Below are 55766 nucleotides of genomic sequence, written 5' to 3'. Positions count from 1 at the left end.
AACAAAAAGGCAGCCAACCGCTCTTCCGCATTCAGGCTTCCCAGCAGGGTGATCAGGCGATGCTCCCGCAAGATTTCACGGCTCATCATTCGCGCGATCACCTGAAGAAGGCCAGCGTTGCTTGCGGCCAGTTCCGTCAGATGGGCATAGGAAATCACGCAAACGTCGGCGTCTTCCAGTGCGATGGCGCTGGAGGCATAGGCGCCGTAAGCCACGCCGTCCAGACCCAGAATTTCGCCCGCCATGCAAAAGCCGTTGACCTGCTCCCTTCCATCCGCCAGCAGCAACCTGGATTTGAAAGTGCCGCTGCGCACCGCATACAGGAACTGAAAGTCGTCGCCTTCATGAAAAAGGGTTTGTCCTGTCTTGACCTTGCGCTGGCCGAATCTGAATGCGGCCAGCTGACGCGCATCGTTCACGGCAATTCCGCATGGAAAGCACGTTTCCTTATGAAGGCATGTGGCGCAGCGCATCATGAGGGACGTATCCGGCACGGATGTTTCTGTCTTTAGCCGAATGCGCGGCTCTGGGGGACGGGCTAAGTTTTCGAAAACGGCGGCCATGGCAAACGCTCCTTCGACTGACGCTGAAAAATCTCAACAGTCGGCATGCTGTGAGGCATTGAGCACCGCTTTGGCGAGCTGGTCAAATTGATGGGTCTTGTCCAGGAAATCCTCGGCCCCGGCGCCCAGGTAGCGCTTTCGATAGATCGGGTCCGAACTGTTGCTGAAAATCACGAATGCGATGTCTGGCGCTGCATGGCGAATTGCCCGCAAGACCTGCAGGCCAGATCCGCCTTCGAGCTGAACGTCCAGCACCACCACATCCGGGTAGACGGCAAGGATGCCTTCTATCGAGTCCTGGGGCGTTTCAGCTTGGCCGACGACGGTCATGGCGCTGGCGCCGAGCATCGACGCCACGCGCTCCCGTATGACCAGTGAATCGTCGGCAATGAAGATTCTTAACGATACATTTTCTTGGCCCATTGCGCTACTATGCCGCCCATTCAAGGTGCGCGCCATGCGTGTTGCCTGACAAGCAGCATCGGAAAACTCCGGATGCGTCAAGGGCCGGCACCGACCACTACTCAGCCAATCCCGGCAGGCCGGGCGGCATGCAAACCGCTCCATCAGGACTGCCGGTGAACGGAAGACCCCTTTAAATCGCTTCATGGCTCCAGGGGTTCGGTCACGCCATGCTTGATGGCGTAACGAATCAGTTCACTCTGGTTTTGCAGATTCATCTTCTGCATGAGATTTGCTTTATGGGTGCTGATGGTTTTTGCCGAAAGGTTCAGCCGCCCCGCAATATCGGTGACGGACATGCCGATGGCGATCAAACGGAAGACCTCGAATTCCCGGTCCGTCAGCTTTTCATGCGCTGCCGATGTGGATCCGAGCATGGAGCCGAGCGCCAGCTGCTCGGCAACCCCTGTGCTGATGAAGGCGCCGCCTGCTGCAATCTTGCGCAGCACTTGCATCAGTTGTGTCGGCGCACTTTCCTTGGTCAGGTAGCCGCTGGCGCCGGACTTGATCGAGCGAACGGCGTACTGCAGTTCTTCATGCATGCTGAGCACGAGAATGCGAAGTTTCGGCTTTTCGCAGCGCACCAGCTTGATCAGTTCCATTCCGCTTCGGCCCGGCATGGACAAATCGAGAACCAGAACATCGAAATCAGACTCACGCACCTGGCGCATGACCTCCATTCCGTTGGACGCCTCACCCACCACGGTCATGTCTTCCGCCGAGGTGACGATGCGCTTGAGGCCCTCTCTCACAATGGCATGATCGTCCGCTATCACGATCCTGATCATTGGTGAACTCCCGTCTGGTCCACGGGGATGCTGACCTCGACGGTAGTTCCCTTTCCCCGCGCACTGCTGATGGCGACGCTTCCCCCGAGGAGTTGCGCCCGCTCGCGCAGGCCCATGAGCCCGAGCGATTGCGGCTTGCGTGCGCCATCCGAAAAGAATCCGCAGCCATCATCCTGAACTCGCAGCCTTACTGCATCCTGGGTCTTGTCCAGCGTGACCATGACCTGCGAGGCAGCCGCATGCTTGGCAATGTTGTTAAGCGACTCCTGAACGATCCGGAACACGGCCGTTGCGTACGGCTCGGGCAGTTCGAGTTCCAGTTCGTTATTGACCGAAAGTGTGCAGGGCACGCCGCAGCGCTGCATGAAATTGCTTGCAAGCCATTCGATCGCCGGCACCAAGCCCAGGTCATCGAGCATCAACGGCCGCAGGTCGGCGGCCATCCGGCGTGTTGCCGCCACCGTGCGGTCAAGCATTTCGACCATCTCGTTCAGCTTCGCGGTCACCGTCCCAGGAACGGATGAAACGTGGTCGCGAACCCAAATGGTGTCCATCTTCAGCGCCGTCAATGACTGCGCAAGTTCATCGTGCAGCTCCCGAGCCAAGCGCGCTTTTTCCTCTTCGCGGATAGCCTGTGCCGCGACAGCAAAGGTACGCCGCTCCTCCAAAAGCTGTGAGGTTTCAGCCGACCCCAGCGGAATATTGACCATGAATGCTTGAGGAAGAGGCGGCAGCCCGTGAAGTTGATAACCGGCTGGCCGCTTATCCCTCACCCGTCCCGTTTTCTTTGAATCGATCTCAAAATGCATCTGGCTTTTCATGGTTCCTCCGGAAGATTTCGTGTTTGCAGTCTGGACTTCAGGCGATGCGCGGCTTTTTCAAAGACTTTCTGATCGCTGCACCTAAAGACTCAATGGCAAACTCGCATCTCTTTATCTGCTTGTGGAATGACCTTAAAGCAAATGGGAATGCAGTTCGCTGAATACGAGGGCCTATCTACAAAGCGTTATTGCGGTTACAGACTTCGCTACCCAGTTCAGCTAGCTTTTGCAGAAAAAACTGTTAGCAATTCGAGATGCGTCTTGCGCAATCTTTCAAGGTATAAGATCGTTGAAGCTTTTGCGCAGCTTGACGTGAATCAAGACCGGCAGGGCTCCATATGCCTACGCTGAAACTTTGTATCTAAATTGGAGAACGCATCATGTACAAACGAATTCTTGTCGCTACCGACGGTTCGGATCTTTCAAATACGGCGGTGGGCAGCGCCATCGAACTGGCTGCAGCCATAGGCGCCGAACTGGTCGCGCTGTATGTCGTGCCGCGCTACCCGGTGAGCTACTTTGAAGGTGGCATCACCATTTCGGTGGAAGACATTGCCCGCACCGAGAAGCAGTGGAGCGACAAAGGCCAGGCGGTTGTTGATGCGGTGCAAGAACAGGCCAAGGCCCAGGGCGTCACGGCCAAGGCGGTGGTTGCGCAGTCTGACCTGGTTGCCGAGTCCATCATGTCCGCAGCCACCAAACATGGGTGCGACCTGGTCGTCATGGCGTCGCATGGTCGCAAGGGCATCAAGCGGGTCCTGCTGGGCAGCGAAACCCAGCATGTACTGACGCACAGCACCGTGCCGGTTCTGGTCCTGCGCTGACTGACTTGGCAAAACCCTAACCCTCTCGCTGAAAGCGCTGCCGGGCGTTCTGTATTGGTCACCATCGGGCCAAAGTAGAGGTGGATTCGGAAAGCAAAAAGGGCACTCTTGAAGTGCCCTTTTTTCTGGTTGGTTACCTACTGGCGAACACGTTCATAGCGGCAATGGGTTGCGCAGACGTATGTGCAATTCGCGCAACTGCTTTTCGTCAACGGGGCTAGGCGCATGGGTCAGCAGGCACTGCGCGCGCTGGGTTTTCGGGAATGCAATCACGTCGCGGATCGACTCGGCGCCGGTCATCATGGTCACGATGCGGTCCAGGCCAAAGGCCAGGCCACCGTGCGGCGGCGCTCCATACTGCAACGCGTCGAGCAGGAAGCCGAACTTCAGCTGGGCTTCTTCAGGGCCGATGTTCAGCGCGCTGAACACCTTGCTCTGCACATCGGCGCGGTGGATACGGACCGAGCCGCCGCCCAGTTCCCAGCCATTGAGCACCATGTCGTAGGCCTTGGCAATGCAGCGACCGGGGTCGGTGTCCATCCAGTCTTCATGGCCGTCTTTCGGCGCGGTAAAGGGATGATGCACTGCGCTCCAGCGCTTGCCGTCCTCGTCATATTCGAACATCGGGAAATCAACCACCCACAGCGGCTTCCAGCCTTTGGTGAACAGACCGGTCTTCTTGCCGAAGGCGCTGTGGCCGACCTTCAGTCGCAGCGCGCCGATGCTGTCGTTCACCACCTTGGACTTGTCGGCGCCGAAAAACAGAATGTCGCCATTCTGCGCGCTGGTGCGCTTGAGTATCTCGGCCACAGCCGCATCATGGATGTTCTTGACGATGGGGCTTTGCAAGCCTTCACGGCCTTTGCTGATGTCGTTGACCTTGATCCAGGCCAGGCCCTTGGCGCCGTAGATCTTGACGAAATCAGTGTAGCCGTCGATTTCGCTGCGGCTGATTTCAGCGCCGCCGGGCACGCGCAAGGCCACCACGCGGCCGCCCGGTGTGGTCGCCGGTGCGCTGAAGACCTTGAAATCCACATCGGCCATCACGTCGGTAAGTTCGGTGAATTCCATGCTGATGCGCAGATCGGGCTTGTCCGAACCGTAGCGGTGCATGGCATCGGCATAGGCCATGACCGGGAACTCGCCCAAGTCGGTGTTCAGCACCGTCTTGAACATGTTGCTCATCATGCCCTGGAACATATCGCGGATTTCCTGCTCGCCCATGAAGGACGTCTCGATATCGATCTGCGTGAATTCAGGCTGACGGTCAGCGCGCAGGTCCTCGTCGCGAAAGCACTTGGTGATCTGGTAGTAGCGGTCGAAGCCGGCCACCATCAAGAGTTGCTTGAACAGTTGCGGACTCTGCGGCAAGGCAAAAAACTGGCCTTCGTTGACGCGGCTGGGCACCAGGTAATCGCGAGCGCCCTCGGGCGTGCTCTTGGTCAGCATGGGCGTTTCGATGTCGATGAAACCGTTGGCGTCCAAAAACTTGCGCGTTTCCATCGCCACGCGGTAACGCAGCATCAGGTTGTTCTGCATGTAGGGACGGCGCAGGTCGAGCACCCGGTGCGTCAGGCGCGTGGTTTCCGACAGGTTATCGTCGTCAAGCTGAAACGGCGGCGTGACGCTGGGGTTGAGCACGATCAGCTCATGGCACAGCACCTCGACCTGGCCGCTTTTAAGGCTGGCGTTGGCCGTGCCTTCAGGACGGGCGCGGACAATTCCCTTGACTTGGACGCAGAACTCGTTGCGCACGTCTTCGGCAATGCCGAACATGTCGGCGCGGTCCGGATCGCACACGACTTGCACATAGCCTTCGCGATCGCGCAGGTCAATGAAGATCACGCCGCCATGGTCGCGCCGGCGGTTGACCCAGCCACACAGGCTGACCGTCTGGCCCATCAGGCTTTCGGTCACCAGACCGCAATAGGTGGTGCGCATTTGAGCGCCTTGTGTTTGGGCGATAGCCATGAATAAATACTCGGGTGATCAGCGCTGCCGCGCTGTTTACAGGGGGGGATTGAGCGGGGGAACAGGGCGGGCGGCAGGCACCACGACGCCCATGGAAATGACATACGTCAGCGCTTCATCGACACTCATTTTCAGCTCAACGCATTCGGCTCTTTTGAGCATGACGAAATAGCCGCCGGTGGGATTTGGCGTGGTCGGGACATAGACGCTCACATAGTCTGCGGGCAAATGGTTCACAACGTCGCCGCCGGGCAAGCCGGTGAGGAAGCCGATGGTCCAGACGCCTTCGCGCGGCCACTGCACCAGCAGGGCTTTGCGAAAGGCGTTGCCGTTTTCGGAAAACAGGGTGTCGGATACCTGTTTTACGCTGGAGTAGATGGAGCGGACAATCGGAATGCGGCGCAGCAGGGCATTTCCGACCATCAGCAGTTTCCTGCCCAGGAAGTTGCTGGCAATGGCTCCCATCAGCAGCACGATTCCCAGCGTCAGCAGCACGCCAAAACCTGGAATATGAAAACCTAGCAGCCTGTCCGGATGCCACGCCACCGGCAGGATCAAGAGGGTCTGGTCCAGCGTGGCCACAATCCAGTTGAGCACCGCCAGCGTGATGGCCAGCGGCACAAGAACCAGGAGTCCAGCCAGCAGCCACCGGCGAATCGAGCTCATCATGACGTTTTTGTGGAAGCGCCGCTGGTACTGTTAGTGCTGCTCGATGGGGCTGGAGAAGCCGTTGCCGATGGCGCTGCGGCCGGACTTGCTGCCGAACCGCTACCGGTGCCAGAATCCGAAGATGTCTTGCCCGCGTCTCCTGACGCAGCAGCCTGCGTCTCGGCCGGTTTTGCAACGGGCGCGCCGCTGTTGCCGCCCCGAAAATCGGTGACATACCAGCCAGAACCCTTGAGTTGAAAACCAGCGGCGGTCAACTGCTTCTTGAAGCTCGATGCACTGCATTGCGGGCATACCGACAAGGGAGCATCCGACATTTTTTGCAGTACATCCTTGGCGAATCCGCAGGATTCACATTTGTAGGCGTAGATGGGCATGGTGCTTTAGCTCGTTTTCCGGAGAGTTTGCCGCCAGCAAAGGCCAGGCGGTGCAAAGCCTTTAATTATAGGGCGTGCCCCGCCCTTCCCTGCTGAACGAAATTTCCCATTAAAAAAGCCGAATACGCAACACGACCTGCATGAAGATCAGCCCCAGAACAAAACCCAGGCCGCCGTAGATCAGGCTTTGCAGCAGCTTGTTTGTGCGTTTTTGTTCCGCCAGCAATTCGTTCAGGCGACTGTGGTTGGCTGGCGGTCCGGCCTTCAGGTATTGCGCCATCAGACGCGGCAGCATGGGCAGCAATTTGGCATACGACGGCGCTTCGGCCTTGAGTTGGGCCAGAAGTTTTTCAGGACCGACCTGCTCCAGCATCCAGCGCTCCAGAAAAGGCTTGGCCGTGCTCCACAGGTCCAGGTCAGGGTCGAGGTCGCGTCCCAGCCCTTCAATATTGAGCAGCGTTTTTTGCAGCAGGACCAGTTGCGGCTGGATTTCCACCTGGAAGCGGCGCGAAGTCTGGAACAGACGCATCAGCACCATGCCCAGGGAAAGCTCCTTGAGCGGTCGGTCGAACATCGGCTCGCAGCAGGCACGAATCGCAGACTCCAGTTCATCGACACGCGTGGCCGGCGGAACCCAGCCGGATTCGATGTGCAGTTCGGCCACGCGCTTGTAGTCGCGCTGGAAGAAGGCGCTGAAATTTTGCGCCAGATATTCCTTGTCCACCTCGGTGAGCGTGCCCACGATGCCGAAGTCGAGCGAGATATAGCGGCCAAAGGTTTCAGGCGCCAAACTGACCTGGATGTTGCCGGGGTGCATGTCGGCGTGGAAAAACCCGTCGCGAAACACCTGGGTGAAAAACAGCGTGACACCATCGCGCGACAGTTTTTTCATGTCCACGCCGGCATCGCGCAGGCGCTGGGTCTGGCCAATGGGAACACCGTACATGCGCTGCATCACCATCACATCGGGCATGCAGTAGTCCCAGTACATCTCCGGAATCATCACCAGATCAAGGCTTTGCATGTTGCGGCGCAGTTGCGCCGCATTCGACGCCTCGCGCAACAGGTCCAGCTCGTCGTGCAGGTACTTGTCGAACTCGGCCACGACCTCGCGCGGCTTGAGGCGCTTGCCGTCTTTTGACGCACGCTCGACCCAGCCGGCCATCATGCTCATCAGCGCCAGGTCCTTTTTGAAAGCGGCCACCATGTTGGGCCGCAGCACTTTGACGGCCACCTCACGGCCACCGGGTAGCGTGGCAAAGTGAACCTGCGCTATCGATGCACTGGCGACCGGCGTCTGCTCAAAGCTTTCGAAGATGCGATCCAGCGGCTTGCCAAAGGATTTTTCAATGATCGCCACCGCGACGGCAGACGGGAACGGCGGCACGCGGTCCTGCAATCGTGCCAGCTCGTCGGCAATGTCAGGCGGCAGCAGATCGCGGCGGGTCGAAAGCACCTGGCCAAACTTGACAAAAATCGGCCCCAGGTGCTCTAGCGCCTGCCTAAGACGCTCTCCCCGGGGGGCTTCAAGATTGCGCCCAAACGACACGATGCGCGAGAGCAGGCGAATCCATGGCTTCTCGAAGCTTGACAGGACGAGTTCGTCCAGTCCGAACCGCAGCACGGTCCAGACAATGATGAAGCCCCGGACAATCCGGCTCACGCAGCGGCCCCGGGCGGCATGGGCGGTGCCTCGCCTGCCGAGCCATGGGTGCTGGTTTCTCCAGAAGGCAGGGTGCCACCGCCTGCTTCAGTCTGGATGGCGGACCCGGCAGGAACCGCTGCCGCCTCGGCGGGCAACGGGCTGGTGACTGATGATGCCTGGGGGGCGACAGGCGCGGTCCTGCGCTGCGGCACGGCAGGGGCCGGAGCCACTGGGGACGAGGTTGCGGCCTGCGCAGCAGGCGCCAGCGGCCCCTGGGTCAAAAATTGCCTCAGGCCGGAGGCCAGTCGTCGTCCGGCGTCGGCCAGGGCATGGGCTGGCGCATCGCCGATCAGGCGGGACAAGTCTTCTTCGGCGTCCCATCGTAAATTTTCAGCCAGCCAGCCAATATCGGCCGCCAGTTGCACATCGCCTTCGATCTTGACGGGGGGTGCCTTCCCCGCCAGCACCGACTGCACCACAACCAGCGGCGATTCAGCGGCAACCGACAGAACCAGATCCGGCTTGGAAAAAGCCGGGGCACGATCCGCGAGGCCGGCTGGAGTGACTATTAAATCAATAGCAAACAAACCCCACCGCAAATGCACCACACGGCCTTTTTGTCGCAAGAGCCGTTCCTGGGCCTGCTTTTCCTGCAGAAGAACATGGTTGAGAAAAAGTACCAGCCGCTGCTGCCCTTCATCAACCACCCACGCGGGCGGCTGAAAACGGGTGGCGATGGATTCCAGAAATGAAAAAGGAGACGTGTTATTCATACGTCTCCGATTTTGCAGGATAAAAAGTGCCTGGGGTCTAATGTCCCTGGCTTGGCCTTAAGGTATCACTGCTTGCTTGATGCCCCGCTTATTGCAATGCCTGGACACCGGCGACCAGCCAGCCGCTGCCGCCGGTGCGGGGCTTGGTCATGTTCCAGACTTCCCGGAACGGGCTGGCGCCGCTGGATGCGTCTTCCTTGATCATGCCGGAGAACTCGACGCTGGCCATGTACACGTCGCTCATTTCCTCGATGCCCAGCAGTTGCGCGTCGAGCATAACCACCTCGGTCTTGTTGGACGTGCCGCCCGTGTGGGTTTCGCGGTCAGCCAGTTGCGTCTTGATCTGCTCCAGCATGTCGTCGGTCATCATGGCACGCAGGTTCTGGATGTCGGAACGGTCCCAGGCATCCTGGAGCGTCACGAAATTGGACTTGCAGGCCTTGAGGAAGCCTTCGGCATCAAAGCCGGCAGGCACGCCCCAGGATTGCGAACCCGCCAGGCCGGAACCGATCATCGAACCACCCGCGCTAGTGGCAGCCACGTTGCTGTCAAAAGCTGTTGCGCTGCGCTCCCATGGGCGTGCCGACGCGTCGTTGCCGACGTTGGCCGGGCTGTAGTTTCGGGCCGGCGTGGCTTCAGGCGTGTTGCCGGCGCCCTGGAAGGCGAAAGGCGGCTGCGCTCGCGTGGCGCCCGGCGAATTCGCCGCGCCGCCCTTGAGCCTGCGCATCACGAAGCCGATCACCACCATGACCACCAGCGCCAGCAAGGCGAACATGATGATCTGGCCGAAAGCGCCGCCCAGGCCCAGCGATGAAGCCAGCCAGGCCAGGCCCAAGCCCGCGGCCAGGCCGCCGAGCATGGCGCCCCATGGCTTTTTCGGTGCGGCTGCCGCAGCGGCGCCTGCCCCTGGCGCGGCCGAAGGAGTGGTCGCATTGTTGGCCGGCGCCTGGCGCTGCGTCACGTTGGACGACTGCTTGCCGAACGAGCCGCCACCGCCCATGCGCTTGGCATCGGCTGGCGTACCCGACAGGGTGAGGGTGACCGCAAATACTGCGGAAAGAATAACCTGCCAAATTTTCATATCGTCTCCTTCATCAAACCAATTAAAACCTGATCACGGCAAGAGGCCGTTCAAGCTGTCAACACTTGATTCCAACATGCAATGCCACCACCCCGCCAGACAGGTTGTGGTAATCCACATGGCCAAAGCCAGTATTTCGCATAAGGGTTTTCAACTCTTCCTGGCTCGGATGCATGCGAATCGACTCGGCCAGGTACTGGTAGCTGGCGTCGTCATTGGCCACCAGCTTGCCGATCCTGGGCAAAACCTTGAACGAATACCAGTCGTAAAGCTTTTCGAGCGGCTTGGCGACCTTGGAAAACTCCAGCACCAGCAGCTTGCCGCCAGGCTTGAGCACCCGGTTCATTTCCTTCAGGGCCACGTCCTTGTGCGTCATGTTGCGCAGGCCGAAGGCCACGGTGACGACATCAAAGCTGTCATCGGCAAAAGGGAGTTTTTCGGCATCGCAGACCAACGTCGGAAGATTGACCCCCGCATCAAGCAGGCGGTTGCGCCCTTCCCTGAGCATGGCTTCGTTGATGTCGGTATGCACCACGCGCCCGGTGGCGCCGACCTTGGGTGCGAACGCCAGTGCCAGGTCGCCCGTGCCGCCCGCGATGTCCAGCACCTGCTGGCCTTCTTTCACGTTGGCGACCAGCACGGTGTAAGCCTTCCAGGCGCGGTGCAAGCCCATCGACATCAGGTCGTTCATCACATCGTATTTAGGTGCGACCGAGTCAAACACGCTGCGCACTCGGCGCGCCTTGTCCTGCTCGTCTACCGATTCAAAACCAAAGTGGGTTGTTGTCATAAAGAGTGAATGCTAGATGGCAAAGTGCCGGTTGACAGCGACAACCCTGCGCTGACTCAGGTCATTGGCGGGAACTTGCCTGAAAAAAATCAATGGCGCAACGAAGGCAAGGCCCCGTCAATGGCTGCTGCAGCCATGGCCACCTGCGGCAACCATGGGCGCGTCACGCGCCACACCCGCCGCTTGCAGCCTGCGCTCGTAGTCGTCCCAAAGCCGGCTTTGGTCAGCGCCCAGGTGGTACAGATAGTCCCAGGTGAAGAGCCCGCTTTCATGGCCGTCGGAAAACACCGGCTTGACCGCGTAGTTGCCAATCGGCTCCAGCTCCACGACATTGACTTCGCGCTTGCCGGTCTGCAGGACTTCCTGCCCCGGACCGTGGCCCTGCACCTCGGCAGATGGCGAATAGATGCGCATCAGTTCAAACGGAATCCTGAATTGCGCGCCGTCTGAAAATGCAATTTCGAGAAGGCGCGACTGGCTGTGAACCGTCAGTGCCACAGGGGTCGGCGACCCGGCTTGAAGACCTGCCATGGGGTTGTCTCGCTTTCTGAATAAATGGGTTGGAGCGCCTCAAAGCGCCATGGCTTCGGCGATCAGCCGGTTGACGTCAATGCACCGCGACGCGACAGCCGCCACCTGCTTCTCGTCCACCGGACGCTGCGGCGCACTCCAGACCGGCGCCGGAAAGTGGCTATCCCCATCAAACCGTGCCACGACATGCCAGTGCAGATGCGGCACCATGTTGCCCAGCGCGGCCAGGTTGATCTTGGCGGGCCGCAGTTCGCTGCGCAGCAGCTGCTCGACCTTCACGACGGCATGCATGCAAACCTGGCGTTCAGCGGCCGACAGGTCGGAAAACTCGGCGACATGCCGGTTCCAGACCACGCGGTAAAACGCCGGAAAGCCCACCTCGCTGGCCTGGATGATTCGCAGCGTTTCGTTGCGAAATACCAGCAGGCCGCCATCGGCCTCGCACAAGGGACAGACAGTATTCGTCATACCAGCACCCGTTCAATGCCGCCATGGTTGGCTGCGGCCACGTAGTCGGGCAGCCAATCCTTGCCCAGGATCTGGTTGGCCATCTCGACGACGATGTAGTCGGCCTCTAACAGTCCATTTTGCAGGTCGTCGCCGTAGCGGGTCAAGCCCTGCAGGCAGCTCGGGCAACTGGTCAGAATCTTGACGTTTCCGGTCGCGGCGACCGCGCCCGACGCACGCAGCTGCGCTTCGCCCTTGCGGATTTCCTCTTCCTTGCGAAAGCGTATCTGCGTCGAGATGTCCGGCCGGGTCACGCCCAGCGTGCCCGATTCGCCGCAGCAGCGCTCGCTCTTGAGCACGTTGTCGCCAATCAGCGCCTTGACGGTCTTCATCGAGTCCCCGAGCTTCATCGGGTTGTGGCACGGCTCGTGGTACAGGAAACCGGGCTGGTTCGCTGGCAGCGTGATGCCTTTTTCCAGCAGGTATTCATGGATGTCGATGATGCGGCTGCCGGGGAAAATCTTGTCGAACTGGTAGCCCTGCAGCTGGTCGTAGCAGGTGCCGCAGCTCACCACCACGGTCTTGATGTCGAGGTAGTTCAGCGTGTTGGCAACCCGGTGGAACAGCACCCGGTTGTCGGTGATCATCTTTTCGGCCTTGTCGAAGTCGCCGCTGCCGCGCTGCGGATAGCCGCAGCACAGGTAGCCCGGCGGCAGCACGGTCTGCACGCCGGCATGCCAGAGCATGGCCTGCGTCGCCAGGCCAACCTGGCTGAACAGCCGCTCCGAGCCGCAGCCGGGGAAATAAAACACCGCCTCGGTCTCGGCCGTGGTGGCTTTCGGGTTGCGGATGATCGGGACGTAGTCCTTGTCCTCGATGTCCAGCAAGGCGCGCGCGGTCTTCTTGGGCAGGCCGCCGGGCATCTTCTTGTTGATGAAGTGGATGATCTGTTCCTTGACCGGCGCCTTGCCCACGGTGGCGGGCGGCAGGGCGGTCTGCTTTTTCGCCAGCGCCCCGAGCACGTCATTGGCCAGGCGCTGCGCCTTGAAGCCGACATCGACCATCGCCGTTCGCATCACCTTGATAGTCTGCGGATTGGTGGCATTCAAAAAGAACATCGCCGCCGCGTTGCCCGGCCGGAACGATTTCTGCCCCATCTTGCGCAGCAGATTGCGCATGTTCATCGACACCTCGCCAAAGTCGATATCGACCGGGCACGGGTTCAGGCATTTGTGGCAAACGGTGCAATGGTCGGCCACGTCCTCGAACTCTTCCCAGTGCTTCAGGCTGATGCCGCGCCGGGTTTGTTCCTCGTACAAAAAGGCCTCGACCAGCAGCGAGGTCGCCAGAATCTTGTTGCGCGGGCTGTACAGCAGGTTGGCGCGCGGCACATGCGTGGCGCATACCGGCTTGCATTTGCCGCAGCGCAGGCAGTCCTTCACGCTGTCGGCAATCGCGCCGATGTCGCTTTGCTGCATGATCAGCGACTCATGGCCCATCAGGCCGAAGCTGGGCGTGTAGGCATTGGTCAAATCGGCCGTTAGCGCATTCTGGCCGGGCGCAAGCAGCTCCGTATTTCGTAGCAGCTTGCCTTTGTTAAAACGCCCTTCCGGGTCAATCCGCTGCTTGTATTCGGTGAAAGGGCGCAGTTCCTCGTCGGTCAAAAATTCGAGCTTGGTGATGCCGATGCCGTGCTCGCCGGAAATCACGCCGTCGAGCGAGCGCGCCAGCACCATGATGCGCGCCACCGCGCCGTGGGCGGCCTGCAGCATTTCGTAGTCGTCGCTGTTGACCGGCAAATTGGTATGCACATTGCCGTCGCCGGCATGCATATGCAGCGCGGCCCAGACCCGGCCCTTGAGCACGCGCTTGTGAATCGCGCTGCATTCATCAAGAATGGGCTTGAACGCGCCGCCGCTGAAAATCGCCTGCAACGGGGCGCGAATCTGCGTTTTCCAGCTCGCGCGCAGCGTGTGGTCCTGCAGTTGCGGGAACAGCGTGGCCACGTCCTGCAGCCAGCCGGCCCACAGCTTGCGCACGTCGGCCACCAGCGCCAGCGCCTGACCGACCCGGTCCTCCATCAGTTCGGCCGAAGGAATCTCGCTGGCGTCCTCGGCCTTGCCCAGCGGCAGGTTGCCCTTGCGGAAAAACGCGTCCAGCTCGTCGCACAGCTTGATCTTGTTGCGCAGGCTCAGCTCGATGTTGATTTGCTCGATGCCGTCGGTGTATTCGGCCATGCGCGGCAACGGAATCACCACGTCCTCGTTGATCTTGAAGGCATTGGTGTGGCGCGAAATCGCCGCCGTCTTCTTGCGGTCGAGCCAGAACTTCTTGCGCGCCTCGGGGCTGATGGCGATGAAGCCTTCGCCGCTGCGCGAATTGGCGATGCGCACGACCTCGCTGGTGGCCCGCGCCACCACATCGGCATCGTCGCCGGCAATGTCGCCGATCAGCACCATTTTGGGCACGCCCGATGTTCCGCCCTTGCCGTCGCCGCCGCGCTTGGACTTGGTGGCGTAGCCCACAGCGCGCAGATAGCGGTCGTCCAGGTGCTCCAGCCCGGCCAGAATCGCCCCGCCGCGCTTTTGCTCGGCGAACATGAAGTCCTTGATCTCGACGATGCTGGGCACCGCGTCCCTGGCGTTGCCGAAGAACTCCATGCACACCGTGCGCGTGTGTACCGGCATGCGGTGGACAATCCAGCGCGCGCTGGTGATCAGGCCGTCGCAGCCTTCCTTCTGGATGCCCGGCAGGCCGCTGAGGAACTTGTCGGTCACGTCCTTGCCCAGGCCTTCCTTGCGGAAGGTCTTGCCGGGAATGTCGAGCCGCTCGGTGCGGATGGGCGTTTTGCCGTTGGCCTCAAAGTAGTTCAGGTCAAAGCTCGCCATCTCGGCGTCGTGGATCTTGCCCAGGTTATGGCCCACACGCACGACTTCGAGCCACTGCGCGTCGGGCGTCACCATGCGCCACGAGGCCAGGTTGTCCAGCGCCGTGCCCCAGAGCACCGCCTTCTTGCCGCCCGCGTTCATGGCGATGTTGCCGCCGATGCACGACGCTTCGGCCGAGGTCGGATCGACCGCGAACACGAAGCCGCCGCGCTCGGCCGCATCGGCCACGCGCTGCGTGACCACGCCGGCTTCGGTCCAGACCGTGGCGACCGGCTGGTCCAGGCCGGGCAGCGAGACCATCTCGACTTCCGTCATGGCTTCGAGCTTTTCGGTGTTGATGACGGCCGACTTCCAGGTCAGCGGAATCGCCCCGCCGGTATAACCCGTGCCGCCGCCGCGCGGGACAATCGTCAGCCCCAGCTCGATGCAGGCCTTGACCAGCCCGGCCATTTCGGTTTCCGTATCCGGGGTCAGCACCACGAACGGGTATTCGACGCGCCAGTCGGTCGCATCGGTCACATGCGAGACGCGCGACAGGCCGTCGAACTTGATGTTGTCCTTGCGCGTGAGCTTGTGCAGCTTGCGTTCGGTCTGCTGGCGCAGGCCGGCGACTTCCTCGAACGAGGCGGAGAACCGGCCGACAGCCGCTTGGGCGCCCTGCATCAGTTCGCCGACGATGGCGTCTCGCTCGCTGTCCACATGGGGCGTGCGGCGCTTTTCAATTTCCCCCAGGCGGTGCTGCAAGGCTTCGACCAGCAGCTTGCGCCGCTTCGGGTTGTCGAGCAAGTCGTCCTGCAGGTAGGGGTTGCGCTGCACCACCCAGATGTCGCCCAGCACTTCATACAGCATGCGCGCCGAGCGGCCGGTGTGGCGTTCGCCGCGCAGCAAATTGAGCAGGTCCCAGGCGCGGCTGCCCAGCAGGCGGATCACCACTTCCCGGTCGGAAAACGAGGTGTAGTTGTAGGGAATCTCGCGAATGCGGGGTTCGGCATGCTTTGCGCTGTCGGCAAAAACATTCAGTTCTTGGAGGGTAGTAGGTGCGTTCATCGTGTATTTAAGCGGCTTCGGACCCATGCCCAGCGCTTTCGTCCGATATTATCGCAGCGCACCTTTTGCGGGCACGCGGCCAGAATGACCTCATGGAAACCCCGCTTGCCCTGATCGCGCCGCATCGTTTAAATAGAACGGTCACAAAAAGTTTCTAGACTGCCCTTTCCCCACAGCGAATCCGCATTCCATCAGGAACATTCATGAAAAATCGTTTATCCGTCCTATCCCTTGCCGCTTGCGCGCTGTGCGCGCCACTGGCCAGCCAGGCCCAGACCGAAGTCCAGTGGTGGCATGCCATGAGCGGTCCGCTCGGCGAATGGGTCAACGACCTGGCCAAGGACTTCAATGCCAGCCAGAAGGATTACAAGGTCGTGCCGACCTTCAAGGGCACGTATGACGAATCGATGACGGCGGCCGTCGCCGCTTTCCGCTCCGGCAACGCGCCGCACATCCTGCAGGTGTTTGATGTCGGCACGGCGACCATGATGGCGGCCAAAGGCGCGATCAAGCCGGTCGGTGAAGTCATGATCGAGGGCGGCGCCAAGTTCGACACCAAGGCCTACATTCCTGCCGTGGCCGGCTACTACACCGCGCCCAACGGCCAGATGCTGAGCTTTCCGTTCAACAGCTCGACCACGATCTTTTATTACAACAAGGACGCCTTCAAGGCCGCCGGACTCGACCCCGAAAAAGCCCCGACCACCTGGCCCGAAGTGGCGTTGGCCGCCGGCAAGCTCAAGGCGGCAGGCCACAAATGCCCGTTCACCACCAGCTGGATCAGCTGGACGCAACTGGAGAGTTTTTCGACTTGGCACAACACGCTGTTTGCCACCCAGAACAACGGCTTCGGCGGCCCGTCCGCCCGGCTGGCCTTCAACTCGCCACTGCATGTGCGCCACTTTGAAAACCTGGCCAACATGTCCAAACAGGGCCTGTTTGTGTACAAGGGCCGTGCCAATGCGGCGGACGTGTCCTTTCCGTCGGGCGAATGCGCCATGATCACGGCCTCGTCGGGCCTGTACGCCCGCGTCAGCAAGGAAGCCAAGTTTGCCTACGGCATCGCCCAATTGCCGTATTACCCGGACGTGGCCGGCGCGCCGCAAAACACCGTCATCGGCGGCGCCAGCCTGTGGGCGATGGCCGGCAAGAAGCCCGATGAATACAAGGGCGTGGCGGCGTTCTTCAACTACCTGTCCAAGCCTGAAGTGCAGTCGGCCAGCCACAAGCGCACCGGCTACCTGCCGATCACCATGGCAGCGTTCGAGCTGACTGAAAAATCGGGCTTTTACAAGCAGTTCCCCGGCACCGACGTGGCGGTGACGCAGATGATCCGCAAGACCACCGACAAGTCGCGCGGCGTGCGCCTGGGCAACTTCAACCAGATCCGCACCATCATCGACGAGGAAACCGAGCAGATCTGGAGCGGCAAGAAGCAGCCCAAGGAAGCGCTGGACACCGCCATCAAGCGCGGCAACGAGCAGCTCGAACGCTTCCAGAAGGCCAACAAGTCCTGAAGCACAGGCCGGCGCGCTGCAAGCGCCCGGCCGGCTTTGCTATTTAATCAATAGCTGCTTATGCAATACAGGCGTGCGCAAATGGCATTTTTCATTTAAAAAATTGTCTTTTCTTAGCCATGCGCCCTGGCCTCGCCTCTATCCCCCTCCTGGCCGCCTCTTGAAAAACAGGCGGCCAGGGTGGCCTCAACGTGAACGGACCCCATGGAAAAACGCGTTTTGTTCCGCTCGGCCTGGCTCCCCTGGCTGCTGCTGGCACCCCAGCTGATCGTCATCAGCGTCTTTTTCTTCTGGCCTGCCGCGCAGGCGCTGCTGCAGTCCTTCCAATTGCAGGACGCCTTCGGCCTGTCCACCGAATGGGTAGGACTGGACAATTTCAGGAACCTGTACAACGACGAGGCCTACCTGGAGTCGTTCAAGACCACCGCGTTCTTCTCGGTCATGGTGGCGGTGCTGGGCATCAGCCTGTCGCTGGTGCTGGCGGTGTTTGCCGACCGCATCATCAAGGGTGCGCTGGCTTACAAAACCCTGCTGATCCTGCCCTACGCCGTGGCGCCCGCCGTGGCCGGCGTGCTGTGGATCTTCATGTTTTCACCGACGCTGGGCGTGGTGGCCTATGCGCTGCATGGTATCGGCATCGACTGGAACCACCTGCTCAATTCCAGCCACGCGATGACGCTGATCATCATGGCCGCCGTGTGGAAGCAGATTTCCTACAATTTTTTGTTTTTCCTGGCCGGCCTGCAGTCGATCCCGAAGTCGCTGATCGAGGCCGCCGCGATTGACGGTGCGCGCCCCTGGCGGCGCTTCTGGTCGATCCAGTTCCCGCTGCTGTCGCCGACGACCTTCTTTTTGCTGGTGATCAACATCGTTTACGCGTTTTTCGACACCTTCGCCATCGTCGATGCATCGACCCAGGGTGGACCGGGCCGCGACACCCTGATCCTGGTTTACAAGGTCTACCACGACGGCTTCAAGAACGGCGACTTGGGCGGCTCTGCCGCGCAGTCGGTGGTGCTGATGGTGATCGTCGTGGCGCTGACGGTGGTCCAGTTCCGCTATGTTGAAAAGAAGGTCCAGTACTGATGTCCACTTTTTCACCGACTGCCGGCTTGCGGCATTTCAGGGTACGCCATCATGGTTGAACGCAGCGCCGTACTGAGAATCTTTGCGCACCTCGTCATGCTGCTGGGCATCGTGGTCGTTGCCTTTCCGCTGTACCTGGCCTTCGTGGCCTCGACCCACACGGCGCAGGAGATCGTTCAGGCGCCGATGCCGATGTGGCCGGGCAGCCATATGTGGGAAACCTACAAGACCGCGCTGTTCGGTGGCGGCGATGGCGCGGGCTCTACGGCCCCCGTGGCCCGCATGATGTGGGTCAGCCTGGTGACGGCGCTCGTCATCACCTTCGGCAAGATCGCGATTTCGCTGCTGTCGGCCTTTGCCATCGTGTACTTTCGCTTTCCGTTCAAGAACTTCTTCTTCTGGTCCATCTTTGTCACCCTGATGCTGCCGGTCGAAGTGCGCATCGGGCCGACCTACCAGGTGGTGTCCAGCCTGGGCATGCTCAACACCTTTGCCGGCCTGACGATTCCGCTGATTGCATCGGCCACCGCCACCTTCTTGTTCCGGCAGTTCTTCATGACCGTGCCCGACGAGCTGGTCGAGGCGGCGCGCATGGACGGCGCCAGCCCGATGCGCTTTTTCTGGGACATCTTGCTGCCGCTGTCGAAAACCTCGATGGCCGCGCTGTTCGTGATCCAGTTCATTTACGGGTGGAACCAGTACCTTTGGCCGCTGCTGGCCACCACCAGCGAAGACATGTACCCGGTGGTCATCGGCATCAAGCGGATGATTGCCGGCGGCGATGCGGCCAATGAATGGAACGTGGTCATGGCGACGGCCATCCTGGCCATGCTGCCGCCCGCGCTGGTCGTCGTGCTGATGCAGAAGTGGTTCGTCAAGGGCCTGGTCGATACCGAAAAATAACAAGTCAGGCATTCATCAATGGCATCCCTTTCCCTTACCAACGTCATCAAGCGCTACGGCGCCGGCAAGAGCGCTGTTCCGGTGCTGCACGGCGTCAGCGCCGAGATTGCCGACCACGAATTCATCGTCATCGTCGGGCCGTCGGGCTGCGGCAAGTCCACGCTGCTGCGCATGGTCGCAGGGCTGGAGGAAATCACCGAAGGCCAGATTTCCATTGGCGGCCGGGTCGTCAACGACCTGGAGCCGTCGGAGCGCGACATTGCCATGGTGTTCCAGAACTACGCGCTGTATCCGCACATGAGCGTGTTCGACAACATGGCCTATGGCCTGAAAATAGCCAAGGTTCCCAGGGAGGAAATCAAGGCGCGCGTGGACAAGGCCGCAAAAATCCTCGAACTCGGCCATTTGCTTGACCGCAAGCCGCGCGCGCTTTCCGGCGGCCAGCGCCAGCGCGTCGCAATGGGCCGCGCCATCGTGCGCCAGCCGCAGGTCTTTTTGTTCGACGAGCCGCTGTCCAACCTGGACGCCAAGCTGCGCGTGCAGACCCGGCTGGAAATCCAGAAGCTGCACCGCGAGCTCGGCATTACCTCGCTGTTTGTCACCCACGACCAGGTCGAGGCGATGACGCTGGCCCAGCGCATGATGGTGATGAACGCCGGGCGCATGGAGCAGTTCGGCACGCCGGAAGAAGTCTACAACCGGCCGGCCACCACGTTTGTCGCCAGCTTCATGGGTTCGCCACCAATGAATTTGCTGAAGAACGCGCCCAACGCCGACTTTGGCGGCAGGCCGGGCGCCATCCTGGGGATCCGCCCCGAGCACCTGCTGGTCGGCGACACCGGCTGGAAGGTGGTGGTGGACACCATCGAAATGCTGGGCGCCGAACGCCTGCTGTACTGCCGCCTGGGCGACGAGTTCCTGATCGTTCGCACCGACGAAAGCCTGTCGCTGGCGCCGACGATTGGCCAAACGCTGCAGGTCACGCCGCGTCCGGACCGGCTGCACTGGTTTGACGCAGCCACCGGCCAACGCCTGTGAAAAAGCCCGAAGCTGGCATGGAAGTCAACCCAGTCCGCTCAGGAACCGAGGACGTTTCACCGCTCCCCGTTCCAGACCAGCCAGGGCCGCGGAACCGGCTTCGCCGGGCCGCAGGCGCAGCGGCCCCCTTGGGGGGCAGCGAACCACACGAAGTGGGGAGCGTGGGGGCTTCAATCTCGTGGCCCTACCCGTTCTGGATCGCGCACCGCGGCGCCGGCAAGCTGGCCCCGGAAAACACGCTGGCCGCCTTCCGCCTGGGCGCGCGGCACGGCTACCGGATGTTCGAATGCGATGCCAAGCTCAGCGCCGATGGCGTGCCCTTCCTCATGCACGACGGCACGCTTACCCGCACCACCAACGCGCGTGAAAGCCTGGCGCCAGATGCCAGCGCGGCAGGCGGCGACCACGCCTGGGCCGAGTTGTCGCAGCTCGATGCCGGCAGTTGGCATTCGCGCGCCTTCGCCGGCGAGCCGCTGCCGACGCTGGAAAACGCCACCCGCTTTTGCCGCGCCAATGGTCATGCGCTGAACATCGAGATCAAGCCGACGCCGGGAACCGAGCGCCGCACCGGCGAGGTGGTGGCGTCGCACGCCCTGCGCTGGTGGCAAGGCGCCGGCGTTGCGCCGCTGCTGACTTCTTTTTCACGCGATGCGCTGCAGGGCGCGCGCGAAACGGCGCCCGGTTTGCCGCGCGGGCTGCTGCTGGAGACGCTGCCTGATGGCTGGCTGGAAGCCGCCCTCGCGCTGGGCTGTGTCGCCGTCATCTGCAACCATGTCTTGTGGGACAGCGCCAGCGTTGAAAAAGCCCATGACGCGGGCTTGCGCGTCTTGAGCTACACCGTCAACGACGACGCGTCCGTCCAGCGCCTGATGGAACTGGGCACCGACGGCATCATCACCGACCGCGTGGATTTGTTCAGCCCGGCTTGATGAGGCCGCCCGTTTCTTGACCCAGGTCAACAAACCGGCTGCCGTTCCTGTATCGGACAAGCTATCGCTAGCGCTTCCAGCCGCCCAGTTGGCACCACTGGCTGGCCGCCATGGCGAACACCAGAAGCACATAGGTCAGCATCTTGCCGTCACGGCCGAGCAGGACCAGGCCGGCGACCAGCACCGCCGACCCGACTACAAAATTGATAGCAGCTTGCGCCCGCCAGCTGTGCGGAAAAGCCTTATTTGATGTAAAAAACCCTGAAAACAGGCGGGAGAATGCCACCAGCAGCAAGGCGATCAGCGCGGCAGGCGCCAGCAGGTTGAGCAGATGCCCGGCAAGGAGGTAAGCAGTCATGGCAGTCCGTCGGGATTCAGGAGAACGCGCCAGAAGCGGCTGGTGGAAATGCGCAAAAGGAGATTGCGCCCGGGCGCCCGGTTCTCATCACTTCAATTTTATAATGCGCGCATGTCAGTCTGGGCCCTGGGGCTAAACCATCACACCGCACCGCTGGATCTGCGCGGACGTTTCGCGTTCGCCCTCGACCAGGTAGAACCCACCCTGCGCGGCCTGCGCGCCTCGCTGGCGCGCCAGCCCGAGGCCACGCTGCTGTCCACCTGCAACCGCACCGAGATCTACTGCGCCGGCGACGCCAACGACCTGGACAGCACGGTCGAATGGCTGGCGCACAACGGCGGCGTGTCGCCTTCGCTCCTGCGCGCCCATGCCTACACGCTGCACGATGACCAGGCCGCGCGCCATGCCTTCCGCGTCGCCAGCGGGCTCGATTCGATGGTGCTGGGCGAGCCGCAGATCCTCGGCCAGATGAAGGACGCGGTGCGCGCCGCCGAAGATGCCGGCGCCATTGGCACGACGCTGCACCAGCTGTTCCAGCGCTCGTTTGCCGTCGCCAAGGAAGTGCGCACCAGCACCGAGATTGGCGCGCACAGCATCAGCATGGCGGCTGCAAGCGTGCGGCTGGCCGGCCAGCTGTTTGAAGACCTGGCCGACATCAAGGTGTTGTTTGTCGGCGCCGGTGAAATGATCGACCTGGCCGCCACCCACTTCGCCGCCAAGAATCCCAAGGCCATGGCGATTGCCAACCGCTCCCTGGCACGCGGTGAAAAGCTCGCCAGCCGCTTTGGCGCCGAGGTGATGCGCCTGGGCGACCTGCCCGGCCGGCTGCATGAATTCGACGCGGTCATCAGCTGCACCGCCAGCACCCTGCCCATCATCGGCCTGGGCGCGGTCGAGCGCGCCCTGAAGCAGCGCCGGCACCGGCCGATGTTCATGGTCGATCTGGCGGTGCCGCGCGACATCGAGCCCGAAGTCAAGGCGCTGTCCGACATTTACCTCTACACCGTCGATGACCTGGCGCATGTGGTGCAGACCGGCCGCGACAGCCGGCAGGCGGCGGTGGCCGAGGCCGAGGTCATCATCGACGCGGGCGTGCAGAACTTCATGCACTGGCTGGACCAGCGCGGCAGCGTGCCGCTGATCCAGCAGCTCAATGCGCAGGCCGATGCCTGGCGCGCCGCTGAAATCGTGCGCGCCAGAAAGCTGCTGGCCCGGGGCGAATCCATCGAGGAAGTGTTAGAGGCCATGAGCCGTGGCCTGACGCAAAAAATGCTGCACGGCGCGATGGCCGAGCTGCATGCAGGCGATGCCAGCAGCCGTGAAGCCACGGCGCGCACCGTGTCCAGGCTGTTCCTGCGCGGCCAGACGCCCCGGACCACGGCCGATCGCAAAGAGCGTTAGCGCCGGCTTTCCAACTGCCGCCGCCGCCAAAGCGCGCTGCGCCCTCCTCCCGGCCAGCCGCCGGAAGTTTCTCCTGATGCTTTCTTGTCCCTGCCCATGAAACCTTTTCTTCGCCAGACCCTCGACCGCCAGCTTTTGCGGCTGCATGAACTCGACGCGTTGCTGTCCGCCAGCGACGTGGTCAGCGACCTGGACCGTTTTCGCGCCCTGACCCGCGAACACGCCGAAGCCAGCGTGGTGGCCGAGCAGTACAACCGCCTGACCCGCCGCGAAGCCGACCTGGCCAGCGCCGAAACCATGCTCGCCGAAGCCAGGCAAGACCCCGACATGGCGGAAATGGCCGAAGAGGAAATCAACGCCGCCAAAACCGACATCGCGCAAATCGACGAAGCGCTGCAGCTGATGCTGATTCCGAAAGACCCGGACGACAAGCGCGCGGCCTTCATTGAAATCCGCGCCGGCGCCGGCGGCGACGAATCGGCGCTGTTCGCCGGCGACCTGTTTCGCCTGTACACCCGCTTTGCCGAGCGCAAGCGCTGGCAGGTCGAGATCATCAGCGAGTCGCCCAGCGAACTGGGCGGCTACAAGGAAGTGGTGCTGCGCATCGACGGCCCGCCCGACATGCTGGGCGTGGGGGTGTACGGCAAGCTGCGCTTCGAATCGGGCGGCCACCGCGTGCAGCGCGTGCCGGCGACCGAAACGCAAGGCCGCATCCACACCAGCGCCTGCACCGTGGCGGTGCTGCCCGAGCCGGACGAGGCCGTCGCCATCCAGATCAACCCGGCCGACCTGCGCATCGACACCTACCGCGCCAGCGGCGCCGGCGGCCAGCACATCAACAAGACCGATTCGGCGGTGCGCATCACGCATTTGCCGACCGGCATCGTCGCCGAATGCCAGGAAGGCCGCAGCCAGCACGGCAACAAGGCCCAGGCGATGAAGGTCCTCACGGCCCGCATCCATGAAAAAGACCGCTCGGCCCAGGCCGCCAGGGACGCCGCCACGCGCAAGGGCCTGATCGGCAGCGGTGACCGCAGCGACCGCATCCGCACCTACAACTTCCCGCAGGGCCGGCTGACCGACCACCGCATCAACCTCACGCTGTACAAGCTGCTCACCATCATGGAAGGCGACCTGGACGATGTCATCACCGCGCTGCAGGTGGCGCGCGGCGCCGAGCAGCTGAACGAGCTGGAAGCAGCCAACAACGGCGGCTGACCCGGAAAATCCCATGATTTCAAGAGAAATAGCCTCCTTGCGCAATAACCACGGGCGCAAGAAGCTATCATTTATATAGCAACTAAAAGCCCAACCGTGAAACCATACACCTGCGCGCAAGCCCTGGCAGCGGCCCGACACCTTGGGCTCGACCGGCTGGACGCCCAATTGCTGCTGCTGCACGCGCTGGGCAGGCCCGCCAGCGACCGCTCCTGGCTGCTGGCGCACGACACCGACGAACTGGCGCAGGATGCAATTGAAGCATTCGACGCTTACAGTCTGCGCCGCGCGGCCGGTGAGCCGCTGGCCTACATCGTGGGCAACAAGGAGTTTTTCGGCCTGTCGCTGCAGGTCGATGCGCGCGTGCTGGTACCGCGCCCCGACACCGAAACGCTGGTCGAATGGTCTCTTGAGGTATTGAAAATGCCGGAACTGCCGCCCGTGCCGCGCGTGATGGACCTGGGCACCGGCAGCGGCGCGATTGCCCTGGCCATTGCGCACAGCCTGATGGCCGCCGGGCGCGAGGCAAAGGTCACGGCGGTGGACGCAAGCGCTGAGGCCTTGAGCGTTGCGCGTGAGAATTGCCGGCGCCTTGGCTTGCGCGTGGAATTCATGGAAAGCCACTGGCTTGCGCAGGTCAGCGGGCGTTTTAACCTGATCGCCAGCAATCCGCCCTATATTGCCAGCGCTGACACGCATCTGGCGGCGCTTGGGCATGAACCCCTGCAGGCGCTGGCAGCCGGTGCTGACGGGCTGGACGACATCCGGCAAATCATTGAACAGGCGCCTGCTTGCCTGCAGAACGGTGGCTGGCTGCTGCTGGAGCATGGTTATGACCAGGCCGAACGGGTTCGCGGGCTGCTGGCCCGGCAAGGGTTTGCGCAGGTTCAAAGCCGCCTTGACCTGGCCGGGATTGAGCGCTGCTCGGGCGGGCAATGGACACCATGACCGGCAATTCCCGCCACGCACGCAGCTTCAAGCAGACAGCGATAATCAGTCTCTGGAATTGCTGCATTCTGATTCCATGTATTCCACAGTCCGGCCTTGCTGCCGGTTAACCATTTTCAAAGCCCGGCAAGGGCTGTTTCATCACAAGGATTTCACCATGAGCCAAACCGACCCGACCCAGCAACGCATTGACGAAATTGTCAAATCCAGCGACGTGGTGCTTTTCATGAAGGGCACGGCCCAGTTTCCGATGTGCGGTTTTTCCGGACGTGCGATCCAGGTGCTCAAGGCCTGCGGCGTGACCAAGCCGGCCACGGTCAATGTGCTGGAAGACGAGGGCATCCGCAATGGCATCAAGACCTACAGCAACTGGCCGACCATTCCCCAGTTGTATGTCAAGGGCGAGTTCGTGGGCGGCTCCGACATCATGATGGAGATGTACCAGAACGGTGAACTTCAGGAAATGCTGGGCGCGCCCAAGGACTGAAGCCAAGCCACCCGAGCCTGCAACGCCCGCGTCGCGGGCGTTTTTCGTTTCTGCTTCAGCGCGTATAGCCTGCGCAGGCGCCGGCATTGACCTGCCCCTGGCATTCACGCTTGAGGCGGCTGCTTCGTTCCTTGGCCGTTTCGGCGGAGCCCGGCAGGAACCGCACCTGGCCGCTGGCGCCTGTTTTGGTCTTTTTCTTGGCCGACGCTGCCGGCTTGTCGCCGGAAGCGGCAGAGGCTGCCCCGGCGTGTACGCTGCCGATCAGCACGGCGGCCAGGAGCATGGCGGTCCAGAATGGCTTGAGCACGATATTTTTCATTTTTATCTTCCTGTTTCTACCTGCTTACGTCGCAACACCCGTACTGGCCGCCTTGCATGGCACGAACAAGCCTCAATGCAGTTTCGGATCACCATAGGGCTGGTCATCGGGCGGTGTGTCGGCAGGCAGGCGGAAATCTTCGCTCGCCCAGGCACCCATGTCGATGTTTTTGCAGCGTTCGCTGCAAAAGGGACGAAAAGGATTGCTGGGCGCATAAACACTGGGACCGCCGCAGCCAGGGCACACCACCTGCCGCACAGGTGTAGGGTCTTTTTTCATGGGGAGAAGGAAGTTCGGGGTGATGAAAAACGCAATGCGGGTTCGGCCTGGCCTGGCTCAGGTACACAGGGTCAGGTCAAACACGGTTTCCTCGCTGCTGGCCTGCTGGCGGCCGTCGTTGTCATGGGTCATGAAACGCACCGACACCATCAGGCGGTTGCAGCTGATTTCGGGAATCACGGCCACGCCTGAACGCAGTTGCAGCCGCAGCAACTGGTAAGTCCGCCCCTGGGGCAGCATTTGCTGGTACTGGCCGGCGGGCGCAATCACCTTTTGCGGCGCGCCCGAATCGCGCACCAGCCTGAGCAGCAGGTTCAGCGACTCGGCCAGCGGAACCAGCGGCACCACCCAGCGCTGCAGGTCGTGCTGGCGAACGTTGGCGCCGAGGTGCTGCCAGGCATGATAGGCCGGCAGGTCGAATTCGCAGGTGCCGCCGGGAATGCCGACACGGCTGCGGATGCTCATCAGCCAGTCGTTTTCGGTCAGTGACTGGCCAACCTTGCCTGAAAGTTCATTCATGCTGGAAAAACAGGCATCAAGCTCGGCAGTGATGTCGTCCAGCACGCGCTCGGAGATGACCGGGTTGCCACGGTAGCCATTGAGCACGTGCTTGTGCTTTTCAATATCCTTGAGCACATCGGTTTTCAGGTCCGCCCGCGCACCGACATCCATGATTTCAAAAATGGTCACCAGCGCGTGGTGGTGGTCAATCGGGCTGTCCCGTTTCACCAGTTCGGCCAGGCGCAAGAACAGGTGCTCAAGCCGCAGGTAGGTGCGTATGCGTTCGTTGAAGGGATGCTCGTAAAGAATCACGGAACTGGTTTTCCTGGCTTCAGTAGATGTTTGGTCATCATAGCCCGAAGCTGCGCGCCAGCTCACGCACTTGCCGCTCCAGCGCCTGCAGCGACAAACCCTCGTTACAAATGCAGGCATCAGCCGCCGCCAGCCGTTGCGCGCGGCTGGCCTGGCCGGCGATGATTTTCACGACCATTTCACGCGGCAAGGCGTTCCTGGCCATGACACGGGCAATTTGCGTTTCTTCCGTGCAGTCCACCACCAGCACCCGGTCGAGCTGCTGGCGCCAGCGCCCGGACTCCACCAGCAAGGGGATGTCGAACACCATGCAGGCGCGGCCGGCTTGCAAGGCCGCGCCGGCCTGGCGGGTGGATTCAAGGCTGACCAGGGGGTGAATGATGGCTTCGAGCTGCCCTTTGATGGCGGGGTCGCTGAAAGCAAGCTGGCGCATCCGGTCACGGTCCATCGCGCCTTCTGCCGTGATGAACTGCGGCCCGAACTGCTTCGCCAGCTCAGGGATGGCGGCGCCTCCGGGCGCTGTCAGCTGCCGGGAAATCGCATCGGCATCGATCAGCGCGGCGCCGCACGACACCAGAACGCGCGCCACGGTGCTTTTGCCGCTGCCGATGCCGCCTGTCAGGCCGATACGCTGGGCCGGCGGACTCATGGTTTACAAACCAATGAACCGAAGAATCGACTGGGGGCCGAAAATCATCGCGGTGAAGCCTGCGCCGGCCAGAAAAGGGCCGAAAGGCACGTAGCCGCCCTCGCGCAGGCCGCTCGAGAACTTCATCGCGATGCCGACCGCCGCGCCAATCACCGAAGCCATCAGGATCATGGGCACCAGCGCTGTCCAGCCAAACCACGCCCCAAGCGCGGCAAACAGCTTGAAGTCGCCGTAGCCCATGCCCTCCTTGCCGGTGGCCAGCTTGAAGGCCCAGTACACACTCCACAATGAAAGATAGCCGGCCACCGCCCCCCACAGGGCCGATGACAGATCGACCGCCGGGTTCCACTGCAGCGCTGCCGCGATCAGCCCCGCCCACAGCAGGGGCAAGGTCATGTCGTCGGGCAGCAGGGTGGTGTCCCAGTCGATCACCGCCAGCGCCAGCAGCGCGGCAGAAAAGCCGCACCAGGCCAGTGCCGTCATCGTCCAGCCCCAGCGCCAGGCGCAAAAGAAAAACAGAGCGCCTGTGACGGCCTCGACCAGCGGATAGCGAATCCCGTAAGGCGCGCTGCAAGCCGAGCACTTGCCCCGCAGGAAAACATAGCTGAGCACCGGAATGTTTTCATACCATCGGATCAAATGGCCGCAACTGGAGCAGCGTGAACGAGGCGTCAGCAGATTGAACTGTTCTGCTGGCTGCGCTGGCGCGCCGTTCAAATTGGCACATTCGGCAGCCCACTGGCGCTCCATCATCTTCGGAACCCGGTAGATGACGACATTGAGAAAGCTGCCGATGAGCAGGCCCAGGATTGCGGCAAGCGCAGCGACCAATCCGGGACCCATGTCTGCTGGCAACAGCAGCATCAAACGACTTGGCCGAGCTTGAAGATCGGCAGGTACATCGACACCACGATCCCGCCAATCAAGGTACCCAGGAACACGATGATGATGGGCTCCATCAGGCTGGACAGGCCGGCGACCATTTCATCGACTTCGGCTTCGTAGAAATCGGCTGCCTTGCCCAGCATGTGGTCCACCGAGCCCGATTCCTCGCCAATGGCGCACATCTGCAGCACCATGGTGGGAAACAGGTTGGCATTTCCCATGGCGGCGGTCAGGCTGGTGCCGGTCGAGACTTCCTGCTGGATTTTCTCGGTGGCGTCAGCGTAAAGCGAGTTGCCCGATGCGCCGCCGACCGAATCCAGCGCTTCGACCAGCGGCACGCCGGCCGCGAACATGGTGGACAAGGTACGGGTCCAGCGGGCAATGACGGATTTTTCGATCAAGGTGCCGAACACCGGCATTTTCAGCAGCAGCCGGTCCATGACCTTCTGCATTTTCTCGCTACGCTTCCAGGCCTGGAGGAAGAAATAGATACCGCCGCCGACACCGCCAAAAATCAGCCACCAGTAAGCGACGAAAAACTCGCTGATGGCCATCACGATCAGCGTGGGCGCAGGCAAATCGGCACCAAAGGATGAAAACACCTCCTTGAACGCAGGTATCACGAAAATCATGATCACGGCGACCACCACGAAAGCCACCACCACCACGGAAGCCGGATACATCAGCGCCGATTTGATCTTCGACTTGATGGCCTCGGTTTTCTCCATGTAAATCGCCAAGCGGTCCAGCAGCGACTCCAGAATACCGGCGGCCTCGCCGGCTTCGACGAGGTTGCAGTACAGCGCATTGAAGTACATCGGGTACTTGCGGAAAGCACCGCTGAGCGACGTTCCCGTTTCAACATCGGTGCGCACATCGTTCAGCAGCTTGGTCACGCTGGCGTTGGGATTGCCACGGCCGACGATGTCGAATGACTGCAGCAGCGGCACGCCGGCCTTCATCATGGTGGCAAGCTGGCGGGTGAAGATGGCAATGTCACGCGGCTTGATGGACTTGCCCGAACGCATGCGGCGCTTTTTGATCTTCGTCGCCATCACCCCTTGACGGCGCAGCGACACCTTGACCTGGTTTTCTCCGGACGCACGAACCTCGCCGCGAACCTGTTTGCCGCCTCGGTCCTTGCCTTCCCACTCGAAGACAAATTCCTTGATATTTTTGGACAATGCGGTTGCCATAAAGCCTTATCGTTGTGTGGACAGTGTTAAGCCGTCTTGTGTCTGCTGCCGGATGCCATTTGTCCTGCCGTGGCGACGCGCCAGGCTAGGCATTGGTGCAACCCAACACTTCTTCCATCGAGGTCATTCCCAGTCTAACTTTGTACAAACCAGACTGGCGCAGGCTTCGCACGCCTTCGGCTTCGGCCTGGGCCGCAATTTCCATGGCGCTGCCGTCACGCAGGACGATGCGCTGGATTTCCTCGGAAATGGGCATGACCTGGTAGATGCCCAGCCGGCCCTTGTAGCCGTTGTTGCACTTGGCGCAACCCACCGGATGAAAAGGCTTCCATGAACCATCGAGTTCATCGTCCTTGAAGCCGGCCTCCAGCATGGCCTCGCGCGGAATCTCGATGGCCGTCTTGCAGTGCGGGCACAGGCGCCGCGCCAGCCGCTGCGCCGTGATAAGGATCACGCTCGACGCGATGTTGAAGGGCGCAATGCCCATGTTGCGCATGCGTGTGAGGGTCGTGGGCGCGTCGTTGGTGTGCAGCGTGGACAGTACCAGGTGGCCGGTCTGCGCGGCCTTGATGGCGATGTCGGCGGTTTCAACATCGCGGATTTCGCCGACCATGATGATGTCCGGATCCTGGCGCAGGAAGGCTTTGAGCGCAACCGGAAAGGTCATTCCGGCCTTCTCGTTCATGCTGACCTGGTTCACCCCGGGCAAGGTGATTTCAGCCGGGTCCTCAGCCGTGGAAATGTTCACGCCGGCGGTGTTCAAAATGTTCAGGCAGGTATAGAGCGAGACGGTTTTACCCGAACCTGTCGGCCCGGTCACCAGCACCATGCCATAGGGCCGCTTGATGGCTTCGAGCAGGCGCTCTTTTTCGACCGGCTCGTAGCCCAGCGCGTCAATGCCCAGTTTGGCGCTGCTCGGGTCCAGGATACGGATGACGATTTTTTCACCGAACATGGTCGGCAAGGTGCTGACCCGGAAATCGATCACCCGGTCGGGGCCGATCTTGAGCTTCATCTTGCCGTCCTGCGGCACCCGTTTCTCGGAAATGTCCAGCTTGGAAATCACCTTGATGCGCGCGGCCAGCTTTTCCTTGATGGCCACGGGCGGTGAAGAAATTTCACGCAGTTCGCCGTCCACGCGAAATCGAACTCGGTAGGAATGCTCGAAAGGCTCGAAGTGCAGGTCGGACGCGCGCATGTTGAAGGCGTCAACCAGCATTTTGTGCAGGAATTTGACAACCGGCGCGTCTTCAACCTCCGATACGCTCGCTTCATTTTCCTGCACAGCCGCAGTCTGCGACATATCCTCGTCAAACTCGAAATCCTCGCCGACGATGTTTTCAAGGGCCTCTGACGCCGTGGCGCCAGAAGCATCGACCAGCCGGGACAGCTTGTCGTATTCCGCAATGATCCAGTCCACGCCCAGCTGGGTGGAGAACTTGATTTTTTCCGCCGCGCCCTGGTCGGACGGATCAGCGGTTGCAATGATGAGCCGGTTGTTGCGCTTGCCCAGCACCACGACGCGGCAGGCCAGGCAGATTTTTGCATCGAGCAAATCCTTGGGCAAGCGCTGCATGTCGACGGCGTCCATGTCCACCAGCGGTGCGGCAAAGGACGTTGACATGATGTGCGCCAGATCGAACGCCGAGACCGCTCCTGAGCCTGTCAGCTCGGCGATGAAACTGTTTCGGCTGCCCTGCGCCTTCAGGAAAATGTCCTCGGCTGCCTTTTGGCCCAGCTTGCCGGCCGACACCAACGCTCTGCCAAGTCCGGGCAATGCCGTGGAGGCGGGATTTTTTAGCGCGGTCTCGGTAACGGACATGGTGTTCAATACGGGATCAAAGAAAGAATCATCGCTTAATGACTACAAGGTGTAAACCCAGAGGATCGGCGACAGTGTCCCGGTGTTGCAATCATTCACAAAATAACCAATAACGCAACAAAACAGTGACTACCGGCTGAGGCCTGAACCGTTTCGACGCTAATGACCCTGAAGGGCGCGTGAATCATGCGCCGCATGCTATGGAAACAGCAGCATTATTGCGTCAGCTTGGGCATCTCCAGCGTCAGTTTTGCCGCAGTCCCTGTGCTCGAGGACAATACCGCCTGCCGGCCGTTGACCGATTCCAGCACCATCTCGTTGTCAACCAGGTTACCTACGCGGACCGGTTTGGCGTCCTGACCATCGACCGAAATCAGCGCGGCACCGGCACGAATTCGTCCTGCCACCACGCCAATCAGGTCATAGCGGCTGGCTGCGGGCGCTGCGGTTGACGCCGTGGCAACCGCAGCCATCCCGCCGCCGAGCGCCCGGGCAATGGCCTGTGAACTGACAGCGGACATGGGCTCAACCAGCGCGGAGGAAGGCGCGGCCGGCGTGGACAAACCCCAGACCTTCAGACCCCAGTACACCACGCTGGCAGCGGCCAGCGCGGAGAGGGCAAATGTCACAATTCTGGTGGACCATAGGCGATAGGCGTCTGTCTGCATGGCAGGATTATCATTGAAGCGACTATATGACTACACACACAAAATTTTTTCCCTCCATCCGGCGGCGCCTGTCCGCAGGTTTCACCCTGATCGAACTGATGGTGGTGCTGGTGATCATTGGCGTGCTGGCCGCGTTGGTCGTGCCCAACGTACTGGACCGCGCGGACGATGCACGCGCCACGGCCGCCAAAACCGACGTCAACAACCTGATGCAGGCACTCAAGCTGTACCGCCTGGACAACCAGCGCTACCCCGCCGCCGAGCAGGGATTGCAGTCGCTGGTGGCCAAGCCGACCACCGGGCCGATTCCCTCCAACTGGAAATCCTACGTGGACAAGCTGCCTAACGACCCTTGGGGCCGTCCCTACCAATACCTGAATCCTGGCATCAAGGGCGAAATCGACGTGATGTCCTTTGGTGCCGACGGGCAACCAGGGGGCGAGGGCAAGAATGCGGATATTGGCAGCTGGGATTGAAGTAGCCCCCACGCTCCCCACTGCGTGTGGTTCGCTGCCCCCCGCGGGGGCCGCTGCGCCTGCGGCCTGGCAAAGCCAGTTCCGCGGCCCCGGCTGGTTTGGAGCGGGTACGTCCCTGCTCCTCGCTTTGTGGGTTCGCCGCTTTCCAAGGGTGCCATGACGCACGGTGCGCCTTTGCGTCGGATTCGCCATCGCGGGTTCACGCTGATCGAACTGCTGATGGTGGTGGCGATCATGGCCATCGCGACGGCGGGCGTCGGGCTGGCGCTGCGCGACACGTCGGGGACGGCGCTGGAGCGCGAGGCGCAGCGGCTGGCCGTTTTGCTGGATTCAGCCCGGGCGCAGTCGCGCATGACCGCCAACCCGGTGCGCTGGCGGCCCACCGCCACCGGCTTTGTCTTTGAAGGGTTGGCCAAAGGCTCAAGCTTCCCCGCCGCCTGGCTGGGCCCAGACGTGCGCGCAGCCGTCACCAGCGTCGTGGTGCTGGGGCCGGAACCGGTCATCGGGCCGCAGCAAATCCGCCTGGTTTCCACCTCGGACCCTTCGCGCAGCCTGATCCTGGCCACGGACGGCATCCGGCCCTTTTCGGTGCTGACGGACGGTGGCCAATGATGCTGCGCAGCCGGCTCAGGCGCCTTGGGATTCGCGGTTTCACGCTGATCGAGGTGCTGGTCGCGCTTGGCATCGTGGCGGTCGCGCTGGCGGCCGGCGTGCGGGCCACAGGCTCGCTGATGCGCAATTCGGAACGCCAGTCCGACCTGCTGCTGGCCCACCTGTGCGCTGAAAATGCACTGGTCAATGTTCGGCTGTCGCGGCAAATGCCGGCGGTTGGCGACAACACCAGCCCTTGCGAACAGGCCGGTCGTGTGCTTTCCGTGCGGCTCTGGGTGCAGCCCACGCCCAATCCGAATTTTTTGCGGGTTGAAGCGCAGGTGATGGACGGTGCGGCGCGAATACTGGCGCTTTCGACCATCGTGGGACGGTACTGAACATGGCGCTGCCGCATGCTGCTTCACACCGTTTGCCGCTTCCTGCGCAGGCGCGCGGCTTCACCCTGATCGAGCTGCTGGTGGCCCTGGCCGCAATGGCCGTCATGGCCGGGCTCAGCTGGCGCGGGCTCGACGGCATGACACGGGCGCAGGCGCAGATCCAGCAGCGGGCCGATGCGGTGCTCACCCTGCAGGCCGGCCTGACGCAATGGTCGGCCGACCTGGACGCGCTGGTACAACTGCCTCGCACACCGACACTGGACTGGGACGGGCGCGGAATGCGGATTGTCCGCCGCAGCACGGTGCGGCCTGGCGACGGCCTGCTGGTGGTGGCCTGGTCACGGCGCAATGTGAACGGCACCGACCAGTGGCTGCGCTGGCAGTCGCCGCCGCAGTTTTCGCGGGGCGCCTTGCAAACCGCATGGGAGCGTGCCGCCCAGTGGGCACAGAACCCGGGCGATGCCGAGAAAAGGGATGAAGTCCGCATCACGCCGCTCGCGCAGTGGCAGATCTTCTACTTTCGCGGCAATTCCTGGACCAACCCCTTGTCCAGCGACAACGCCAGCACTCCGGCGGCGCCGACTCGCGGCGCGCCCCAGGCCGTGGACACCGACCTGGCGCTGCCCGACGGTGTCCGGCTGGTGCTGACCCTGCCCGCCGGCGAAGCCATCAACGGCACCCTCACGCGCGACTGGGTCCGCCCGGCGCTGGTGGGCGCCAAATCATGACGCCGACTTTCTGTTCCCCGAAGCAGCGCGGTGCGCGAGCGGCTGCAAGCCAGGCCGGCGCAGCCCTGCTCACGGCGATGCTGACGGTGGCGCTGGTGGCCAGCCTGGCGGCCAGCTCCCTGTGGCAGCAATGGCGCAGCGTGGAAGTCGAGGCCGCCGAGCGCGCGCGCGTGCAGTCGCTCTGGCTGCTGACCGGCGCGCTCGACTGGGCGCGCCTGATCCTGCGCGAGGATGCGCGCTCGGGCGGCGCCGACCACCTGGCCGAGCCCTGGGCGGTGCCGCTGGAAGAAGCCCGGCTGTCCACCTTCTTGGCGGCCGACAAGAAAAACGACCCGGACGACGAGGCCAATGCTTCGCAAACCTTCCTGTCGGGCTTGATCACTGATTTGCAGTCGCGCCTGAACGTCACCAACCTGGTGGAAAGCGGCGGCAAGGTGTCCGAGCCCTCGCTGAAAGCCTTTGCCAAACTGTTCGAACTGCTGGGACTCCCCCCCGGGGAACTGCAGGTGCTGGTGGAAAATTTGAAGCTCGCGCTGGACACCCGGCCTGACAATGCGGCAGCCCAGCTAGCCCCCCTGATGCCGCAGCGCATCGAGCAGCTGGTCTGGCTCGGCCTGTCGCCAACCAGTCTTGCCGTCCTGCGGCCTTACATCACCCTGCTGCCGGTGCGCACACCGGTCAACCTGAACACCGCCAGCGCCACCGTGCTGTCGGCCAGCATTGCGTCGCTGGAGATGGGGCAGGCCCAGCGGCTGGTGAACACGCGCCAGGCGAACCACTTCAAGACGCTGGCCGATGTGAGCGCGCAGCTTGGCCAGACCGCCGTGCCGCTCGATGAATCGCAGCACAGCGTCAACTCACGTTTCTTCGAGGTCCAGGGGCGGCTGCGGCTGGACCAGGCAGTGGTCGAGGAACATTCGGTGGTGCAGCGCGACGGGCTGGAGGTCAAGACCTTGTGGCGCGACCGGGGTGCTCAAGCGCCTTGACACGCCCCCTACAATGGCCCCCTTGATTCCACCATGACTACCCTGATCATCACCCTTTCCCGCGCGCTTCCGACTGCCGCCATGCTTTGTGAGGGCGTTCTGAGCGATGACGGGCACACCGCTTTGCGCGCCGTCCAGGCACCTGCAGCGCTGTTGCCCACACCCTCCGGCGCCGACATCGTGGCGGTGGTTCCCGCCTGCCACCTGTCCTGGCACCGGCTTGCACTGCCCAAAGGGGCGCTGAAAGGCGGCTTGTTCCAGGACGGCAATGCCGGGCGGCTGCGTGCCGTGCTTGACGGGCTTCTGGAAGACAGCGTGCTCGACGAAACCAGCCAGCTGCATTTCGCCATCGAGCCGAAGCCGCGCGCCGACGAGCCGGTATGGGTCGCGGCCTGCGACAGGGCATGGCTGCATGCCTGGCTGGCCCTGCTGGCGCAGTCAGGCCGCCCGGCCAGCCGCATCGTTCCCGAACTGGCGCCGCCCTCAGGCGATGCCCCCGCCTCGCTGCATGTCACCGGTACGTCCGACCAGGCCCAGCTGATGCGCACCGGTCCAGAGGGTGTGACGCTGCTGCCGCTGTCGGTGGCCAGCGCCGCGCTGATGGCGTGGCCGGAAGAGGCCGAAGTGCTGGCCGAACCCGGCGTCGCCGCACTGGCGGAGCATTTCTTCAACCGTCCTGCCCGGCTGCAGACCCCGCCCGAGCGCTGGCTGGCGGCGGCGCAGTCGGACTGGGACCTGGCGCAGTTCGACCTGCTCTACACCCGCGGCACGCGCACCCGCAAGCATCTGTCGGCCATGATCTCCTCGCTGTTCAGGGCGCCGCGCTGGCGCGCTGCGCGCTGGGCCGGCGTGGCCCTGGTGCTGGCCAACGTGGTGGGCCTGCAGGCCTGGGCCTGGAAAGAGCAGTCCTCGCAGGCCGCCCAGCGCGCCGCCATCCGCAACCTGCTGAGCGCCACGTTTCCCGACGTGCGCGTGGTCGTCGATGCGCCGGTGCAGATGGCCCGCGCGCTGTCCGACCTGCAACGCCGAAATGGCGTCGCCTCTTCCGCCGACATGGAAACCATGTTAGGACAATTTCAGGCTGCTGCGCCCGATACGCCTGCGCCAACAGCTATTGAATTCATAGCAAATGAACTTCGCCTGAAAGGGCTTTCCCCTACGGCGCCCGCGCTGGCCGACATCGCGGCGCGGCTGCGGCCACGGGGCTACAGCCTGCGCACGGAGGCCGATGGCCTGACGATGAAAGAGGAGCGTTTTCCATGAGCTTGACGAGCGCCCTGGAGCCGCTGCGAGCGCGCTGGGCCGGGCTGCCGGGCCGCGAAAAAAACGGCATCCGGCTGGCCGGCCTGCTGGTCCTGTCTTTTTTTCTCTGGCAATTCAGCGTCGGGCCGGCGCTTGGCACATTGCGCAGCGCCGACGCCCAGGCCAGGGCGCTGGGCGCGCAGCTGCAGGCCATGCAGGCGATGCAAATTCAGGCGCAGGCCGTCCAGAAGCAGCCTGCCCTTGGCTTTGACGAAGCGGTGCGCGCCTTGACCGCCGCCACCAAGCAAACGCTGGGCGCCAGCGCCCAGCTGGTGCTGGCAGGCGAGCGCGCCAGCATCACCATCAAGGACGCCAGCCCCGATGCGCTGGCTGAGTGGCTGTCGCAGGCGCGCCTGAACGCCCGCTCGGCACTGATCGAGGCGCGTATCGTGCGCGCCTCGACGCCAGGCGGCCCGGTCTGGAATGGCGTGCTTGTGATGGGCCTGCCGGCCCGCTAGCCAGAGCATGGCCTATCCAACGCCCACCGCCAGCCCTGCCTTCGCCGCCGCCCCGTGGCGCTGGGCAGCGGCGGGCGCCCTGGGCGGGCTGGTGCTGGCCCTGGGCCTGTTTGCCCCGGCACGCTGGCTGGCGGCGCTGGTTTTTCAGGCCAGCGGCGGCCATGCCGTGCTGGCGGCCCCCCGGGGCAGTTTCTGGCAGGGTTCGGCGCAACTGGTGCTGTCGGGGGGCGCAGGCAGCCTCGACGCCGTGTCCTTGCCGGGGCTGGTGAGCTGGCGCATCCGCCCGGCCTGGACCGGCCTGGACCTTCAACTCAATGCCGACTGCTGCATGCATCAAGCCTGGCGGCTTCAGGCCAGGCCGGCGGGCTGGGGCGGCGTGCAGCTGGCGCTGTCCGACAGCCAGTCGCAATGGCCCGCAGCCCTGCTTTCGGGTCTGGGCACGCCGTGGAACACGGTACAGGCGCAAGGCCAGCTGGCGGCTTCGACCCAGGGCTTCAATGTCCGCTGGAGCCAGGGCCGGCTGGCGCTGTCAGGCCGCCTGCAGCTTGACGCCCTGCAGATTTCCTCGCGACTTTCCACGCTGCGGCCCATGGGCAGCTACCGCCTGCTGCTCCAGGGCGGCAGCCCATCCACGCTGGAGCTGAGCACCCTTGACGGCAGCCTGCTGCTCACCGGCCAGGGCCAGTGGGTTGGCCAGCGCCTGCGATTCAATGGCACTGCCAGCGCCACGTCCGGGAGCGTTGACGCGCTCTCGAATCTCTTGAACATCATCGGGCGGCGCAACGGCGCAACGGCCGTCATCAAAGTAGGTTAACGCCGCATGAAACATCCGAACTTCAAACAACACCCGCTTGCTATTTTTTCAATAGCTGGAAGCGCCCTGCTGGCTTGCGGAACAGGCCTTTTTTCTTCAAATTTGCAGGCGCAGCCGCAAGTCGCGTCGCCGGCAGCCGAAGGCCGGCGCGGCGAAGCCATCACGCTGAACTTCGTCAATGCCAACATCGACGCGGTGGCCCGCACCATGGCCACGCTGACGGGCCGCAACGTGGTGGTCGATCCGCGCGTCAAGGGCACGATCACGCTGACGACCGAACGCCCGGTCAGCCCGGCCGTGGCCTACAGCCAGTTCCTGGCGATCCTGCGCCTGCAGGGCTTTACCGTGGTCAACGCCGCCGGCCTGGACAAGATCGTTCCCGAGGCCGATGCCAAGCTGCAGGGCGGCGCCGTGTCGACCAACGTGCCGGTCGGCGGCGGCCAGATCGCCACGACGATTTTCAAGCTCAGTTTCGAGAACGCCAACAACCTGCTGCCCATCCTGCGGCCGCTGATCAGCCCGAACAACACCATCAACGTCAACCCCGGCAACAACTCGCTGGTGATCACCGACTATGCCGACAACCTGAACCGCCTGGGCCGCATCATTGCCGCGCTGGACGTGTCCAACGCCACCAATGTCGAGCTGATCCCGGTGCGCTATGCGTCGGTGACCGACCTCGCGCCCCTGCTGACGCGGCTGCTCGACAACAGCGCCAGCGGCGGCGTGGTGACGGCCGAGGCCAGCTACAAGACCACCGTGCTCGCCGAGCCGCGCAGCAACTCGCTGATCGTTCGTGCCGCCAACGGCGCCCGGCTGGAACTGGTGAAGTCGCTGCTCAAGACACTGGACACGCCGACCCTGAACGGCCCGAACGGCGACGCCGGCAACATCTACGTGGTCTACCTGAAGAATGCCGATGCCACCAACCTGGCCACGGTCCTGCGCGCTTCCATGGCCGGGACCGGCGGTGGCGGCGGCTCGACCAGCCCGGCAACGCCGCAGATGGGCAATGCACAGGCCCTCAACACCGGCGGACAGGCGGGCACGGCAGGCGGCATGGGTCAGCCCAGCAGCGCGGCGACCGCCCCCCTCACGCCGAGCGCAGGCCCTTCGACCGGCGGGCAGATCCAGGCCGACCCGTCGACTAATTCGCTCATCATCACCGCCTCCGAGCCGCAGTACCGGCAACTGCGCGCGGTGATTGAAAAGCTCGACGCCCGGCGGGCGCAGGTGTATGTGGAAAGCCTGATCGCCGAAGTCAACATGGACAAGGCGGCCGAGTTCGGCATCCAGTGGCAAGGGCCTCTGGGCGGCAAGGGCGACAGTCTGATCGGCCTGCTGGGCACCAACTTTGGCGCCAGCGGCAAGAACATCATCCAGTCGGCCGTCGCTGCCGCCAGCGGCACGCCGCTGACGCCCGGAACCGGCCTGAACCTGGGCGTGGCGGCGCGCAGCAACGGCGTGTATTTCCTTGGTTTCCTGGCCAACTTCCTGCAGACCTCGGGCGCCGGCAACATCCTGTCAACGCCCAACCTCATCACGCTGGACAACGAGGAAGCCAAGATCATCATCGGCCAGAACGTGCCCTTCGTGACCGGTCAGTTCACCAACACCGGCGGCGGCGGCAACGGCAGCGTCAACCCGTTCCAGACCATCGAGCGCAAGGACGTCGGCCTGACCTTGCGCGTCAAGCCGCAGATCAGCGAGAACGGCACGGTCAAGATGGCAATTTTTCAGGAAGTCTCCAGCGTGCAGCCGGGCTCGGTCAACTCGGCCACCGGCCTGATCACCAACAAGCGCTCGATCGAGTCGCATGTGCTGGTCGAGGACGGCGCGATCATCGTGCTCGGCGGGCTGCTGCAGGACGAATATTCGGGCAACCAGGAAAAGGTGCCCGGCCTGGGCGATGTGCCGGTGTTCGGCAACCTGTTCAAGTCCGAGAGCCGCAGCCGCAAGAAAACCAACCTGATGGTCTTCCTGCGGCCGGTGGTGGTGCGCGACGGCGCCTCGACGAATGCCCTGTCGATGGACCGCTACGACCTGATGCGCACCAGCCAGCAGCAGTCGCAGCCGGTCAACAGCAGCCTGGTGCCGGTCAATGAATCGCCGGTGCTGCCGGCCATCGCGCCCATGCCCGCAGCGGTGCCGGCCAGGCCTGCGGGCCAATCCCTGTTCCAGACGGCGCCGCCGCCCATGACAACAGATCGATAAGCCCATGCAACATCCCGCCAGCTACCCTTTGCCTTATGCGTTCGCACGCAGCCAGCAGTTGCTGCTGGAAGACTTTGGCGGCGACCTGACGCTGTGGCTGAACAGCCTGGGCACGCCCGAAACGGCAGGCGCCATCAGCGAGGTGATGCGCAAGTTCGAGGTCCAGCACATCAGCATCGAGGCGCCCGAACTGCTGCAGCAACGCATCAGCGCGGCCTATTCGCAGAGCGAGTCGAGCGCCGCCACCGTCATCAGCGAGGTCGAAAGCGACGTCGATCTGTCGCGCATGATGCAGGCGCTGCCGGCCATCGAGGACTTGCTGGAAACGTCGGACGACGCGCCCATCATCCGCATGCTCAATGCCCTGCTGACGCAGGCCGCGCGCGACGGCGCCAGCGACATCCACATCGAGCCCTACGAGCGCCACTCCAGCGTGCGCTTCCGGGTCGATGGCTCGCTGCGCAACGTGGTGCAGCCCAACCGCGCGTTGCATGCGGCGCTGATCTCGCGCCTGAAGATCATGGCCGAACTCGACATTGCCGAAAAACGCCTGCCGCAGGACGGCCGCATCTCGCTGCGCATCGGCACCCGCGCGGTCGATGTGCGCGTCTCCACGCTGCCCAGCGCCCACGGCGAGCGCGCCGTGCTGCGGCTGCTGGACAAGAGCGGCGACCGGCTCAATTTAGAGGCCGTCGGCATGCAGGGCGATGTGCTGAGCCGCTTCGAGCACCTGGTGGCGCAGCCGCACGGCATCATCCTGGTGACCGGCCCGACCGGCTCGGGCAAGACCACCACGCTGTACGCGGCGATGGAGCGCCTGGACACCCGGCGCCAGAACATCATGACGGTCGAGGACCCGATCGAGTACGAGCTGGCCGGCGTCGGCCAGACACAGGTCAACGCCAAGATCGAGCTGACCTTTGCCAAGGCCCTGCGCGCCATCCTGCGCCAGGACCCGGACGTGATCATGATTGGCGAGATCCGCGACTTTGAAACCGCGCAGATCGCCATCCAGGCTTCGCTCACCGGCCACCTGGTGCTGGCCACGCTGCACACCAACGACGCCGCCAGCGCCGTCACGCGGCTGACCGACATGGGCATCGAGCCGTTTTTGCTCAGCTCATCGCTGCTCGGCGTGCTGGCGCAGCGGCTGGTGCGCAAGGTCTGCATTCACTGCCAGGGCGCCGGCTGCGCCACCTGCGGCCAGACCGGCTACCAGGGCCGCACCGGCGTGTTCGAACTGCTGGCGACCAACGACGCCATCCGGGCGCAGATCCACCACCAGGCGTCGGAAGCGGAGCTGCGCGAAGCAGGCCTGAAAAACGGCATGACGCTGATGCGCGACGATGGCGAACGGCTTGTCCAGGCAGGCATCACCACGCGCGAAGAACTCGTTCGCGTCACCCGAGACTAGATATGGCCCCCACACTATTCACTTCGTGTAATGCGCTGCCCACGGGGGGGGCCGCTGCCCTTGCAGGGCGCCACGCCGCCAGAGGCGGCGCATCTGCAGGCTGTCCAAGCCCGCGCAGGCGGGCTTGGAGCCGCAGCCTACAGCCTGCGGCATGGCAAAGCCAGTTCCGCGGCACTGGCTGGAATGGAACTGCTGCCCCGGTTACATCGCCGGACGTTTAACGAGAGCATCCATGCCCGCCTATTCATTCGAAGCCTTGAGCGCCGACGGCGCGACCCGCAAGGGCATCATCGAGGCCGACACCGCCCGGTCGGCGCGCAGCATGCTGCGGGCGCAGGCGCTGGTGCCGCTGGCGGTCCAGGCGGTCGGCGCGGCGGGCAAGGGCGTGCAGTCCGCCAGCGCTTCGGGCTGGAACACCACGCTGTGGAGCAAGCGCGTCTTCAATGCCACGGCGCTGGCGATCTGGACGCGCCAGATCGCCGGGCTGGTCACTTCCGGCCTGCCGCTGGAGCGGGCGCTGACGGCACTGGCCGACGAATCCGAAAACATTCCCCAGCGCCACCTGGTCGCCAACCTGCGCGCCGAAGTCAACGGCGGCACCGCTTTCGCCACCGCGCTGGCCCAGCACCCGCGCGAGTTTTCAGCGACGTACTGCGCGGTCGTGGGCGCCGGCGAACACAGCGGCAATCTCGGCATGGTGCTCGAACGGCTGGCCGACGACCTGGAGCAGAGTCAGGAACTCAAGGCCAAGCTGGTGGGCGCGGCCCTGTACCCGGCCATCGTCACGCTGGTGGCCATTGTCATCGTCACCTTCCTGCTGGGCTATGTGGTGCCGCAGGTGGCGCAGGTGTTTGCCGGCAGCAAGCGGGCCTTGCCGGTGCTGACCGTCATCATGCTCGGCCTGGCCGGCTTCGTGCGCAACCAGGGCTGGCTGGTGCTGCTGGCGCTGGCCGCGATGGCGGGCGGCTTCCGGCTGGCCTGGACCAGCGCCGCATTCCGTGAACGGTTCGATGCGGCCTGGCTGACGCTGCCGGTGCTGGGCAAGCTCTCGCGCGGCTACAACGCCGCGCGTTTTGCCGGCACCCTGTCCATGCTGGCGGGCGCCGGCGTGCCCATCCTCAAGGCCTTGCAGGCAGCGGCCGACACGTTGTCGAACCGGGCCATGCGCGCCGACGCGCTCGACGCGCTGGTGCTGGTGCGCGAAGGCACGCCGCTGGCGTCGGCCATCGGGCATAAAAAGCGTTTTCCGGGGCTGCTCAGCATGTTTGCCCGACTGGGCGAGCAGACCGGCCAGTTGCCGGTGATGCTGGACCGCGCGGCCCGCCAGCTCGGCACCGAAGTGCAACGCCGCGCGATGCAAATTGCCACCTTGCTGGAGCCGCTGCTGATCGTGGTGATGGGCCTGGTCGTGATGCTGATCGTTCTTGCCGTGCTGCTGCCCATCATCCAGCTCAACCAGCTGGCGCGGTGAACCAGGCACCGGGGGCAAGGCATGGCATGGGCCATGCGCGGACCGTCATCGCCGGCCCACCAGATAGGTCACGCCTTCAGGTCCATACTGCTCGGAATGCGGCTTGCCCGCCAGCAGATGGAACACCTCGCCGGTCCGATAGAACTGGTCTTCATCCCCGGCCCGCAGGCGCAGGCCGCCGCTGAGAATCAGCGCCTTTGCCTCAAAGGGATGCGCGTGCGTGTCGAGGAATCCACCGGCTTCCCGCGTCACGGTCACTACTTCCCTGAAACCTTCCCGGGCAAGGATTTCCATAAAGGTGTCTCGTTCCATTTTTGCAGCCTTGTGATGATGGGGTTGATGGAGCGATGCTCTCCAAGGACGCTGTTCAGAAAGCCGGCGGTTTTCCTTGAAGCAATGCCAGCCTGCGAACCGCCTGCTTGCGCAAATCAACACGTAGGAATCAACCCACGTATGCTTGAGCTATGTACCGCTTTTCACGATGCGCCAATGATATTACCGTGGCTTCGTCACTCACCTCAACACTCAAAAGGATCAAATTATGAACACTGATCAAGTCAAGGGCGCGCTCAAGGAAGCGGCTGGCAAGGTTCAATCCAAGACTGGCGAACTGATCGACAGTCCCGAACAGGAAGCAAAAGGTCTTGTGAAACAATCCGAAGGGCGAATCCAGAAAAACGTCGGCGACGCCAAGGAAGTCCTGAAGGACGCTGTCGATAAAATCTGATCCGGATTAAAACCCGAACGAAAGCGGCTGGTCTGGTACCGGCCGCTTTGCTTTTCGGGATCGAGAAATAACACCGAAAACCCGCATGCTGGTTGGCATTGCGGGCTTTCTCCGTTTCAGCCGGTCGTTCCGGGCGGCAAGAAGCCGGTCGATTTGTGCCCGCCAATGGCCTGGTGGAACAGCCGCGCCAGGGTGTCCGACGTGTAAGGCTTCAGGATCAGTTCAAACGCATGATGGCCGTTTTCGGCCATGACCGAGTTGTAGCCGCTGGTCAGCACCACCGGAAGGCCGGGATATTCACGCCGGACCTGTTCGCCAAACTCGATTCCATTGATCCCCGGCATCACGACATCGGAAAAAACCAGGCCAAACCGCCCGGCGTCAGCGGCCAGCAGTTTCAGCGCGGCGGCGGCGCTGGCCGCCCAGACCGACTGGTAGCCCAGCACCTCAAGAATCTCGCAGGTGATCTGGCCCAGGGCTTCGTTGTCCTCCACAACCAGCACCGCTATGGCGTCATGGAAAATTGGCGCTTCTGGCACTGCCGGTAGGGCCTGCGGCTCGGAGGCCCTTTCGGCGCGCGGCAGGTAGAGGGTAAAAACAGATCCCTTGCCGGGCTCGCTCCTGACAGTCACCTCTCCGCCCGATTGCTGGGCAAAGCCGAAAACCTGGCTCAAGCCAAGGCCCGTGCCCCTGCCCACCTCCTTGGTGGTGTAGAAAGGCTCGAAAATCGCTTCCAGTTTTTCAGCGGCAATGCCGCAGCCTGTGTCGCTGGCCGAAATGGCAATGAAATCTCCCTGCCGGGGGCCACGGCCCGGACCGGCCGGTATCCTGTCGACTTTTTGAACCTCAATGACAAACTGGCCGCTGGCATTCATGGCATCGCGGGCATTGACCGCCAGGTTCACCAAGGCGGTTTCAAACTGGTTGACGTCGGCCAGGGCGAAACAGCCCCCCGGCACATTGAACCGATGAAGAATTTCTATCCGAGCCCCCACCAGCGGTTTGACCAGGTCAATCACGCTTTTCACCTGCCGGTCAACGTCGAACACTTCCGGGACAAGCGGCTGCTGGCGGGCAAAGGCCAGCAGCTGGCGCGTGAGCTTGACGGCGCGGCCCACCGTGTCGTGGATCAGTTCCAGGTAATAGTCGCAATGCTCCGCAGGGAGCCGTTGGCTGCGCAACAGTTCGACCGACGAATTGATCACGGCCAGCAGGTTGTTGAAATCGTGGGCAACGCCGCCGGTGAGTTGCCCGAGCGCCTCCAGCTTTTGCGACTGGCGCAACGCCGTCTCGCTGCGCAGCAGTTCGGTCGTGCGCTGTTCGAGGACCGCATTCGTCAGGCGCAGGTTCTTTTCCGCCAGCAGCCGCCGCAGTGAAATCCAGGTCCGCGCCGCGACCTCCTCGACCAGCGCTTTCTCGCAGTCCAGCCAGGCACGCGGCCGGGAATTGACCACGAACAGCACCATCGCCAGGCGGCCGTTCACGATGAGCGGTGAACCCATGAAGGCATGGGCCCGGGGAGACATGTCGCTGGCATCGCAGGCGGCTGCGGCGGTGAGTGGATCGACAGCCGTGTCGTTGACGGCCACGGTGCGTCCCGAACGGAGTTCTGCAAGCATGTCCGGTCCGTAAGCGTCAAGCCGATGGCTTGCGGCCAGGCAGGGGAAGCTGCCATCGGACCACATGGGCACCACCGGGCGCCATTCGCCCGCTTGGTCGGCCTCGGCATAGCCGGTACACGTGGCGTTGAGATACTGGCCCAGCTTTTGCGCCGCCAGCGCCATCATGGGCTCGGGTTCAGCGGCGTCGCGCAAGGCATCGCTGATCTCGACCTGGAAAGCCTGCTGCTTTTGCGCTTGCACCCGGCGCTGTTCCGCCAGCCGTTTTTCAGTGGTTTCGACGAGAAGGCAGTACACGCCGGCGACCTGACCTGTTTCGTCACGAAACGGCAGGAATGAAAGCCTCCACCAGGTCGCTTCCCTGTAGCCTTTGCGCTTCAAGGTCAAGGGCATGTCCTCGTAATAGGCGCCCTCGCCGCCAAGCGCTTTCTTCGCAATGGGCTCGATGTCCGACCAGGAATCGCTCCACTGTTCGGCGGCAGGCACGCCCGACAGGCCGCCAAAGCGTGAACCGAGCATCTGGCTGTAACTGTCGTTGAAGAATGAGAAAAAGTCTGGCCCCCAGCCCATGATCATGGGCTGGGGACTGCTGAGCAGCGTGGCCAGCATGCTTTTAAGGGTGGGCGGCCAGCTGGCCGGTGAGCCGAGAGCGGTCCCGCGCCAGTCCTGGGCATTGATCAGCGCGCCCATTTCGCCACCATTGGCCAGAAAAGCGGGCTTCCGCGACGCGTCTGCCGGGTTGTTCTGATGGTTCATTGGCATGCGAGACAAGAGTTGGTTTTGATCCAGGGGCTTGTTCAGGATGAGTGACAAATGTCATTTTGCATCAATTGTGACTTTCATTCACTTACTTACTCGCTTACTCGCTTACTCTATTGCTGGCTCGGGCACATCCGTTCCTGCAGGCTGGATTTCGCCGCCAGCCAAGGATGCGGCGAATTGACGCCTGGTCACCAAGCATTTCACTGTATCCAACCTGTTTAAAATGTAACTCAGCCGGGATTGAAAAACCCAGCCACATTATTCGCTATTATTTAAATAGCAGCTTATGCAGGCAGCATAAGCGCAAAAGACATATCTGATCATCAAAACCACTTGATGATGGCCTGGGTGGAAATATCCGGCATTCTCAAGCTGCCAGCCGTTGAAAAGCGGGCACCCAGGACTTTTCCGCTCCCGCACTGCACCCTGCAAGAAATGCTGACGCACTCACGCCTTGAACGGCAAGGACAAGCAAATTTGAAAAACTCGCTCAATGGCCCAGCTGAAGATGCAGGCCGGATCGACATTGTTTACCTCTGGGTAAACGGCGCCGATCCTGTCTGGCTGCGCAAGCGCCAACGCGCCTATGCCGCCTGGACCCGCCGGAACGGCGAGGAACTGGCGGCTTTTGGCAACGTGGCAGGGCGCTACCGGGACAATTCGGAACTGCTTTTCAACCTGCGCGCGCTGGAACTTTTCTTCCCGGACCACGGCCATGTCTACATCGTGACCGACGCGCAAACGCCGGCCTGGCTGCGGCCGTCTGGCCGGGTGACGCTGGTGGACCACCGCCAGCTGCTGCCGCCAGCCTCGCCCGAGGTGTTCGACTCGGGCCATATCGAGTCCTGGCTGCACTATATTCCCGGCCTGTCCGAACGGTTCATCTACCTGAACGACGACGTGTTTTTTGGCCAGAAGGTCAATCCGGCCTGGTGGTTCGAAGGCCGGCTCAAGGTATTTCTGGAGCCGGCGTCGGCGGCGCACCCCGAGGCGCTGCAGCCGGACGAGACGGCGCTGGTCAATGCGTCGATCGAGTCCGGACGCTGGCTCGCCGAGCGCTATCCGCACTACCGGCATATTGCCCAGGTCTATTCGCACACGCCGCGCGCCATGCGCAAAAGCGTGATGCATGAGCTTGAGCACCTGGCGCAGGACTGGTTTGCGCAGGTGCGCTCCACCGTGTTTCGCTCCTGGCGGATTCCGCCCATCGTTCCCGACCTGGCGCCGCGCTGGATGGTGCAGATGGGCTACGCCGAGCAGCAGGTGCTCAATCCGCTCTACATCAACACCGGCGACGCCCAGGCGGCGCAGCAATTTGACGCGCTTGAGCAGAACTTCGGCCACCTGCCGTTTTTCTGCATCAACGACACCTGCGACGAAGCGGCGGGCGACGATCCGCGCCTGCTGAGGATTGCGCAAACCCTGGAAAAACTCCTGCCCGAACCGTCATCGTTTGAATGGGCAGGCGACCAGCGAATGGCCGCCTGAACCGCCAGGATTATTGGTCAAAACAGCCTTCTTCGCTTAGTGCATATGCGATTTCAGCTATCAAAAAAAGATTCACTATTGCGAACGAAAAAATCCCGGCCTGTCTGCACAGTTGCGGGATTTTCAAGGCCTTGGCGTCATGGGCATGAACTGCCCTGACCGGCACTCAGGCAAGCATCACATGCCGAACTTGGCCTTGGCATCGGCCTGGCAGGTGTCCTTGGCATTGCCGGCCAGGCTGTCGCAGCGCTCCCTGGCGGCCTTGTACTGGGCTTCGCGCGTTTCAGCGCTGGCTTCTTTTTTGGCTTCGTTCACATTGGCGGCCTTGTTGGCGCTGCCTTCGGTGGCAGCCTGGACGACCTTGGCATCCTCCTTGGCTTTTACGTGCGCGGCCTTGGCATCCTTGACGCAGACATCCTTGGCATTGCCGGCCAGGTCATCGCACTTTTCCTTGGCGGTGTCGTAAGCCGTGTCGGCCTTGGTCATGGCGACATCACGGGTGTGCTTGACGCTGGGCTTGTACTGGGATTCGAGTTCGGCCTTGGCGACCTTTTCGGCGCCCTTGGCTTCGGACACGCAGACGTCCTTGGCGTTGGCTTTGAGGCTGCCGCACTTGTCGCGGTTGACCTTGTAGTCGGCGCTGATCTGCTTTTTCTGGGTATCGTATTCGGCTTTGGTCAGGGCGATGGCATTGCCGGCAAAAATGCACGACATGGCGACGCTGAGCATGAGAAGTCTGGTTTTCATGATGAATCCTTGAAAAGTTGGATAGTTTTAGCTTTTAAACAGAGAAGCTGATCAACAGCGGCTCAGTAACGCTCGAAGAAATTGGTGGGGTTGCGCTCATGCCAGGCATTGACCTGGATTTCGGCTTCTTCGAGCGTCACGCCATGGCGCTCCTGAATCTTGCCCAGCAACTGGTCGCGCTTGCCGGCAATGACATCAAGGTCATCATCGGTCAGCTTGCCCCACTGCTCCTTGACCTTGCCTTTGAACTGGAGCCAGTTACCTTCTATTCGATCTTCGTTCATGCTTTTCTCCTCGTTATGGTGTCACTCTGCCTGGCATTTTGGAGAATGCCGCAAGGGCAACCGTCCCTGCCTGCAGAAACAAGATGCTAGCCATGACAAGGCGGCAAAGAAGTAGGCCGTCGGATTTTGAAGCGGTAGTCTGATGACTACAGTCGGGCTGGGCAGACGCTGGAACGGTTATTTTCTGGCGCGCAGGGTGCGGCTCAGCAAAGCCACCGGCAGCAGGCCGACCAGCACCAGCGCCAGCGCCGGCAGGGCCGCCTCGCCCAGGCGCTCGTCGCGCGCCAGCTGGTAGGTCACCACCGCCAGGGTGTCGCTGTTGAAGGGCCGCAGCACCAGCGTGGCGGGCAGTTCCTTCATCACATCGACAAACACCAGGAGGCCGGCCACCGCCACCGAGCGTTTCAATAGCGGCCAATGCACCCGCACCAAGAGGCCGGCGCCGGTGGTGCCGAGCATGCGGGCGCTGTCGTCAAAGCTGGCCGGAATGCGCGAATAGCCGCTCTGGATACTTTGCAGCGCCACCGCGCTGAAACGCACCAGGTAGGCCCAGACCACGCCAAGGACGGTGGCGGTGACCCAGTAGCCCGCGCCGGTTTGCGGCGCGGCCGCCTGCAGCCAGCCCACCGGCAGCAGCAGCCCGACCACGATGACGGCGCCCGGAACGGCATAGCCCAGGCTGGCCAGTTGCACCGCGCCACGGGTCAGCAGGTCGGGCTGGCGCCGCACGGCAAACGCCAGGCCAAGGGCCAGCGCGGTGGCCAGCACGGCGCTCAGCCCGGCTAGATACAGGCTGTTCAGCGTCCAGTTGGCAAACTGGCCCCAGAGCAGGTTGTCCCAGCCCAGCACCAGCGGCCGCAGCATGAACAGCACCGGCAGCACGAAGCCGAAGCCGATCGGCGCGGCGCAGAGGCCCCAGGCCAGCGCCGCCCGCCCGCCGCGCAGCTGCACCGGGGCGGCGTCGGCGGACCCGGCACGCGCGCCGCGCCCGGCGGCAAAGCGCATGCGCCGCTGGGCGCTGTGCTCGATGCGCAGCAGCACCGCGACGAACACCAGCAGCACGGTGGCGAGTTGCGCGGCCGCCATTCGGTTGTCCATCGACAGCCAGGCCTTGTAGATGCCGGCGGTGAAGGTCTGGATGCCAAAGTAGCTGGACACGCCAAAATCCGCCAGCGTTTCCATCAACGCCAGCGCCACGCCGGCCGCCACCGCCGGACGCGCCAGCGGCAGGGCGACCTCACGGATGCGCCGGGACAGCGGCGCGCCCAGCAGCCGGGCCGCCTCCATCAGGTGCGCGGCGCGCTCGGACAGGGCGGTGCGCGCCAGCAGATAGACATACGGGTACAGCGACACCGTGAACACCAGCACCGCGCCGCCCAGGCTGCGCACTTCGGGCAGCAGCCGCCCCTGCAGCCCGAAGGCCGCGCGCAGCCATGCCTGCAGCGGCCCGCCGTACTGCAAAAAGTCGGTGTAGGCATAGGCCACCACATACGCCGGCATGGCCAGCGGCAGCAACAAAGCCCATTCAAACGTGCGCCGGCCCGGAAACTCGAACAGCGTGACCGCGCTGGCCGTGGCCATGCCGACGCCAGCGACGCCCGTGCCGACCAGCAGGCACAGCAGCAGCGAGGTCCAGGTGTAGTCGGGCAGCACCGTCTGCAGCATCTGCGTCAGGATGGAGCGCGCCCCGGCGTCGAATTCAAGCCAGGACAGCACCACGGCCAGCACCGGCAGAGTCAGGAATGCCACCAGCAGCAGCAAAAAGGCGGAAGGAACAAAGCGGAAAAAGAGTCGGCGGAACATGGAAACCCGATAGAAGGCTGTGGCCGGCCGGCCCCTGCCCTGCCCGCTTGTGCCGTGGTGTCGCAGCCAGTCACTGCAAATGAGAATTGTAAGCATCTACAATCCAGCCATGTTTCTCGAAGTCTCCCAGCTCGGTGTGCATTACGCAGGCAGCCGCCATGCGGCGGTCGATGGCGTGTCCTTCAACCTGCAGGCCGGCGAGATCGGCGTGCTGATCGGCCCGTCGGGCTGCGGCAAGACCACGCTGCTGCGCGCCGTTGCAGGGCTGGAACGCGCGCATGCGGGAAGCATCCGGCTGGCGCGGCAAATCGTCAGCAGCCCGCAGCTTCACCTGCCTGCAGAGTCGCGCCAGATCGGCATGGTGTTCCAGGATTACGCGCTGTTTCCGCATCTGGACGTGGCGCGCAACGTGGCCTTCGGCTTGAGCCACCTGGGCGCTCCGGCCCGAAGCCGGCGTGTGGACGAGGTGCTGGAACTGGTCGGCATGGGCCATGCCCACAAGGTCTTTCCGCACGAGCTGTCGGGCGGACAGCAGCAGCGCGTGGCGCTGGCCAGGGCGCTGGCGCCGGGGCCACGCCTGCTGCTGCTCGACGAGCCGTTTTCGAACCTCGATGTCGATCTGCGCGAACGGCTGGCGCATGAGGTGCGCGCCATCCTGAAGGCGGCGGGCGCCACGGCGCTGTTCGTGACGCACGACCAGCTCGAAGCGTTTGCCATCGGCGACCGCATCGGCGTGATGCACGAAGGCCATCTGCACCAGTGGGACGACGCCTATGCGCTGTACCACCGGCCGGCCACCCGCTTTGTCGCCGACTTCATCGGCCACGGCGTTTTCGTGCCGGCGACCCTGATGCACCAGGAAAGCGGCGTGGTGGCACGCACCCCGCTGGGCGACCTGGTCGGGCTGGACGAATGCCCCCTGCCGTCGAGCTACCCCGGCGGCGAATGCGACGTGCTGCTGCGCGCCGACGACATCGTGCACGACGACAACGCGCCGGTGAAGGCGCGTATCGTTCGCAAGTCGTTTCGCGGTTCGGAGTTTTTGTACACGATGCAACTGGCCAGCGGCGAAGCGCTTTTAGCCCATGTGCCGAGCCACCACGACCATGCGGTCGGCGAATGGGTGGGCATCCGGGCCGAAGTGGACCACGTGGTGACCTTCGTGCGCGAAACCGATGCACATTCAGAACAAAATAGGCCTCTTGCGCACGTTCCTCCAGCACCTATAGCTATTAATTTAGTAGCAAATAGCGGCAGCGCCTGATTCGGGCAAGGCGTCAACCCTGGCGCAGGCCGTCCACCTTGCCGCGCAATTGCGCGCTCCAGGTACGCCGGTCGCGCCCCTCGGCCAGCTCGGATTCACCAAAATGGACGCGCGCCACGATGGGCGGCGCGCACAAGGTGCGCCAGATAGATCCCAGCAGTGTTTCGTCACGGACATAGCTCGGCGCGTGGCTGGGCTGGCCGCTGGCCTGGTCGATGAAGCGCAGGCCCACGGGCTGGGCCGGCGCATCGGCCGACAGCGCGGCCTGCAGCAAGTTGGCATGAAAGGGCAACACGCTCAGTCCATCGCCGGTCGTGCCCTCGGGGAACACCGCCAGCACCTCGCCGGCCAGCAGGGCGTCGCGCATCAGGTGCACCACGCGCATGGCATCGCGGCGCGAACTGCGCTCGATGTACAGCGTGCCGCCTGCCGTCGCCAGCGTGCCGACGAGCGGCCAGTCCTGGATGTCGGACTTGGAGACAAAGCGGCAATGCCGCGCGGCATGCATCACCGGGATGTCGAGCCAGGAAATATGGTTGGCCACCAGCAGCACCGGCCCAAGGATGGGCGGCTGGCCGCGAATTTGCAGCGTGATGCCGATGTGGCCCAGCAGCGCCAGCGACCAGACCTGGACCTGGGCGCTTTGAGCGGCAGGCTGCAGGCGCGGCAGCCGCACGGCGGCAATCCACAGGCCGGCCAGGATATGCAGGAAAACCCGCAGCAAGCGCCAGCAGGCCCGGATGCGCCGCATCAGGCGTCTGCGGGCATGCTGCCGGACAGCGGAAAACAGCCGGCCGGCATCGCTCAGCCGCGCTCGAAGGCGAGCTGCCCGCCGACCAGGGTGTAGCGCACGGCGCCTGGCAGGGCGTGCCCTGAAAACGGCGTGTGCTTGCCCTGGCTGCGCAGGGCGGCGGGCTTGACCGTCCATTCGCTGTCCGGGTCGAACACGCAGACATCGGCCACGCCGCCCTTGACCAGCCGGCCCGCGCAGGCCTGCAGTGTGCCCAGCGCAGTCCCGAGCACGCGCGCCGGCTCGCTGGTCAGCACGGCCAGCACCCGGCGCATGTCCGCGCCGCTTTCGATTCCCCATTTGCAGGCCAGGCCCAGCAGCAGTTCCAGGCCGGTCGCGCCGGCCTCGGCCTCGGCGAACGGCAGGGTCTTGGCATCCGCGCCGACCGGCGAATGGTCGGACACCAGCGCATCGATGGTGCTGTCGAGCAGCCCCCGGCGCAGCGCATCGCGGTCGCGCTGCTGGCGCAGCGGCGGGTCCAGGCGCATCCGGCTGTCGAAGTAGCCGATGTCCACATCGGTCAGGTGCAGGCTGTTGATGCTGACGTCGCAGGTCACGTCCAGGCCCTCGGCCTTGGCCCGGGCCACCAGCGCCACGCCGGCCGCGCTGCTGATCCGGCACAGGTGGACGCGCGCGCCAGTGGCACGCACCAGTTCGAAAATCGTGTGCAGCGCAATGGTTTCAGCGGCGACCGGAACGCCGCTCAAGCCCAGCCGCGTGGCCAATGCTCCGCTGGCGGCCACGCCCTTGCCCAAGTGCAGTTCCTGCGGACGCAGCCAGATTGAATAGCCAAACGTGGCGGCATACTGCATGGCGCGCATCAGCACCTGCGTGTTGGCCAGCGGCACCTCGGCCTGGCTGAAGCCCACGCAACCCGATTCGGTCAGCTGGACCATCTCGGTCAGGGATTCGCCTCTGAGCGCGCGCGTCAGGGCGCCAAGGGGAAAGACACGCGACTGGTGATGCTTTTCAGCGCGGAACTTCAGCATTTCGACCAGGCCGGGCTCATCCAGCACCGGATCGGTATCGGGCGGGCACACCAGGCTGGTCACGCCGCCGGCCACCGCCGCAGCCAGTTCGCTTTCCAGCATGCCTTCATGCTCATGGCCGGGTTCGCGCAGGCGTGCCGACAGGTCGATCAGGCCAGGGGCAACGATGCAGCCGGTGGCGTCGAGGGTCTTGTTCGGCGTGAAATCGGCCAGTCCGCCGTTCAGCGAAACGATGCGCCCGGCGGCAATCGCCAGGTCGCCGACCTGGTCGAAACCGGTGGCGGGGTCAATGACCCGGCCGTTTTTAATCAATAACTTCATGACTCATTTCCAGAAACTATGCTCATCACCGCCATGCGGACCGCAATGCCGAACGTGACCTGCGGCAGGATGACGCTCTGCGCGCCATCGACCACGGCCGAGTCGATTTCCACGCCCCGGTTGATCGGCCCGGGGTGCATCACGATGGCGTCGGCCTTGGCGAGTTGCAGCTTGTCGGGCGTCAGGCCAAAACTTTTCGAAAACTCCTGGCTGCTGGGCAGCAGCGCGCCGGTCATGCGCTCGTTCTGCAGCCTGAGCATGATGACCACGTCGGCGTCCCTGATGCCCTCTTCAAGAGTGTTGCACACGCGTACGCCCATCTGCGCCATGTCGGACGGCACCAGCGTCTTGGGGCCGACGACCCGCACTTCGGCGCAGCCCAGCGTCGTCAGCGCATGGATGTCGGAGCGCGCCACGCGCGAATGCAGCACGTCGCCGACGATGGCGACGATCAGGTTGCTGAAGTCCTTCTTGTAATGGCGGATGGTGTACATGTCGAGCAGGCCCTGCGTCGGGTGCGCATGGCGGCCGTCGCCGGCATTGACGACATGCACATGCGGCGCGACATGCTGGGCAATCAGGTAGGGCGCGCCCGATTCGCCGTGGCGCACCACGAAGATGTCGGCGGCCATGGCGCTCAGGTTGGCGATGGTGTCGAGCAGCGACTCGCCCTTGGACGCCGAGGAGCGGGCAATGTCCAGGTTGATCACGTCGGCTGACAAGCGCGTGGCGGCGATTTCGAACGTCGTGCGGGTGCGGGTCGAGTTTTCAAAGAACAGGTTGAACACGCTCTTGCCGCGCAGCAGCGGGACTTTTTTCACGTCGCGGCTGCTGACGGACACGAAGTTGGCGGCGGTGTCCAGAATCTGCGTCAGTATGTCCCTGGACAGGCCTTCGGTGGACAGCAGATGGATCAGTTCGCCGTTCTTGTTGAGCTGGGGGTTTCGTCGGTACAACACGCGTTAAGTTCCTCTTGCGGTTTCAATTCAGGCGGGGGTTGGGTTGTCCTGCAGGCGGAACCGGAACCGGCCGTCGTCGGTGCGGGCCAGCTCCAGCGTCTGCGTCGCCGGCAGCGTGACGCGCGCCACGGCCAGGTCGGCCTGCACCGGCAATTCGCGTCCGCCCCGGTCCACCAGCACCATCAGCCTGACGCTGGCGGGCCGGCCGTAGTCGAACAGCTCATTGAGCACGGCGCGAATCGTCCGCCCGGTGTAGAGCACGTCGTCCACGACGATCAGGTGCATGCCATTGACATCGAACGGCAGCACGGTCTGGCCGCTGGAGGCCAGCCCGCGCTGCGCAAAATCGTCGCGGTGCATGGACGACGACAGGATGCCAATGTCTTCGCTCAGCCCCAGGTCTTTTCGCAGGCGCTCTGCCAGCCAGGCGCCACCCGACGCCACGCCGACCAGTCGCGGCGGCTGCGGGCAAGCGGCCAGTTGCTGGCGCATGCCGCGCAGCAAATCGGCATACAGCGCCTCGGCGTCAAGAACCAAACTACTCATGGGGAAGACTCCTTAAAAATTGTTCGAGAATGATGCAGGCCGACGCGGCATCGGCGTCTTTGGCGCCACTGGCCAGCGCCTCGGTCGTGCTGTAGCGCTCGTCAACCTCGAACACCTGCAGGCCAAAACGACCGCGCAACTGGCGCGCAAACTTTTGCGCGCGCACGGTATTGTCGTGGCTCGCGCCATCGGGGTGAAACGGAACGCCGACTACCAGCGCATCGGGCTGCCATTCCTGGATGCGCGCCTGAATCAGCGGAAACCGCGCCGCCCCTTCGGCGCTGATGGTCGCCTGCGCCGAAGCCGTGCGGGTCAGGCTGTTGCCCGAGGCCACGCCGGTGCGCTTCAGACCGAAATCGAATGCCAGAAAAGTCTGCGGGCGTGCGACCCGATGCGGCCCTGGCGCCTGCCGCTCGCCCAATTGA

The 55766-nt window shown here is 63.2% G+C and carries 57 protein-coding genes (2 of these 57 running past the window's edge); 24 read left to right on the top strand and 33 right to left on the bottom strand.

Annotated elements, in window-relative coordinates; genetic code table 11:
- The 4 genes from EC86_RS0120090 to EC86_RS0120075 form a co-directional block, all read right to left on the bottom strand.
- Positions 1–563, bottom strand: partial view of a helix-turn-helix domain-containing protein gene (locus EC86_RS0120090; protein ID WP_029527671.1) — the 5' portion only. Its footprint begins 223 nt before the window's first position; 563 of the gene's 786 nt are visible here — the first part of the coding sequence; the start codon lies at positions 561–563; the stop codon falls past the left edge of the window.
- A gap of 33 nt (positions 564–596) precedes the next feature.
- Positions 597–986, bottom strand: coding sequence for a response regulator (locus EC86_RS0120085; protein ID WP_029527670.1), 390 nt, complete (start codon positions 984–986; stop codon positions 597–599).
- A 182-nt stretch (positions 987–1168) separates the two neighbouring features.
- Positions 1169–1813, bottom strand: a complete 645-nt coding sequence (locus tag EC86_RS0120080; RefSeq protein WP_029527669.1) for a response regulator — start codon at positions 1811–1813, stop codon at positions 1169–1171.
- Entirely contained in the window at positions 1810–2634 is an 825-nt protein-coding gene (locus EC86_RS0120075) for a sensor histidine kinase (protein WP_084181468.1), read from the bottom strand. The genes EC86_RS0120080 and EC86_RS0120075 overlap by 4 nt, the downstream gene beginning before the upstream one ends.
- A 380-nt stretch (positions 2635–3014) precedes the next feature.
- Here EC86_RS0120075 and EC86_RS0120070 point away from each other — a divergent pair, with 380 nt between their 5' ends.
- A complete protein-coding gene (locus EC86_RS0120070) occupies positions 3015–3458 on the top strand; it encodes a universal stress protein (RefSeq protein WP_029527667.1) in 444 nt (147 codons plus the stop codon).
- 153 nt (positions 3459–3611) lie between these two features.
- Here the strand turns inward: EC86_RS0120070 and aspS are convergent, their stop codons facing one another.
- The 10 genes from aspS to EC86_RS0120020 form a co-directional block, all read right to left on the bottom strand.
- The gene (gene aspS / locus EC86_RS0120065) at positions 3612–5399 is read right to left on the bottom strand and encodes an aspartate--tRNA ligase (RefSeq protein WP_408633911.1); all 1788 of its coding nucleotides are present in this window, start codon (positions 5397–5399) and stop codon (positions 3612–3614) included.
- A gap of 66 nt (positions 5400–5465) precedes the next feature.
- Positions 5466–6095 (bottom strand): DUF502 domain-containing protein, encoded by a 630-nt coding sequence (locus EC86_RS0120060; protein ID WP_036772474.1) that lies wholly within the window; start codon positions 6093–6095, stop codon positions 5466–5468.
- Positions 6095–6472: an FmdB family zinc ribbon protein gene (locus tag EC86_RS27945; protein WP_029527664.1), complete on the bottom strand. Its 378-nt coding sequence runs from the start codon at positions 6470–6472 to the stop codon at positions 6095–6097. Before EC86_RS27945 ends, EC86_RS0120060 begins: the two co-directional genes overlap by 1 nt.
- Positions 6473–6581: 109 nt before the next feature.
- The gene (gene ubiB, locus EC86_RS0120050) at positions 6582–8135 is read right to left on the bottom strand and encodes a ubiquinone biosynthesis regulatory protein kinase UbiB (RefSeq protein ID WP_029527663.1); all 1554 of its coding nucleotides are present in this window, start codon (positions 8133–8135) and stop codon (positions 6582–6584) included.
- Positions 8132–8890 carry a hypothetical protein gene (locus tag EC86_RS26350; RefSeq protein WP_232229943.1) on the bottom strand — a complete coding sequence of 253 codons (759 nt, stop codon included), beginning with the start codon at positions 8888–8890 and terminating at the stop codon, positions 8132–8134. The genes ubiB and EC86_RS26350 overlap by 4 nt, the downstream gene beginning before the upstream one ends.
- An 88-nt stretch (positions 8891–8978) precedes the next feature.
- Complete coding sequence (locus tag EC86_RS0120040; protein WP_029527661.1) at positions 8979–9971, bottom strand: Tim44 domain-containing protein; 993 nt, start codon at positions 9969–9971, stop codon at positions 8979–8981.
- Positions 9972–10029: 58 nt separating this feature from the next.
- Positions 10030–10761: a bifunctional demethylmenaquinone methyltransferase/2-methoxy-6-polyprenyl-1,4-benzoquinol methylase UbiE gene (gene ubiE / locus EC86_RS0120035; protein ID WP_029527660.1), complete on the bottom strand. Its 732-nt coding sequence runs from the start codon at positions 10759–10761 to the stop codon at positions 10030–10032.
- 117 nt (positions 10762–10878) lie between these two features.
- Positions 10879–11292: a gamma-butyrobetaine hydroxylase family protein gene (locus EC86_RS0120030; RefSeq protein WP_029527659.1), complete on the bottom strand. Its 414-nt coding sequence runs from the start codon at positions 11290–11292 to the stop codon at positions 10879–10881.
- A 39-nt stretch (positions 11293–11331) separates the two neighbouring features.
- The gene (locus EC86_RS0120025) at positions 11332–11760 is read right to left on the bottom strand and encodes an HIT family protein (RefSeq protein ID WP_029527658.1); all 429 of its coding nucleotides are present in this window, start codon (positions 11758–11760) and stop codon (positions 11332–11334) included.
- Positions 11757–15674 (bottom strand): DUF3683 domain-containing protein, encoded by a 3918-nt coding sequence (locus EC86_RS0120020; RefSeq protein WP_029527657.1) that lies wholly within the window; start codon positions 15672–15674, stop codon positions 11757–11759. Before EC86_RS0120020 ends, EC86_RS0120025 begins: the two co-directional genes overlap by 4 nt.
- 203 nt (positions 15675–15877) lie before the next feature.
- On the opposite strand from EC86_RS0120020, the gene ugpB reads away from it, so the two are divergent.
- The 5 genes from ugpB to ugpQ all read left to right on the top strand — a co-directional run bounded on the left by ugpB (position 15878) and on the right by ugpQ (position 21147).
- Positions 15878–17191 (top strand): sn-glycerol-3-phosphate ABC transporter substrate-binding protein UgpB, encoded by a 1314-nt coding sequence (ugpB, locus tag EC86_RS0120015; protein WP_029527656.1) that lies wholly within the window; start codon positions 15878–15880, stop codon positions 17189–17191.
- Positions 17192–17395: 204 nt separating this feature from the next.
- The gene (gene ugpA / locus EC86_RS0120010) at positions 17396–18277 is read left to right on the top strand and encodes a sn-glycerol-3-phosphate ABC transporter permease UgpA (RefSeq protein WP_029527655.1); all 882 of its coding nucleotides are present in this window, start codon (positions 17396–17398) and stop codon (positions 18275–18277) included.
- 51 nt (positions 18278–18328) lie between these two features.
- Positions 18329–19180, top strand: coding sequence for a sn-glycerol-3-phosphate ABC transporter permease UgpE (gene ugpE / locus EC86_RS0120005; protein WP_029527654.1), 852 nt, complete (start codon positions 18329–18331; stop codon positions 19178–19180).
- A gap of 18 nt (positions 19181–19198) precedes the next feature.
- On the top strand, positions 19199–20218 hold the full coding sequence (locus tag EC86_RS0120000) for a sn-glycerol-3-phosphate import ATP-binding protein UgpC (RefSeq protein WP_029527653.1): 1020 nt from the start codon (positions 19199–19201) through the stop codon (positions 20216–20218).
- A gap of 161 nt (positions 20219–20379) precedes the next feature.
- Positions 20380–21147, top strand: coding sequence for a glycerophosphodiester phosphodiesterase (gene ugpQ / locus EC86_RS0119995; protein WP_029527652.1), 768 nt, complete (start codon positions 20380–20382; stop codon positions 21145–21147).
- A gap of 67 nt (positions 21148–21214) precedes the next feature.
- On the opposite strand, the gene EC86_RS0119990 is transcribed toward ugpQ, so the two are convergent.
- Positions 21215–21505, bottom strand: a complete 291-nt coding sequence (locus tag EC86_RS0119990) for a hypothetical protein (protein WP_029527651.1) — start codon at positions 21503–21505, stop codon at positions 21215–21217.
- Positions 21506–21616: 111 nt separating this feature from the next.
- Between EC86_RS0119990 and hemA the strand changes: the two genes are divergently transcribed.
- The 4 genes from hemA to grxD all read left to right on the top strand — a co-directional run bounded on the left by hemA (position 21617) and on the right by grxD (position 25559).
- A complete protein-coding gene (gene hemA / locus EC86_RS0119985; protein ID WP_029527650.1) occupies positions 21617–22906 on the top strand; it encodes a glutamyl-tRNA reductase in 1290 nt (429 codons plus the stop codon).
- A gap of 96 nt (positions 22907–23002) precedes the next feature.
- The gene (gene prfA, locus EC86_RS0119980; protein WP_029527649.1) at positions 23003–24124 is read left to right on the top strand and encodes a peptide chain release factor 1; all 1122 of its coding nucleotides are present in this window, start codon (positions 23003–23005) and stop codon (positions 24122–24124) included.
- A 96-nt stretch (positions 24125–24220) separates the two neighbouring features.
- Complete coding sequence (prmC, locus tag EC86_RS0119975; RefSeq protein WP_029527648.1) at positions 24221–25072, top strand: peptide chain release factor N(5)-glutamine methyltransferase; 852 nt, start codon at positions 24221–24223, stop codon at positions 25070–25072.
- Positions 25073–25229: 157 nt separating this feature from the next.
- Entirely contained in the window at positions 25230–25559 is a 330-nt protein-coding gene (gene grxD / locus EC86_RS0119970; protein WP_029527647.1) for a Grx4 family monothiol glutaredoxin, read from the top strand.
- A 55-nt stretch (positions 25560–25614) separates the two neighbouring features.
- Here the strand turns inward: grxD and EC86_RS0119965 are convergent, their stop codons facing one another.
- The 8 genes from EC86_RS0119965 to EC86_RS0119930 all read right to left on the bottom strand — a co-directional run bounded on the left by EC86_RS0119965 (position 25615) and on the right by EC86_RS0119930 (position 32151).
- The gene (locus EC86_RS0119965) at positions 25615–25878 is read right to left on the bottom strand and encodes a hypothetical protein (protein ID WP_029527646.1); all 264 of its coding nucleotides are present in this window, start codon (positions 25876–25878) and stop codon (positions 25615–25617) included.
- 72 nt (positions 25879–25950) lie between these two features.
- Positions 25951–26157: a DNA gyrase inhibitor YacG gene (locus EC86_RS0119960; protein ID WP_029527645.1), complete on the bottom strand. Its 207-nt coding sequence runs from the start codon at positions 26155–26157 to the stop codon at positions 25951–25953.
- A 57-nt stretch (positions 26158–26214) separates the two neighbouring features.
- On the bottom strand, positions 26215–26970 hold the full coding sequence (zapD, locus tag EC86_RS0119955; RefSeq protein WP_029527644.1) for a cell division protein ZapD: 756 nt from the start codon (positions 26968–26970) through the stop codon (positions 26215–26217).
- A 37-nt stretch (positions 26971–27007) separates the two neighbouring features.
- A complete protein-coding gene (gene coaE / locus EC86_RS0119950) occupies positions 27008–27619 on the bottom strand; it encodes a dephospho-CoA kinase (protein WP_029527643.1) in 612 nt (203 codons plus the stop codon).
- Between the two features lie 3 nt (positions 27620–27622).
- Positions 27623–28483: a prepilin peptidase gene (locus EC86_RS0119945; RefSeq protein ID WP_198026829.1), complete on the bottom strand. Its 861-nt coding sequence runs from the start codon at positions 28481–28483 to the stop codon at positions 27623–27625.
- Positions 28483–29700 (bottom strand): type II secretion system F family protein, encoded by a 1218-nt coding sequence (locus tag EC86_RS0119940; protein ID WP_029527641.1) that lies wholly within the window; start codon positions 29698–29700, stop codon positions 28483–28485. The genes EC86_RS0119945 and EC86_RS0119940 overlap by 1 nt, the downstream gene beginning before the upstream one ends.
- 85 nt (positions 29701–29785) lie before the next feature.
- Positions 29786–31522: a type IV-A pilus assembly ATPase PilB gene (gene pilB / locus EC86_RS0119935; protein WP_029527640.1), complete on the bottom strand. Its 1737-nt coding sequence runs from the start codon at positions 31520–31522 to the stop codon at positions 29786–29788.
- A gap of 215 nt (positions 31523–31737) precedes the next feature.
- Positions 31738–32151, bottom strand: a complete 414-nt coding sequence (locus EC86_RS0119930) for a general secretion pathway protein C (protein WP_232229942.1) — start codon at positions 32149–32151, stop codon at positions 31738–31740.
- Positions 32152–32216: 65 nt separating this feature from the next.
- Between EC86_RS0119930 and gspG the strand changes: the two genes are divergently transcribed.
- From gspG to gspF, 11 genes are all read left to right on the top strand, one after another.
- Positions 32217–32666, top strand: coding sequence for a type II secretion system major pseudopilin GspG (gspG, locus tag EC86_RS0119925; RefSeq protein ID WP_029527638.1), 450 nt, complete (start codon positions 32217–32219; stop codon positions 32664–32666).
- A 156-nt stretch (positions 32667–32822) separates the two neighbouring features.
- A complete protein-coding gene (locus EC86_RS0119920; protein ID WP_029527637.1) occupies positions 32823–33278 on the top strand; it encodes a prepilin-type N-terminal cleavage/methylation domain-containing protein in 456 nt (151 codons plus the stop codon).
- Positions 33278–33655: a type II secretion system minor pseudopilin GspI gene (gspI, locus tag EC86_RS0119915; RefSeq protein WP_156955415.1), complete on the top strand. Its 378-nt coding sequence runs from the start codon at positions 33278–33280 to the stop codon at positions 33653–33655. The genes EC86_RS0119920 and gspI overlap by 1 nt, the downstream gene beginning before the upstream one ends.
- Before the next feature lie 2 nt (positions 33656–33657).
- The gene (locus EC86_RS0119910; RefSeq protein ID WP_029527635.1) at positions 33658–34383 is read left to right on the top strand and encodes a PulJ/GspJ family protein; all 726 of its coding nucleotides are present in this window, start codon (positions 33658–33660) and stop codon (positions 34381–34383) included.
- Positions 34380–35369: a type II secretion system minor pseudopilin GspK gene (gspK, locus tag EC86_RS0119905; RefSeq protein ID WP_029527634.1), complete on the top strand. Its 990-nt coding sequence runs from the start codon at positions 34380–34382 to the stop codon at positions 35367–35369. The genes EC86_RS0119910 and gspK overlap by 4 nt, the downstream gene beginning before the upstream one ends.
- A gap of 33 nt (positions 35370–35402) precedes the next feature.
- Complete coding sequence (gene gspL, locus EC86_RS0119900; protein WP_029527633.1) at positions 35403–36632, top strand: type II secretion system protein GspL; 1230 nt, start codon at positions 35403–35405, stop codon at positions 36630–36632.
- Positions 36629–37129, top strand: coding sequence for a type II secretion system protein GspM (gspM, locus tag EC86_RS0119895; protein WP_029527632.1), 501 nt, complete (start codon positions 36629–36631; stop codon positions 37127–37129). Before gspL ends, gspM begins: the two co-directional genes overlap by 4 nt.
- 7 nt (positions 37130–37136) lie before the next feature.
- Positions 37137–37943 (top strand): type II secretion system protein N, encoded by an 807-nt coding sequence (gene gspN / locus EC86_RS0119890; RefSeq protein WP_029527631.1) that lies wholly within the window; start codon positions 37137–37139, stop codon positions 37941–37943.
- 6 nt (positions 37944–37949) lie between these two features.
- On the top strand, positions 37950–40157 hold the full coding sequence (gene gspD, locus EC86_RS0119885) for a type II secretion system secretin GspD (protein WP_029527630.1): 2208 nt from the start codon (positions 37950–37952) through the stop codon (positions 40155–40157).
- A 4-nt stretch (positions 40158–40161) separates the two neighbouring features.
- A complete protein-coding gene (locus tag EC86_RS0119880; protein WP_029527629.1) occupies positions 40162–41571 on the top strand; it encodes a GspE/PulE family protein in 1410 nt (469 codons plus the stop codon).
- Positions 41572–41803: 232 nt separating this feature from the next.
- Entirely contained in the window at positions 41804–43042 is a 1239-nt protein-coding gene (gene gspF / locus EC86_RS0119875) for a type II secretion system inner membrane protein GspF (RefSeq protein ID WP_029527628.1), read from the top strand.
- A gap of 45 nt (positions 43043–43087) precedes the next feature.
- On the opposite strand, the gene EC86_RS0119870 is transcribed toward gspF, so the two are convergent.
- Positions 43088–43354: a cupin domain-containing protein gene (locus EC86_RS0119870; protein ID WP_029527627.1), complete on the bottom strand. Its 267-nt coding sequence runs from the start codon at positions 43352–43354 to the stop codon at positions 43088–43090.
- 229 nt (positions 43355–43583) lie between these two features.
- Here EC86_RS0119870 and EC86_RS0119865 point away from each other — a divergent pair, with 229 nt between their 5' ends.
- Positions 43584–43769 carry a CsbD family protein gene (locus EC86_RS0119865; protein WP_029527626.1) on the top strand — a complete coding sequence of 62 codons (186 nt, stop codon included), beginning with the start codon at positions 43584–43586 and terminating at the stop codon, positions 43767–43769.
- Between the two features lie 116 nt (positions 43770–43885).
- Here EC86_RS0119865 and EC86_RS0119860 read toward each other — a convergent pair whose 3' ends face one another.
- Positions 43886–46150 carry an ATP-binding protein gene (locus tag EC86_RS0119860; protein ID WP_084181466.1) on the bottom strand — a complete coding sequence of 755 codons (2265 nt, stop codon included), beginning with the start codon at positions 46148–46150 and terminating at the stop codon, positions 43886–43888.
- A 477-nt stretch (positions 46151–46627) separates the two neighbouring features.
- Between EC86_RS0119860 and EC86_RS0119855 the strand changes: the two genes are divergently transcribed.
- Positions 46628–47638: a Stealth CR1 domain-containing protein gene (locus tag EC86_RS0119855; RefSeq protein ID WP_036773598.1), complete on the top strand. Its 1011-nt coding sequence runs from the start codon at positions 46628–46630 to the stop codon at positions 47636–47638.
- A gap of 177 nt (positions 47639–47815) precedes the next feature.
- On the opposite strand, the gene EC86_RS0119850 is transcribed toward EC86_RS0119855, so the two are convergent.
- From EC86_RS0119850 to EC86_RS0119840, 3 genes are all read right to left on the bottom strand, one after another.
- Complete coding sequence (locus tag EC86_RS0119850) at positions 47816–48385, bottom strand: hypothetical protein (protein ID WP_029527623.1); 570 nt, start codon at positions 48383–48385, stop codon at positions 47816–47818.
- A gap of 62 nt (positions 48386–48447) precedes the next feature.
- Complete coding sequence (locus EC86_RS0119845; RefSeq protein ID WP_029527622.1) at positions 48448–48669, bottom strand: CsbD family protein; 222 nt, start codon at positions 48667–48669, stop codon at positions 48448–48450.
- A gap of 177 nt (positions 48670–48846) precedes the next feature.
- A complete protein-coding gene (locus EC86_RS0119840; protein ID WP_029527621.1) occupies positions 48847–50472 on the bottom strand; it encodes an ABC transporter permease in 1626 nt (541 codons plus the stop codon).
- A 109-nt stretch (positions 50473–50581) separates the two neighbouring features.
- On the opposite strand from EC86_RS0119840, the gene EC86_RS0119835 reads away from it, so the two are divergent.
- Positions 50582–51736, top strand: a complete 1155-nt coding sequence (locus tag EC86_RS0119835) for an ABC transporter ATP-binding protein (RefSeq protein WP_084181464.1) — start codon at positions 50582–50584, stop codon at positions 51734–51736.
- Between the two features lie 13 nt (positions 51737–51749).
- Here EC86_RS0119835 and EC86_RS0119830 read toward each other — a convergent pair whose 3' ends face one another.
- The 5 genes in view from EC86_RS0119830 to ruvX are tightly spaced (at most 53 nt apart) and all read right to left on the bottom strand, a layout consistent with a single transcriptional unit that may run on beyond the window.
- A complete protein-coding gene (locus EC86_RS0119830) occupies positions 51750–52487 on the bottom strand; it encodes a lysophospholipid acyltransferase family protein (RefSeq protein WP_029527619.1) in 738 nt (245 codons plus the stop codon).
- A gap of 53 nt (positions 52488–52540) precedes the next feature.
- Positions 52541–53836, bottom strand: coding sequence for a dihydroorotase (locus EC86_RS0119825; protein ID WP_029527618.1), 1296 nt, complete (start codon positions 53834–53836; stop codon positions 52541–52543).
- Entirely contained in the window at positions 53833–54795 is a 963-nt protein-coding gene (locus EC86_RS0119820) for an aspartate carbamoyltransferase catalytic subunit (protein ID WP_029527617.1), read from the bottom strand. Before EC86_RS0119820 ends, EC86_RS0119825 begins: the two co-directional genes overlap by 4 nt.
- 27 nt (positions 54796–54822) lie before the next feature.
- Entirely contained in the window at positions 54823–55341 is a 519-nt protein-coding gene (pyrR, locus tag EC86_RS0119815) for a bifunctional pyr operon transcriptional regulator/uracil phosphoribosyltransferase PyrR (RefSeq protein ID WP_029527616.1), read from the bottom strand.
- Positions 55334–55766: the 3' portion of a Holliday junction resolvase RuvX gene (ruvX, locus tag EC86_RS0119810; protein ID WP_051676079.1), read on the bottom strand. Its footprint extends 38 nt past the window's final position; the window shows 433 of its 471 coding nt (coding positions 39–471); its start codon lies beyond the right edge, outside the window — the gene reads right to left on this strand; the stop codon is at positions 55334–55336. Before ruvX ends, pyrR begins: the two co-directional genes overlap by 8 nt.

The organism is Polaromonas glacialis (genome assembly GCF_000709345.1).
Lineage (GTDB): Bacteria > Pseudomonadota > Gammaproteobacteria > Burkholderiales > Burkholderiaceae_C > Polaromonas > Polaromonas glacialis.
Note: the sequence above shows the minus strand (reverse complement) of the source record. Positions and strands in the feature narration are given on the sequence as shown.

Bases quoted from the DNA above. Each gene is read 5' to 3' on its own strand.
- EC86_RS0120080 (WP_029527669.1), bottom strand. From the start codon at position 1,813: ATGATCAGGATCGTGATAGCGGACGATCATGCCATTGTGAGAGAGGGC.
- EC86_RS0119845 (WP_029527622.1), bottom strand. From the start codon at position 48,669: ATGAACGAAGATCGAATAGAAGGTAACTGGCTCCAGTTCAAAGGCAAG.
- coaE (WP_029527643.1), bottom strand. From the start codon at position 27,619: ATGAGTCCGCCGGCCCAGCGTATCGGCCTGACAGGCGGCATCGGCAGC.
- EC86_RS0119865 (WP_029527626.1), top strand. From the start codon at position 43,584: ATGAACACTGATCAAGTCAAGGGCGCGCTCAAGGAAGCGGCTGGCAAG.
- hemA (WP_029527650.1), top strand. From the start codon at position 21,617: ATGTCAGTCTGGGCCCTGGGGCTAAACCATCACACCGCACCGCTGGAT.
- pilB (WP_029527640.1), bottom strand. From the start codon at position 31,522: ATGTCCGTTACCGAGACCGCGCTAAAAAATCCCGCCTCCACGGCATTG.
- EC86_RS0119880 (WP_029527629.1), top strand. From the start codon at position 40,162: ATGCAACATCCCGCCAGCTACCCTTTGCCTTATGCGTTCGCACGCAGC.
- gspM (WP_029527632.1), top strand. From the start codon at position 36,629: ATGAGCTTGACGAGCGCCCTGGAGCCGCTGCGAGCGCGCTGGGCCGGG.
- EC86_RS0119960 (WP_029527645.1), bottom strand. From the start codon at position 26,157: ATGAAAAAAGACCCTACACCTGTGCGGCAGGTGGTGTGCCCTGGCTGC.
- gspN (WP_029527631.1), top strand. From the start codon at position 37,137: ATGGCCTATCCAACGCCCACCGCCAGCCCTGCCTTCGCCGCCGCCCCG.
- gspI (WP_156955415.1), top strand. From the start codon at position 33,278: ATGCTGCGCAGCCGGCTCAGGCGCCTTGGGATTCGCGGTTTCACGCTG.
- gspD (WP_029527630.1), top strand. From the start codon at position 37,950: ATGAAACATCCGAACTTCAAACAACACCCGCTTGCTATTTTTTCAATA.
- gspK (WP_029527634.1), top strand. From the start codon at position 34,380: ATGACGCCGACTTTCTGTTCCCCGAAGCAGCGCGGTGCGCGAGCGGCT.
- EC86_RS26350 (WP_232229943.1), bottom strand. From the start codon at position 8,890: ATGAATAACACGTCTCCTTTTTCATTTCTGGAATCCATCGCCACCCGT.
- EC86_RS0120000 (WP_029527653.1), top strand. From the start codon at position 19,199: ATGGCATCCCTTTCCCTTACCAACGTCATCAAGCGCTACGGCGCCGGC.
- EC86_RS0119830 (WP_029527619.1), bottom strand. From the start codon at position 52,487: ATGCGGCGCATCCGGGCCTGCTGGCGCTTGCTGCGGGTTTTCCTGCAT.
- EC86_RS0119990 (WP_029527651.1), bottom strand. From the start codon at position 21,505: ATGACTGCTTACCTCCTTGCCGGGCATCTGCTCAACCTGCTGGCGCCT.
- aspS (WP_408633911.1), bottom strand. From the start codon at position 5,399: ATGCGCACCACCTATTGCGGTCTGGTGACCGAAAGCCTGATGGGCCAG.
- prfA (WP_029527649.1), top strand. From the start codon at position 23,003: ATGAAACCTTTTCTTCGCCAGACCCTCGACCGCCAGCTTTTGCGGCTG.
- EC86_RS0120060 (WP_036772474.1), bottom strand. From the start codon at position 6,095: ATGAGCTCGATTCGCCGGTGGCTGCTGGCTGGACTCCTGGTTCTTGTG.
- gspF (WP_029527628.1), top strand. From the start codon at position 41,804: ATGCCCGCCTATTCATTCGAAGCCTTGAGCGCCGACGGCGCGACCCGC.
- gspG (WP_029527638.1), top strand. From the start codon at position 32,217: ATGACTACACACACAAAATTTTTTCCCTCCATCCGGCGGCGCCTGTCC.
- EC86_RS0120020 (WP_029527657.1), bottom strand. From the start codon at position 15,674: ATGAACGCACCTACTACCCTCCAAGAACTGAATGTTTTTGCCGACAGC.
- ugpB (WP_029527656.1), top strand. From the start codon at position 15,878: ATGAAAAATCGTTTATCCGTCCTATCCCTTGCCGCTTGCGCGCTGTGC.
- EC86_RS0119835 (WP_084181464.1), top strand. From the start codon at position 50,582: ATGTTTCTCGAAGTCTCCCAGCTCGGTGTGCATTACGCAGGCAGCCGC.
- EC86_RS0119920 (WP_029527637.1), top strand. From the start codon at position 32,823: ATGACGCACGGTGCGCCTTTGCGTCGGATTCGCCATCGCGGGTTCACG.
- EC86_RS27945 (WP_029527664.1), bottom strand. From the start codon at position 6,472: ATGCCCATCTACGCCTACAAATGTGAATCCTGCGGATTCGCCAAGGAT.
- EC86_RS0119965 (WP_029527646.1), bottom strand. From the start codon at position 25,878: ATGAAAAATATCGTGCTCAAGCCATTCTGGACCGCCATGCTCCTGGCC.
- pyrR (WP_029527616.1), bottom strand. From the start codon at position 55,341: ATGAGTAGTTTGGTTCTTGACGCCGAGGCGCTGTATGCCGATTTGCTG.
- EC86_RS0120030 (WP_029527659.1), bottom strand. From the start codon at position 11,292: ATGGCAGGTCTTCAAGCCGGGTCGCCGACCCCTGTGGCACTGACGGTT.
- EC86_RS0119910 (WP_029527635.1), top strand. From the start codon at position 33,658: ATGGCGCTGCCGCATGCTGCTTCACACCGTTTGCCGCTTCCTGCGCAG.
- gspL (WP_029527633.1), top strand. From the start codon at position 35,403: ATGACTACCCTGATCATCACCCTTTCCCGCGCGCTTCCGACTGCCGCC.
- ugpA (WP_029527655.1), top strand. From the start codon at position 17,396: ATGGAAAAACGCGTTTTGTTCCGCTCGGCCTGGCTCCCCTGGCTGCTG.
- EC86_RS0119945 (WP_198026829.1), bottom strand. From the start codon at position 28,483: ATGCTGCTGTTGCCAGCAGACATGGGTCCCGGATTGGTCGCTGCGCTT.
- EC86_RS0120040 (WP_029527661.1), bottom strand. From the start codon at position 9,971: ATGAAAATTTGGCAGGTTATTCTTTCCGCAGTATTTGCGGTCACCCTC.
- ugpE (WP_029527654.1), top strand. From the start codon at position 18,329: ATGGTTGAACGCAGCGCCGTACTGAGAATCTTTGCGCACCTCGTCATG.
- EC86_RS0119860 (WP_084181466.1), bottom strand. From the start codon at position 46,150: ATGCCAATGAACCATCAGAACAACCCGGCAGACGCGTCGCGGAAGCCC.
- EC86_RS0119940 (WP_029527641.1), bottom strand. From the start codon at position 29,700: ATGGCAACCGCATTGTCCAAAAATATCAAGGAATTTGTCTTCGAGTGG.
- grxD (WP_029527647.1), top strand. From the start codon at position 25,230: ATGAGCCAAACCGACCCGACCCAGCAACGCATTGACGAAATTGTCAAA.
- EC86_RS0120085 (WP_029527670.1), bottom strand. From the start codon at position 986: ATGGGCCAAGAAAATGTATCGTTAAGAATCTTCATTGCCGACGATTCA.
- ubiE (WP_029527660.1), bottom strand. From the start codon at position 10,761: ATGACAACAACCCACTTTGGTTTTGAATCGGTAGACGAGCAGGACAAG.
- EC86_RS0119840 (WP_029527621.1), bottom strand. From the start codon at position 50,472: ATGTTCCGCCGACTCTTTTTCCGCTTTGTTCCTTCCGCCTTTTTGCTG.
- EC86_RS0120070 (WP_029527667.1), top strand. From the start codon at position 3,015: ATGTACAAACGAATTCTTGTCGCTACCGACGGTTCGGATCTTTCAAAT.
- EC86_RS0120025 (WP_029527658.1), bottom strand. From the start codon at position 11,760: ATGACGAATACTGTCTGTCCCTTGTGCGAGGCCGATGGCGGCCTGCTG.
- EC86_RS0119825 (WP_029527618.1), bottom strand. From the start codon at position 53,836: ATGAAGTTATTGATTAAAAACGGCCGGGTCATTGACCCCGCCACCGGT.
- EC86_RS0119850 (WP_029527623.1), bottom strand. From the start codon at position 48,385: ATGAAAACCAGACTTCTCATGCTCAGCGTCGCCATGTCGTGCATTTTT.
- EC86_RS0120075 (WP_084181468.1), bottom strand. From the start codon at position 2,634: ATGAAAAGCCAGATGCATTTTGAGATCGATTCAAAGAAAACGGGACGG.
- EC86_RS0119870 (WP_029527627.1), bottom strand. From the start codon at position 43,354: ATGGAACGAGACACCTTTATGGAAATCCTTGCCCGGGAAGGTTTCAGG.